Source organism: Bradyrhizobium sp. UFLA05-109, from assembly GCF_054185165.1.
Window position 1 is genome coordinate 1 of sequence record NZ_JBBIAR010000053.1, and the last position, 52,226, is coordinate 52,226.

At 63.9% G+C, this 52,226-nt stretch carries 65 protein-coding genes and 3 pseudogenes (1 of these 68 running past the window's edge); 11 read left to right on the forward strand and 57 right to left on the reverse strand.

From position 1 onward, the window contains the following. Positions 1-114 precede the first annotated feature (114 nt). Entirely contained in the window at positions 115-762 is a 648-nt protein-coding gene (locus tag Q3C01_RS31505) for a trimeric intracellular cation channel family protein (protein WP_458149188.1), read from the reverse strand. Positions 763-944: 182 nt separating this feature from the next. On the opposite strand from Q3C01_RS31505, the gene Q3C01_RS31510 reads away from it, so the two are divergent. After that, entirely contained in the window at positions 945-1,343 is a 399-nt protein-coding gene (locus Q3C01_RS31510) for a hypothetical protein (protein WP_458149189.1), read from the forward strand. 56 nt (positions 1,344-1,399) lie between these two features. Here Q3C01_RS31510 and Q3C01_RS31515 read toward each other — a convergent pair whose 3' ends face one another. The 3 genes from Q3C01_RS31515 to Q3C01_RS31525 form a co-directional block, all read right to left on the reverse strand. Then, on the reverse strand, positions 1,400-2,209 hold the full coding sequence (locus Q3C01_RS31515) for an isocitrate lyase/PEP mutase family protein (RefSeq protein WP_458149190.1): 810 nt from the start codon (positions 2,207-2,209) through the stop codon (positions 1,400-1,402). A gap of 95 nt (positions 2,210-2,304) precedes the next feature. Next, on the reverse strand, positions 2,305-2,655 hold the full coding sequence (locus Q3C01_RS31520) for an antibiotic biosynthesis monooxygenase family protein (protein WP_458149191.1): 351 nt from the start codon (positions 2,653-2,655) through the stop codon (positions 2,305-2,307). A gap of 27 nt (positions 2,656-2,682) precedes the next feature. Next, positions 2,683-2,991, reverse strand: a complete 309-nt coding sequence (locus Q3C01_RS31525; protein WP_458149192.1) for an NIPSNAP family protein — start codon at positions 2,989-2,991, stop codon at positions 2,683-2,685. Positions 2,992-3,160: 169 nt separating this feature from the next. Here Q3C01_RS31525 and Q3C01_RS31530 point away from each other — a divergent pair, with 169 nt between their 5' ends. The 3 genes from Q3C01_RS31530 to Q3C01_RS31540 all read left to right on the forward strand — a co-directional run bounded on the left by Q3C01_RS31530 (position 3,161) and on the right by Q3C01_RS31540 (position 5,469). After that, positions 3,161-3,859, forward strand: coding sequence for an ArsR/SmtB family transcription factor (locus Q3C01_RS31530; RefSeq protein WP_458149193.1), 699 nt, complete (start codon positions 3,161-3,163; stop codon positions 3,857-3,859). A gap of 178 nt (positions 3,860-4,037) precedes the next feature. Further along, complete coding sequence (locus Q3C01_RS31535; RefSeq protein WP_458149194.1) at positions 4,038-5,048, forward strand: alpha/beta fold hydrolase; 1,011 nt, start codon at positions 4,038-4,040, stop codon at positions 5,046-5,048. 178 nt (positions 5,049-5,226) lie between these two features. After that, positions 5,227-5,469 (forward strand): GCG_CRPN prefix-to-repeats domain-containing protein, encoded by a 243-nt coding sequence (locus tag Q3C01_RS31540; RefSeq protein ID WP_458149195.1) that lies wholly within the window; start codon positions 5,227-5,229, stop codon positions 5,467-5,469. 140 nt (positions 5,470-5,609) lie between these two features. Here the strand turns inward: Q3C01_RS31540 and Q3C01_RS31545 are convergent, their stop codons facing one another. Then, positions 5,610-5,954, reverse strand: a complete 345-nt coding sequence (locus Q3C01_RS31545) for a twin-arginine translocation signal domain-containing protein (protein ID WP_458149196.1) — start codon at positions 5,952-5,954, stop codon at positions 5,610-5,612. A gap of 239 nt (positions 5,955-6,193) precedes the next feature. Here Q3C01_RS31545 and Q3C01_RS31550 point away from each other — a divergent pair, with 239 nt between their 5' ends. Then, on the forward strand, positions 6,194-6,655 hold the full coding sequence (locus Q3C01_RS31550; protein WP_458149197.1) for a VOC family protein: 462 nt from the start codon (positions 6,194-6,196) through the stop codon (positions 6,653-6,655). A gap of 188 nt (positions 6,656-6,843) precedes the next feature. On the opposite strand, the gene Q3C01_RS31555 is transcribed toward Q3C01_RS31550, so the two are convergent. The 5 genes and pseudogenes from Q3C01_RS31555 to Q3C01_RS31575 all read right to left on the reverse strand — a co-directional run bounded on the left by Q3C01_RS31555 (position 6,844) and on the right by Q3C01_RS31575 (position 8,466). Then, entirely contained in the window at positions 6,844-7,059 is a 216-nt protein-coding gene (locus Q3C01_RS31555) for a dodecin family protein (protein WP_458149198.1), read from the reverse strand. Positions 7,060-7,231: 172 nt separating this feature from the next. After that, entirely contained in the window at positions 7,232-7,558 is a 327-nt protein-coding gene (locus Q3C01_RS31560; RefSeq protein ID WP_458149199.1) for a GcrA family cell cycle regulator, read from the reverse strand. Positions 7,559-7,591: 33 nt separating this feature from the next. Beyond that, positions 7,592-7,777 (reverse strand): hypothetical protein, encoded by a 186-nt coding sequence (locus Q3C01_RS31565; RefSeq protein ID WP_458149200.1) that lies wholly within the window; start codon positions 7,775-7,777, stop codon positions 7,592-7,594. A gap of 101 nt (positions 7,778-7,878) precedes the next feature. Continuing rightward, a pseudogene (locus tag Q3C01_RS31570) lies at positions 7,879-7,953 on the reverse strand (adenosine-specific kinase); the annotation flags it as partial. A 66-nt stretch (positions 7,954-8,019) separates the two neighbouring features. Then, positions 8,020-8,466: a DUF2214 family protein gene (locus tag Q3C01_RS31575; protein ID WP_458149201.1), complete on the reverse strand. Its 447-nt coding sequence runs from the start codon at positions 8,464-8,466 to the stop codon at positions 8,020-8,022. 196 nt (positions 8,467-8,662) lie between these two features. On the opposite strand from Q3C01_RS31575, the gene Q3C01_RS31580 reads away from it, so the two are divergent. Next, on the forward strand, positions 8,663-9,319 hold the full coding sequence (locus Q3C01_RS31580; RefSeq protein WP_458149202.1) for a glutathione S-transferase family protein: 657 nt from the start codon (positions 8,663-8,665) through the stop codon (positions 9,317-9,319). Between the two features lie 93 nt (positions 9,320-9,412). Here Q3C01_RS31580 and Q3C01_RS31585 read toward each other — a convergent pair whose 3' ends face one another. Both Q3C01_RS31585 and Q3C01_RS31590 read right to left on the reverse strand, forming a co-directional pair. Further along, the gene (locus Q3C01_RS31585) at positions 9,413-9,760 is read right to left on the reverse strand and encodes a hypothetical protein (RefSeq protein WP_458149203.1); all 348 of its coding nucleotides are present in this window, start codon (positions 9,758-9,760) and stop codon (positions 9,413-9,415) included. A gap of 31 nt (positions 9,761-9,791) precedes the next feature. Then, positions 9,792-11,324: an acyl-CoA carboxylase subunit beta gene (locus Q3C01_RS31590; protein ID WP_458149204.1), complete on the reverse strand. Its 1,533-nt coding sequence runs from the start codon at positions 11,322-11,324 to the stop codon at positions 9,792-9,794. A gap of 144 nt (positions 11,325-11,468) precedes the next feature. On the opposite strand from Q3C01_RS31590, the gene Q3C01_RS31595 reads away from it, so the two are divergent. Together Q3C01_RS31595 and Q3C01_RS31600 are read left to right on the forward strand one after the other, a co-directional pair. Beyond that, positions 11,469-11,873, forward strand: coding sequence for a DUF4260 domain-containing protein (locus Q3C01_RS31595; protein WP_458149205.1), 405 nt, complete (start codon positions 11,469-11,471; stop codon positions 11,871-11,873). Positions 11,874-12,067: 194 nt separating this feature from the next. Next, the gene (locus tag Q3C01_RS31600; RefSeq protein WP_458149206.1) at positions 12,068-12,649 is read left to right on the forward strand and encodes a nucleotide exchange factor GrpE; all 582 of its coding nucleotides are present in this window, start codon (positions 12,068-12,070) and stop codon (positions 12,647-12,649) included. A gap of 203 nt (positions 12,650-12,852) precedes the next feature. On the opposite strand, the gene Q3C01_RS31605 is transcribed toward Q3C01_RS31600, so the two are convergent. From Q3C01_RS31605 to Q3C01_RS31645, 9 genes are all read right to left on the reverse strand, one after another. Further along, positions 12,853-14,226: a serine hydrolase gene (locus Q3C01_RS31605; protein ID WP_458149207.1), complete on the reverse strand. Its 1,374-nt coding sequence runs from the start codon at positions 14,224-14,226 to the stop codon at positions 12,853-12,855. Positions 14,227-14,313: 87 nt separating this feature from the next. Further along, positions 14,314-15,126, reverse strand: coding sequence for a class D beta-lactamase (blaOXA, locus tag Q3C01_RS31610; protein ID WP_458149208.1), 813 nt, complete (start codon positions 15,124-15,126; stop codon positions 14,314-14,316). A gap of 78 nt (positions 15,127-15,204) precedes the next feature. Beyond that, a complete protein-coding gene (locus Q3C01_RS31615; RefSeq protein ID WP_458149209.1) occupies positions 15,205-15,468 on the reverse strand; it encodes an EscU/YscU/HrcU family type III secretion system export apparatus switch protein in 264 nt (87 codons plus the stop codon). Beyond that, positions 15,465-17,090 carry a flagellar hook-length control protein FliK gene (gene fliK / locus Q3C01_RS31620; RefSeq protein WP_458149210.1) on the reverse strand — a complete coding sequence of 542 codons (1,626 nt, stop codon included), beginning with the start codon at positions 17,088-17,090 and terminating at the stop codon, positions 15,465-15,467. Before fliK ends, Q3C01_RS31615 begins: the two co-directional genes overlap by 4 nt. Before the next feature lie 55 nt (positions 17,091-17,145). Beyond that, positions 17,146-17,940: an ATP12 family chaperone protein gene (locus tag Q3C01_RS31625; RefSeq protein WP_458149211.1), complete on the reverse strand. Its 795-nt coding sequence runs from the start codon at positions 17,938-17,940 to the stop codon at positions 17,146-17,148. Positions 17,941-18,223: 283 nt separating this feature from the next. Beyond that, positions 18,224-18,535 carry a hypothetical protein gene (locus tag Q3C01_RS31630; protein WP_458149212.1) on the reverse strand — a complete coding sequence of 104 codons (312 nt, stop codon included), beginning with the start codon at positions 18,533-18,535 and terminating at the stop codon, positions 18,224-18,226. Positions 18,536-18,566: 31 nt separating this feature from the next. Then, positions 18,567-19,766: an RluA family pseudouridine synthase gene (locus Q3C01_RS31635; RefSeq protein ID WP_458149213.1), complete on the reverse strand. Its 1,200-nt coding sequence runs from the start codon at positions 19,764-19,766 to the stop codon at positions 18,567-18,569. Between the two features lie 52 nt (positions 19,767-19,818). Further along, entirely contained in the window at positions 19,819-21,156 is a 1,338-nt protein-coding gene (locus Q3C01_RS31640; protein WP_458149214.1) for a replication-associated recombination protein A, read from the reverse strand. Beyond that, entirely contained in the window at positions 21,153-22,559 is a 1,407-nt protein-coding gene (locus Q3C01_RS31645; RefSeq protein WP_458149215.1) for a DegQ family serine endoprotease, read from the reverse strand. The genes Q3C01_RS31640 and Q3C01_RS31645 overlap by 4 nt, the downstream gene beginning before the upstream one ends. 318 nt (positions 22,560-22,877) lie before the next feature. Between Q3C01_RS31645 and Q3C01_RS31650 the strand changes: the two genes are divergently transcribed. Further along, entirely contained in the window at positions 22,878-24,479 is a 1,602-nt protein-coding gene (locus tag Q3C01_RS31650) for an OprO/OprP family phosphate-selective porin (protein ID WP_458149216.1), read from the forward strand. 184 nt (positions 24,480-24,663) lie between these two features. Here Q3C01_RS31650 and Q3C01_RS31655 read toward each other — a convergent pair whose 3' ends face one another. Then, positions 24,664-25,053, reverse strand: a complete 390-nt coding sequence (locus Q3C01_RS31655) for a winged helix-turn-helix transcriptional regulator (protein ID WP_458149217.1) — start codon at positions 25,051-25,053, stop codon at positions 24,664-24,666. A 118-nt stretch (positions 25,054-25,171) separates the two neighbouring features. On the opposite strand from Q3C01_RS31655, the gene Q3C01_RS31660 reads away from it, so the two are divergent. Continuing rightward, on the forward strand, positions 25,172-26,185 hold the full coding sequence (locus Q3C01_RS31660) for a zinc-binding alcohol dehydrogenase family protein (RefSeq protein WP_458149218.1): 1,014 nt from the start codon (positions 25,172-25,174) through the stop codon (positions 26,183-26,185). A 140-nt stretch (positions 26,186-26,325) separates the two neighbouring features. Here the strand turns inward: Q3C01_RS31660 and Q3C01_RS31665 are convergent, their stop codons facing one another. From Q3C01_RS31665 to rpsL, 33 genes and pseudogenes are all read right to left on the reverse strand, one after another. Then, complete coding sequence (locus Q3C01_RS31665; protein WP_458149219.1) at positions 26,326-26,622, reverse strand: DUF1330 domain-containing protein; 297 nt, start codon at positions 26,620-26,622, stop codon at positions 26,326-26,328. Positions 26,623-26,707: 85 nt separating this feature from the next. After that, entirely contained in the window at positions 26,708-27,496 is a 789-nt protein-coding gene (locus Q3C01_RS31670; RefSeq protein ID WP_458149220.1) for an SDR family NAD(P)-dependent oxidoreductase, read from the reverse strand. Positions 27,497-27,696: 200 nt separating this feature from the next. Further along, a pseudogene (gene rplQ, locus Q3C01_RS31675) lies at positions 27,697-27,972 on the reverse strand (50S ribosomal protein L17); the annotation flags it as partial. Positions 27,973-28,175: 203 nt separating this feature from the next. Continuing rightward, the gene (locus tag Q3C01_RS31680) at positions 28,176-29,207 is read right to left on the reverse strand and encodes a DNA-directed RNA polymerase subunit alpha (RefSeq protein WP_212403727.1); all 1,032 of its coding nucleotides are present in this window, start codon (positions 29,205-29,207) and stop codon (positions 28,176-28,178) included. Positions 29,208-29,322: 115 nt separating this feature from the next. Beyond that, entirely contained in the window at positions 29,323-29,712 is a 390-nt protein-coding gene (rpsK, locus tag Q3C01_RS31685; protein ID WP_007603045.1) for a 30S ribosomal protein S11, read from the reverse strand. A 123-nt stretch (positions 29,713-29,835) separates the two neighbouring features. After that, positions 29,836-30,204, reverse strand: a complete 369-nt coding sequence (rpsM, locus tag Q3C01_RS31690; RefSeq protein ID WP_458149221.1) for a 30S ribosomal protein S13 — start codon at positions 30,202-30,204, stop codon at positions 29,836-29,838. Positions 30,205-30,391: 187 nt separating this feature from the next. After that, on the reverse strand, positions 30,392-31,255 hold the full coding sequence (locus tag Q3C01_RS31695; RefSeq protein ID WP_458149222.1) for an adenylate kinase: 864 nt from the start codon (positions 31,253-31,255) through the stop codon (positions 30,392-30,394). 266 nt (positions 31,256-31,521) lie between these two features. Further along, entirely contained in the window at positions 31,522-32,856 is a 1,335-nt protein-coding gene (secY, locus tag Q3C01_RS31700; RefSeq protein WP_458149223.1) for a preprotein translocase subunit SecY, read from the reverse strand. A 149-nt stretch (positions 32,857-33,005) separates the two neighbouring features. After that, on the reverse strand, positions 33,006-33,491 hold the full coding sequence (gene rplO, locus Q3C01_RS31705) for a 50S ribosomal protein L15 (RefSeq protein ID WP_458149224.1): 486 nt from the start codon (positions 33,489-33,491) through the stop codon (positions 33,006-33,008). 75 nt (positions 33,492-33,566) lie between these two features. After that, positions 33,567-33,761, reverse strand: coding sequence for a 50S ribosomal protein L30 (rpmD, locus tag Q3C01_RS31710; RefSeq protein ID WP_027520947.1), 195 nt, complete (start codon positions 33,759-33,761; stop codon positions 33,567-33,569). Positions 33,762-33,786: 25 nt separating this feature from the next. Beyond that, positions 33,787-34,362, reverse strand: coding sequence for a 30S ribosomal protein S5 (gene rpsE, locus Q3C01_RS31715; protein ID WP_027520948.1), 576 nt, complete (start codon positions 34,360-34,362; stop codon positions 33,787-33,789). A gap of 47 nt (positions 34,363-34,409) precedes the next feature. After that, positions 34,410-34,772, reverse strand: a complete 363-nt coding sequence (gene rplR / locus Q3C01_RS31720) for a 50S ribosomal protein L18 (RefSeq protein ID WP_458149225.1) — start codon at positions 34,770-34,772, stop codon at positions 34,410-34,412. A gap of 11 nt (positions 34,773-34,783) precedes the next feature. Continuing rightward, positions 34,784-35,317, reverse strand: a complete 534-nt coding sequence (gene rplF, locus Q3C01_RS31725) for a 50S ribosomal protein L6 (RefSeq protein ID WP_458149226.1) — start codon at positions 35,315-35,317, stop codon at positions 34,784-34,786. Between the two features lie 16 nt (positions 35,318-35,333). Then, positions 35,334-35,732, reverse strand: a complete 399-nt coding sequence (rpsH, locus tag Q3C01_RS31730) for a 30S ribosomal protein S8 (protein ID WP_027520951.1) — start codon at positions 35,730-35,732, stop codon at positions 35,334-35,336. Between the two features lie 14 nt (positions 35,733-35,746). After that, positions 35,747-36,052 (reverse strand): 30S ribosomal protein S14, encoded by a 306-nt coding sequence (gene rpsN, locus Q3C01_RS31735; protein WP_027520952.1) that lies wholly within the window; start codon positions 36,050-36,052, stop codon positions 35,747-35,749. Between the two features lie 46 nt (positions 36,053-36,098). Continuing rightward, entirely contained in the window at positions 36,099-36,656 is a 558-nt protein-coding gene (gene rplE, locus Q3C01_RS31740) for a 50S ribosomal protein L5 (protein ID WP_128958540.1), read from the reverse strand. Next, positions 36,649-36,963, reverse strand: a complete 315-nt coding sequence (gene rplX / locus Q3C01_RS31745) for a 50S ribosomal protein L24 (RefSeq protein ID WP_254095936.1) — start codon at positions 36,961-36,963, stop codon at positions 36,649-36,651. Before rplX ends, rplE begins: the two co-directional genes overlap by 8 nt. Next, positions 36,963-37,331, reverse strand: coding sequence for a 50S ribosomal protein L14 (gene rplN, locus Q3C01_RS31750; protein WP_027520955.1), 369 nt, complete (start codon positions 37,329-37,331; stop codon positions 36,963-36,965). Before rplN ends, rplX begins: the two co-directional genes overlap by 1 nt. 86 nt (positions 37,332-37,417) lie before the next feature. Further along, a complete protein-coding gene (gene rpsQ / locus Q3C01_RS31755; protein WP_008549247.1) occupies positions 37,418-37,666 on the reverse strand; it encodes a 30S ribosomal protein S17 in 249 nt (82 codons plus the stop codon). Between the two features lie 13 nt (positions 37,667-37,679). Beyond that, the gene (gene rpmC, locus Q3C01_RS31760; RefSeq protein ID WP_027520957.1) at positions 37,680-37,886 is read right to left on the reverse strand and encodes a 50S ribosomal protein L29; all 207 of its coding nucleotides are present in this window, start codon (positions 37,884-37,886) and stop codon (positions 37,680-37,682) included. A gap of 5 nt (positions 37,887-37,891) precedes the next feature. Next, positions 37,892-38,305: a 50S ribosomal protein L16 gene (gene rplP, locus Q3C01_RS31765; protein WP_027520958.1), complete on the reverse strand. Its 414-nt coding sequence runs from the start codon at positions 38,303-38,305 to the stop codon at positions 37,892-37,894. A gap of 30 nt (positions 38,306-38,335) precedes the next feature. Next, positions 38,336-39,052, reverse strand: a complete 717-nt coding sequence (gene rpsC, locus Q3C01_RS31770; RefSeq protein ID WP_458149227.1) for a 30S ribosomal protein S3 — start codon at positions 39,050-39,052, stop codon at positions 38,336-38,338. Between the two features lie 19 nt (positions 39,053-39,071). Further along, positions 39,072-39,458: a 50S ribosomal protein L22 gene (gene rplV, locus Q3C01_RS31775; protein ID WP_028137020.1), complete on the reverse strand. Its 387-nt coding sequence runs from the start codon at positions 39,456-39,458 to the stop codon at positions 39,072-39,074. Between the two features lie 10 nt (positions 39,459-39,468). Continuing rightward, positions 39,469-39,747, reverse strand: coding sequence for a 30S ribosomal protein S19 (gene rpsS, locus Q3C01_RS31780; RefSeq protein ID WP_008963465.1), 279 nt, complete (start codon positions 39,745-39,747; stop codon positions 39,469-39,471). A gap of 12 nt (positions 39,748-39,759) precedes the next feature. Continuing rightward, positions 39,760-40,593, reverse strand: coding sequence for a 50S ribosomal protein L2 (rplB, locus tag Q3C01_RS31785; protein WP_458149228.1), 834 nt, complete (start codon positions 40,591-40,593; stop codon positions 39,760-39,762). Positions 40,594-40,605: 12 nt separating this feature from the next. Beyond that, positions 40,606-40,908 (reverse strand): 50S ribosomal protein L23, encoded by a 303-nt coding sequence (locus Q3C01_RS31790; RefSeq protein ID WP_027520962.1) that lies wholly within the window; start codon positions 40,906-40,908, stop codon positions 40,606-40,608. Next, positions 40,905-41,525 (reverse strand): 50S ribosomal protein L4, encoded by a 621-nt coding sequence (gene rplD, locus Q3C01_RS31795; protein ID WP_027520963.1) that lies wholly within the window; start codon positions 41,523-41,525, stop codon positions 40,905-40,907. The genes Q3C01_RS31790 and rplD overlap by 4 nt, the downstream gene beginning before the upstream one ends. A 1-nt stretch (position 41,526) precedes the next feature. Then, the gene (gene rplC / locus Q3C01_RS31800) at positions 41,527-42,243 is read right to left on the reverse strand and encodes a 50S ribosomal protein L3 (protein ID WP_458149229.1); all 717 of its coding nucleotides are present in this window, start codon (positions 42,241-42,243) and stop codon (positions 41,527-41,529) included. Positions 42,244-42,295: 52 nt separating this feature from the next. Then, positions 42,296-42,604: a 30S ribosomal protein S10 gene (gene rpsJ, locus Q3C01_RS31805; protein WP_002712302.1), complete on the reverse strand. Its 309-nt coding sequence runs from the start codon at positions 42,602-42,604 to the stop codon at positions 42,296-42,298. 84 nt (positions 42,605-42,688) lie between these two features. Beyond that, entirely contained in the window at positions 42,689-43,879 is a 1,191-nt protein-coding gene (gene tuf, locus Q3C01_RS31810) for an elongation factor Tu (protein WP_027520965.1), read from the reverse strand. 40 nt (positions 43,880-43,919) lie between these two features. Continuing rightward, on the reverse strand, positions 43,920-45,992 hold the full coding sequence (gene fusA / locus Q3C01_RS31815) for an elongation factor G (RefSeq protein WP_027520966.1): 2,073 nt from the start codon (positions 45,990-45,992) through the stop codon (positions 43,920-43,922). 34 nt (positions 45,993-46,026) lie between these two features. Then, entirely contained in the window at positions 46,027-46,497 is a 471-nt protein-coding gene (rpsG, locus tag Q3C01_RS31820) for a 30S ribosomal protein S7 (RefSeq protein ID WP_035709569.1), read from the reverse strand. A 15-nt stretch (positions 46,498-46,512) separates the two neighbouring features. Further along, positions 46,513-46,884, reverse strand: a complete 372-nt coding sequence (gene rpsL, locus Q3C01_RS31825) for a 30S ribosomal protein S12 (protein WP_007603006.1) — start codon at positions 46,882-46,884, stop codon at positions 46,513-46,515. Between the two features lie 640 nt (positions 46,885-47,524). Between rpsL and Q3C01_RS31830 the strand changes: the two are divergent. Beyond that, positions 47,525-48,761: pseudogene (locus Q3C01_RS31830) on the forward strand (FAD-dependent monooxygenase). Here the strand turns inward: Q3C01_RS31830 and Q3C01_RS31835 are convergent. After that, positions 48,692-50,713, reverse strand: coding sequence for an ABC transporter ATP-binding protein (locus tag Q3C01_RS31835; protein WP_458149230.1), 2,022 nt, complete (start codon positions 50,711-50,713; stop codon positions 48,692-48,694). The pseudogene Q3C01_RS31830 and the gene Q3C01_RS31835 sit on opposite strands and share 70 nt — an antisense overlap. Before the next feature lie 126 nt (positions 50,714-50,839). Beyond that, positions 50,840-52,226, reverse strand: partial view of an FAD-dependent oxidoreductase gene (locus tag Q3C01_RS31840; RefSeq protein WP_458149231.1) — the 3' portion only. It continues 674 nt past the right edge of the window; only the last 1,387 of its 2,061 coding nucleotides appear in the window; its start codon lies beyond the right edge, outside the window; its stop codon occupies positions 50,840-50,842.

The window sequence follows — 52,226 nt, forward strand, 5'->3', positions numbered from 1 at the left end:
TCCGATCGAAGCTATTGTCGCGCATCGAACCCTCCCTGCCGGGCTGGATTCGATCACCGAATTAATGAACATGCACAGCAATGACGACGTAGATAGAGCGAGGCAATCTAAGCCCTACTTCTCCTTCTCGTCGCCCGTGAACACGAACTTCGGCATCTCCCATTTGTAGCGAACCGCGAGCAGGCGGAAGCTGATGCCGAGCGCGAAGGTGAGAATGGTCCAGAGCTCGTCGTTGATCTTCAGCCCGAAAGCGGTGGCATAGAACAGGCCCGTCACCACCGAGACGCTGGCGTAGAGCTCGGAGCGAAACAGCAGCGGCACGTCGTTGCAGAGGATATCGCGGAGCACGCCGCCGGCGCAGCCCGTCACCATGCCGGAGACGATCACGATGGGGAGCGTTGCATCCATCTGCCAGGCGACGTCGCACCCCGCCATGGTGAAGACCACGAGGCCGATCGCGTCGAGCACGATGAAGGCCAGCTTGAGCCGATGCACGAGGCGCGCGATCAGAATCGTAATGAAGGCGGCACCGCCGCTCAGCACGAGATAGATGGGGTTTTGCACCCAGGCGAGCGGATAGTGGCCGAGGAAGAGATCGCGCAGCGTGCCGCCGCCGAGCGCCGTGATACAGCCGAGGAAACAGACGCCGAGCCAGTCCATGCTGCGCCGGCCCGCGGCAAGCGCCGCCGTCATCCCCTGCGCCGCAACCGCGACGAGGGAAAGGAAATGCAGCACGCTGTCGCTCGGTGGCAGGCTCCACATCGGATGTCATCCCGTTTCGAGGGCGGAACTTACGTCTCCAGTTCCAGGATGAGCAAGGTTCATCGGGAATGAACAGGTTCCCGATTCCTGCGCGCGGCAACATGCGACGAAAGCATGAGATCCCCGGAACCGAAATTCGCATCCCCGGGTTGTCTGGTCAGTCAATTCGAGGAGATCAAGCGATGGCCGATGACCGTTTTCCGAATGACCCCTATCGTCCCATCGGTGAGGATGAGTATCTTCGCGCCGCACGACGGGATGCCGACCTCCAGGTGGATCCCGAACTTGGCGAAGGCCCCGCCTCCAGCGGCAAGATCGCGCTGTTTGCGGTCGCGATCGCGGTCGTGCTCGGCGCAGTGTTCTACGGCTTGAACAATACCAGCGTGAACCAGGCCTCGACCGAACCGCCGGCGAAGACCGCACAGACGACACCTGCAAATCCGGCCGCGCCTCCCGGCATGCGCGACGTGACGCCGAAGGGCAACACCTCGCCGGGCGTGACCACGGGTGCGGCACCGAGCCAGCCGGCCTCGCCAGCCCCGTCTCCGGCCGCGCCGTCTGACGCCGGCAAGGCGCAGTAACGCTGCCGAAACACGAAAGCGGCGGGACGCCAACGTCCCGCCGCTTTTGTCATGCCTCAGCCGAACAGCTTGTTCAGCTCGCCGCCGGGATACCCGCTCCCGAGCTCGGCAAACGTGCCCTTCTCCGCCATCTCTTTCGCCGCGCGCATGAAGCCGCCCCAGGCGGCGCGGGCGAGCGAGCCGCCGACGCTGATGCGGCGCACGCCGAGATCGGCAGCCTCTTGCAGCGACAGGCCGGAGGCGCCGATCAGGAGATTGAACGGCCGTGGATGCACCGCCTTCACCACGGCCGAAATATCCTCGCGCGTCTTGAGGCCCGGCGCATAAAGGCAATCGGCACCGGCATCGGCGTAAGCCGTGAGCCGGTCGATGACGGGCTTGAGGTCGCTCACGCCCCACAGATAGGCCTCGCAGCGGCCGACCAGCAGCGTGCCGCTATCGCCGATCGCCTTGCGTGCCGCCTTCACGCGCTCGACCGCGAGCGCGCGATCATAGAGCGGCTTGTCCTTGTCCCCCGTGGAATCCTCGATCGACAGCCCGGCCACGCCGGTTCGCACGCCGCGTTCGACATTTTCCGCGACCTTGTCCGGCTCGACCGCGAAGCCGCCCTCGAAATCCGCATTCACGGGGATGTCAACGGCCGAGCACAATGCTGCCAGATGCTGACAGACGTCGTCCACGGTGACGCGGTTGTCGGCGCGCCCGATGGTCCAGGCAAAGCCGGCGCTCGATGAGGCGATCGCCTTGAAGCCGAGATGCTGCAAGGCCTTGGCACTGCCGACGTCGAACGGATTGGGCAGGATGAAGCAGCCGCTCTCGTGCAGCTTCTTGAACGTCGCGCGCTTGTCCGCAGTCGTAACGTGCATGTTTCTCTCCCTTGTTGGCCGCGCAGACATAGGCACGCCACCAGGGCAGCGCCAGTGCGCGCCCGGGCAGCGCCAGTAGCGCGCCCGCGCACGCGCTAGTGCGCGTCGTGCACGACGCGGCTGTCCTTCGGCGCCTCGTCGCGATCGTTCATGCCGTAGTCGCGGACGACGCTGGCAATGCGCAGGCGATAGTCGGCAAAGAAGCTTCCGCGGCCTTTGGCCTGCGCGCGGCGATGCTCCATGGTCTTGCGCCAGGCCTCTACGGCCGCCTCATCGCGCCAGAACGAAACCGACAGCACCTTGCCCTTCTCGGTCAGGCTCTCGAAGCGCTCGACCGAGATGAAGCCGTCGATGGTCTGCAGGATCGGCTTGAGATCGGCCGCGAGATCGAAATAATGCTGCCGGTGCTCCGGCTTCGGCCAGACCTCGAAGATCACGGCGATCATGGGCGCCTCCCTTGTTTTGGTTTGCGCCTACAATACCACCTTGCGCAGAAACGTCCGCTCCTCCGCGACAATAAACCTGTTCTCCTCGGCGAAACGGAAGTTCGCCATCCCCTCGGCGTCCTGACGCAGCCGCGCGCGATAGGCCTCGTAGGCCGCCAGGCTTTCGAACGAGATCAGCGCAAAGGCGATGTTGTTGGTTCCCTCGTGCGGCATGAAGTAGCCGACCAGATCGCCACCGCATTTCGGGATGATGGTGAGCCAGCGCTTCGAGTACTCCTCGAACTGCGCGCGCTTGAAGGGATCGAGCTGGTAGCGGATGAAGACGGTGATGGACATGATGGGCTCTCCTCTCTGTCCCCGTCATTGCGAGGGGCGAAGCGACGAAGCAATCCAGACTGTCGCCGCGGAAAACAGTCTGGATTGCTTCGCTGCGCTCGCAATGACGAGTTTGTGGTTGGCAGACTACACCCTTGCCCGACCGCAATGCTTCGGCTATCATCGAAGCATGAAAGCAGGACCTGACATTGCCATGGTCGCTTCGCTGGTCGGCGACCCCGCGCGCGCCAATATGCTGACAGCGCTGATGAACGGCCGCGCGCTCACCGCAAGCGAGCTCGCGCAGGAGGCCGGGATCACCCCGCAGACCGCGAGCTCACATCTTTCGAAGCTCGAGGCCGGCGGACTGATCGAGCCGGAGAAGCAGGGCCGGCACCGCTACTACCGCCTGAGCGATCCCGATGTCGCCGGCGTGCTGGAGGCGCTGCAAGGACTTGCCGCCCGCGCCGGCCACATGCGCGTGCGCACCGGGCCGAAGGATCCGGCGTTGCGGCGGGCGCGGATCTGCTACGACCATCTCGCCGGCGACCTCGGCGTGCAGATGCTCGACTCCTTGCGCGAGCGGCGCCTGGTGAAGCAGAAGAAGCAGGACATCGAGCTCACGGTCGAGGGCGAACGCTTCCTCGCAAAGCATTTGCAGATCTCGCCCGACATGCTGACCCATCCGCGCCGGCCAGTCTGCAAGGCGTGCCTCGACTGGAGCGAGCGTCGGCATCACCTTGCCGGCACGCTCGGCGCAGCCATGATGAAGCGTTTCACCGAATTGAAATGGGCGGCGCGCGATGCGACGCCCGGCAGCCGCGTGGTGAATTTCACCCGCACCGGCGAGAAGCAGTTTGCGGCGCTGTTCGGCGACAGGCACGAGTAGTTACACAATCGCGTGTGAATGAGTGCCGTCATCATGGCCGGGCTTGACCCGGCCATCCACGCGTTTATGGGCACCGTCATTCCGGGGCGGTCCGCAGGACCGAACCCGGAATCTCGAGGTTCCGGGCTCGATGCTTCGCATCGCCCCGGAACGACGTTGTCAGACATCAGAGCCCTCAATGACCCGCATCCTCCCGACTGCGCTCGCGGCCGCCCTCCTCGCTTTCCCGCTCGCTTCGACTTACGCCAGCGAACCCGCGGCGCGCGAGCCCTACGGGATCGCCCTTGAGGGGTTTGCCTATCCCTACCCCGTGAGCCTGCTGCCGCTCGTCAATGACGGCGAAGAGCTTCGCATGGCCTATATGGACGTCGCACCTCAAGCGCCGAACGGCCGCACCGTCGTGCTGCTTCATGGCCGCAATTTTCCGTCGAGCTATTGGGCGCCCGTGATCAAGATGCTGAGCGAGGCTGGCTTCCGCGTCGTGGTGCCGGACCAGATCGGCTTCGGCAAATCGTCCAAGCCGCTCGGGGAACTGCATTTCGATACGCTGGCGCGCAACACCATCGCACTGCTCGATCATCTCGGGATCGACAAGGCCGAGATCATCGCCCATTCCATGGGCGGCATGTTGGGGGTGCGCATCGCGCGGGCCTATCCGGAACGCGTGTCGCATCTGGTGCTGACCGCGCCGATCGGGCTGGAAGACTACCGTCTCTACGTGCCGCCGGTGCCGACGGAAAAGACCATCGAGATCGAGGACAAGCTCACGGCCGAGGGCTATCGCAAGCAGCTCCAGACCAACTACGCGATCAAGCTGCCGCCTGAGGCGATCACGCCGTTCATCGACGCCCGCTTCAACATCAAGGGCAGCCCCGACTACCCGCGCTGGCTGCGCGCCTTCGTCGGCTCCGGCCAGATGATCTATCGCGAGCCGGTGGTGCATGAAATCCCGCTGCTTTCGCAGCCGACGCTGTTCATCATGGGCGCCGACGACCACAACGCGCCGGGCAGACCGAATGCACCGGAAGCGCTGCGGCCGAAGATGGGGCAGAACGCCGATCTCGCCAAAGCGCTCGCTGCAAAGATGCCGAATGCGCGGGCAGAGACCATTCCGGACACCGGCCACCTCGTCTTCCTGGAGGCGCCCGAGCGATATCGCGACCTGGTGCTCGGCTTTCTCGGCCGCTAGCTTCCCTCATGTCGCTTCAAGCAGCATGAACGGCGGCGTTCATGCCGTATTCAGGTCATGATTGCCAATTTGGATCGCGCCGCTTCGGCATGTCGCCAAAATTTAACATGCCGAATCGCACCTTTTGATTCATTGTGCGCCACAAGCGCGTGACCCAAGGACTAGAGAGGGAGTTCACATGAAATATCTTTTTGCCGCCGTCATGCTCGCCGGCGCCGTTGTCGGTTTCAGCGAAGCAGCCAGCGCTGCCGGCGGTTGCGGGCCCGGGTGGTATCGCGGCGCCTATGGCGGCTGCCGCCCGATGGGCCGTACGGTCATGGTAGCACCAGCGCCTGTCGTGGTCGCTCCGGTCGTCGTCGCCCGTCCGCGCGTCTGTCCGTGGGGCTTCCGCTGGTGGGCCGGCCGCTGCCGCCCGGTCTGATCTGATTTTGCCTAAGCATGGCCGCGCGTTCCACAGCGCGGCCATTTTCTTTTTGAACGCCTGCCGTTTTCGCGGGCACAAAAAAGGGGATCGCCACCGCGATCCCCTTTTCTGATTCAACTGGCAACTTGCAGCACGCCCTACCAGTGACGCCAGTGGCGGCGGTGCCAGCGATGCCGCCAGCCCCAGTGCCGGCGACGCCAACCCCAATGACGATGACGCCAGTGACGATGATGCCAGCCCCAGTGGCGATGGTGCCAGCCCCAGTGATGACCGCCCCCGTGCCAGCGCACCTGCTCAGGCTTGAGCTGGCCGACCTCCGCGCTGCTGGTGACTGCGGGATGGACCTCGGGATTGCCGCGCGGGACATTGGCCGGGCCTTCGATCGGTTGTGGCGCCAGCGGCGCGGCCTGCGCGGCCGCCGTCAATGCAGCGGCACCGGCCGCAACACCGAATGCGAGTTTCAAGAAATGCCGGCGCTCCATGATGTCTTCCTCTTCAATCAGCGTTGAATGATGCGAAGGAAGTGTCGCGCCGACGAAATGAACTCGGACTGAACCCTGCATTCAGGTAGGTTGCATGAAGCTGACACGCCGGCGTGCATCCGGGATGGCACAACGGCCGTCTTACTTTGTTCAAGAAAAGGGTCGAACATTCCGGGCAAAACCGGGGTACGTGGGGTCGTCCTGCATGGATCAAGTCCATCAGACCAGAGGAGACAGCCATGGCAACACAGGTGAAGCCGGTTCCCGAAGGATATCACACCGTCACGCCCTATCTCATCGTCGACGGCGCGGAGAAGGTCATCCACTTCATGAAAGAGGCTTTCGGCGCCCAGCCCTTGTTCGAGCCAATGATGCGGCCCGACGGCAAGGTCATGCATGCGGAGTTCAAGATAGGAAGTTCCATCGTGATGATCGCCGACTCCTCGGAGCGGGCACAGGCAACGTCCACGATGCTGTATCTCTACGTGCCCAATGTCGATGCAGTCTACCAGAAGGCCATCAAGGCCGGCGGCACGTCCTTGATGGAGCCAACGGACCAGTTCTATGGCGACCGCAGCGGCGGTGTGAAGGATCCGGCCGGCAACCACTGGCACATCGGCACCCACATCGAGGACGTATCGCCGACTGAGCTGAAGAAGCGGGCGGCGGAATTCATGAAGCGGCAGAACAAGGCAGCGTAAGCAGCCGCGGGCTCCGAGGGCGGATTAGCGCAGCATGATCCGCCGGCGTGCTTGCGATAAAAGGGGCGGGTTAGCTTCGCTAACCCGCCCTACGCACTCCAATGGCCTTTGGGAGTGCGGCGGCTGAGCGCAGATTCTTCGGCATGCGCAAGATCCCCCTCGCCCCGCCAGGCGAGGTTTGCTCGAGCTCAGCTGCCCTCGAACTTGAACGACACGTTGAGCTTGGCGCGATAGGCTTCCACTTTTCCCTTCGCGTCCAGCTGCATATCGAGTTTGACGACCTCGGCGACGCGAAGGTCCCTCAGAGTTTTTGCCGCTTGCTCGACCGCATTGCCGGCGGCCTTTTCCCAGGAGTCGGTGCTGGTACCGATCAGTTCTATGACCTTGTAGATGCTCTCAGGCATGTCGTTCTCCCGTTCGGTATGAAGCAGGAAGCAGCTGCTCCCTGCCGCGTTCAAACCTAGCACGGTATCGGTGCCGAAAGGACGCGCATGTCGCAGGGCTGACAGGCCCGAGCCGCTTGGCGATGTTGCGGTGCCAACTATCAAAGGGAGAGCCGTAGCGGCCGAGCCAGTGCTAGCCCGTATTCCTGACTGCTTCAGCCAGCATGGCGTAAAGCTGGCGCTTGCTGAATTCCTTGGGCTGCTTGTCTGTTGTCTTCCGCGACACCTTCTTTGCTGCCGGCTGGGCGCAGGCAGCCGACAACACCGGCTCTTGCTTCCGGACCGACCTTATCTGGGGTTTTGCCGTTGGCGGCTTGTGGCCACGCTTCAGGCCCAAGCGGGTCAGCATGCCGCAGACAGCGTTACGGCTACACCCGAGACGGCGCGCGATCTGCGCGGCACTCTGTCCCTGGACCCAGAGTCTTTTGAGCAGCGCTACGTCTTTCGCATCCCAACTCATGGGAGTTATTGTACGCCACTGCCATCAACTATTCTAGTCTTCGTCCGGCTCGCGTACGACCGCCGGTTCGTCGTCCTCTTCTTCCTCATCGTCCTCATCGTCCTCATCGTCCTCTTCATCATCATCAGGATCCCGGGGCGGCATCGTGCTGCCCTTGATCACAAAGCTATTCCAACCCATCAAGCTGGTGAAAAACTCTTCGGGGATGTTTGGATTCATGTTGTTGCTCCTCGGGTCTGGAGCTGGAGTGCGCCGCCGATGGTTAACGTGCCGGGCGTCTTGCTATCGTGGATCGGCGGATTGTCGATGCCCGTCACCTCGAGCTTATAGCCGATCTTTCGCAGCAGGTCTTTCCGCCGCGCAATATCTGCATCGGCCTCGACACCCAGCCGGGAAGGCTGCTGGTATGGGTTCCTCCAACTTCCTGTTTGCTGCGGAGGATAGCCGATACAGTCGGTCGGCTAAACCCACCCTCCCCGCGCCATGATGGCCGCGCAGAGCAGGATGACGACGATCGCCGCGAGCTCGCCATGGATGATCGACGTCACCAGCCGCCGGCGTTTCACGTCGATCACCGGCGCCTTGCCAGCCTTGATCGCCGCGCTCCAGGACAGGAATTCCCGCGTCGGAACGATCGACAGCAGGCCGATGATGATGAACAGCGAGAACTTGGTCAGGAAGGCGTGACTGTGCAGATAGTAGTCGGAGCCCTTCTCAAAGAAGAACACCCGCAACAGCCCGACGACGAACAGCGCGCCGGCGGCAATGCCCAGCACGAGATCGGTGAGCTGGAGCCTGCGTGCCGACTCGACCGTCAGCTCCTGCCGGATCAGCGTGAACTCGATCGCAACGGCCGAGACCAGCGTGAAGGCGCAGAGATGGTGCAGGAAGGCGAACAGCGTGGACATGGCTGGATTTCCCCGGACAGATGTCGAGCTCGTCGGCCGCAATGATATAGGCTGTTCCCGCCAATAAGAAATGACGCGAGAGCGGAGCGTCGAGCCCGCAAGGCAAGCTAGCAAACGGCCGTTGCAAAAATCTCGCCCCCGCTGTCGGAACGCAGCCCTTCACCCGTCCTATGCCTGGACAGCACGGAGACATCGCATGGCCGACCTCACCCTCACCACCTTCGACTGGGTTCCCGAAATGCCCCGCGGCCACGTCCGCGATCTCCGCGTCCGCTGGGCGCTGGAAGAGGCCGGCCTGCCCTATCGCGTCGCCAGCGTGCCGTTCGGCGACCGCTCGGCCGAGCATTTCGCGCACCAGCCGTTCGGCCAGGTGCCGTGGCTGACCGACGGCGACCTTTCGATCTTCGAGAGCGGCGCGATCCTGATGCATCTGGGCGGACTGAGCGAGGCACTGATGCCATCCGATCCGCGCGGCCGCAGCTGCGCGACGGAATGGGCGTTCGCCGCGCTCAATTCCGTGGAGATGGCGAGTCTGCCCTGGTCGATCCTCAAGTTCACCGGCAATGCCGGCGACACACCGGCATGGAAGTTTCTGGACGACTTCCTCAAGCTCCGCCTCAAGCACATGGAGACGGTACTGGCCGGCCGCGAATGGCTGGCCGGCTCATTCTCCGTCGCCGACATCCTGATGTCGGACGTGCTGCGTCCCGTCGATCGTTTCGATGGGCTGGCGGACAGTCCTGCCTGCCGCGCCTATGTCGTGCGCGCCACGGCCCGCCCGGCGTTTGCAAAAGCCCACGCCGAACAGATGGCGCATTTCGCCGCGGCCGACGAAAGCCGTAGGGTGGGTTAGGCGCCGCCGTAACCCGCCGCTTCCATCGCCGCAAAAAGTTGGCGGGTTACGCTAACGCTAACCCGCCCTACGCACCGTGCATGCGGCAGCGCCTCACATCAGCTTCATCGGCGTATCGTGCACCACGCGAAGATCGATCCGGCTGATCAACTCCGCCCGTAGCGCCTCGGCGGCGCTGATGGCGTCGTCGGTCTGCCGCAGCGTGCTGACGTTGGAACCGAGCGATACGATCCCGCCCAGTATCAAAGCGATCGATCCAAGCGCAGCCGCCGAACCGACGCCGAACAGTCCGAGCACCACGATGAGCAGCAATGCGGCGCCGCCCGCGATCGCTATTTTCGAAGCCAGAATGAACTTCCGGCATCGCTCCGCGATCTCGGCCAGCGCCTCGATCCGGGCTTCGATGTCTGAAATCTCGTCGGTCGGATCGTCTTCGGTCATCGGGTACAGGATCGAGTCCTACGCTTCCCGCTCACAACGGCAAATTGTCGTGTTTCTTCGCGGGGATCTCGACCTTCTTGTCCTTCAGCATCGCCAGCGCCCTTGCGATGCGCCGCCGCGTCGAGTGCGGCATGATGACGTCGTCGATGTAGCCGCGCTCCGCCGCAATGAACGGTGACAGGAAGCGGTCCTCGTATTCCTTCGTTCGCGCCGCGATCTTGTCGGGGTCGCCGATATCTGCGCGGAAGATGATCTCCACCGCGCCCTTGGCACCCATCACGGCGATCTGGGCGGTCGGCCAGGCGTAGTTCATGTCGGCGCCGATCTCCTTGGACGCCATGACGTCGAAGGCGCCGCCATAGGCCTTGCGGGTGATGATCGTCACCAGCGGCACGGTGCATTGCGAGTAGGCGAACAGCAGCTTTGCGCCGTGCTTGATCAGGCCGCCATATTCCTGCGCGGTGCCCGGCAGGAAACCCGGCACGTCGACGAAGGTCACGATCGGGATGTTGAAGGCGTCGCAGAAGCGAACGAAGCGCGCCGCCTTCCGTGACGCATCGCTGTCGAGCACGCCGGCGAGCACCATCGGCTGGTTGGCGACGAAGCCGACGGTGCGGCCCGCGATGCGGCCGAAGCCGGTGACGATGTTCCTGGCGAAGGCCTCCGAGATCTCGAAGAAGTCGCCCTCGTCCACGACCTTCAGGACCAGCTCCTTCATGTCGTAGGGCTTGTTCGGATTGTCGGGGATCAGCGTGTCCAGCGACATGTCGATCCGCTCGATCGAATCGAAGCTTGGCCATTCCGGCACGCCGTCCGAGTTGTTCGAGGGCAGGAAGTCGATCAGGCGGCGCATCTGGAGGATCGCCTCGACGTCGTTCTCGAATGCGCCGTCGGAGATCGAGGAGCGCGTGGTGTGCACGGAGGCGCCTCCCAGCTCTTCGGCGGTGACGACCTCGTTGGTCACGGTCTTCACGACGTCGGGGCCGGTAACGAACATGTAGCTGGTGTTCTTCACCATGAAGATGAAGTCGGTCATCGCCGGCGAATAGACGTCGCCGCCGGCGCAGGGGCCCATGATGACGGAGATCTGCGGGATCACGCCGGAGGCGATGACGTTGCGGCGGAAGACGTAGGAATAGCCCGCAAGCGCCGCGACGCCCTCCTGGATGCGCGCGCCGCCGGCGTCATAGAGGCCGATGATCGGCGCCCTCGCCTTCATCGCCATGTCCTGGAGCTTTGTGATCTTCAGCGCGTGGGTCTCGGACAGCGAGCCGCCGAACACGGTGAAATCCTTGGCGAACACGAAGGTCTTGCGGCCATTGACGGTGCCCCAGCCGGTGACGACGCCATCGCCCGGCACCTTGCTCTTCTCCATGCCGAACTCGATGGAGCGATGCTCGACGAACATGTCGAATTCCTCGAACGATCCCTTGTCGAGCAGCAGCTCGATGCGCTCGCGCGCGGTCAGCTTGCCGCGAGCGTGCTGCGCCTCGATGCGCTTCTCCCCGCCACCGAGCTTGGCGCCGGCGCGACGTTCTTCAAGGGCGTCCAGGATATGCTTCATTTGCTCCCGCCAGTTCTTAAGGTGCGATTGCTGCGGGTTCTAACACGGCATTTTGCGGGCCGGAAAGCCGCTTTGCGCATGCCCGCCGCGCCTGGACAGGCTAGAAAGCCCAAGGAATTACAGGGGCTACTCCAGGAGACTCAGATGGACGATGCAGTCACAGCAACCGGCGAGGTGACCGGCGGCATCAAGGTTCTGCTCCGGCTCGAGGGGCTGACGCTGTTTGCGGGCATGGTGCTGCTCTATGCGGTCTGGGGCGGTTCGTGGCTGGTCTTCGCCCTGCTCTTCCTGGCGCCGGATCTGAGCTTCCTGGCATACCTCAGCGACAGCCGGTTCGGCGCGATCGTCTACAATGCCGCGCACAGCTACATGGTCCCGGTGGCGTTGCTCACGGCGGGTTTTGCGCTGGAATGGCCGCTCCTGCTCTCCATCGCCATGATCTGGCTCGCCCATATCGGCTTCGACCGGGCGCTGGGCTACGGGCTGAAATATCAGGCCGGCTTCGGCTTCACCCATCTGGGGCGGATCGGACGGATGGGGAAAGCGTGAATGGCTGGCGGAGGCCACGCGTTTCTCCGCGATTTGGTCCTCGGGGCGGATTGACCGATTCAGCCGATTCAGGCTTGTTTCTGACAACGATCAGCGCCGATGGGTTCGCGTGAGCTTTCAGTCGGTACGGCGGCGGTCAATTACGCTCTGCTGTTTTGTTCGGCTGTTTTTGCCCCCGCTCCCAGGCATCCCGGATGTCCGCCACGGTCGTATCCCTGCCGCCCCAAACCGGTGACGAAACCGTCGATTTCCTGCAGCGGATCTCGGGCCGCAACGGCGAGATGCTGATGCGCGCCGCGGCCACGATCGAAACGCTGTCACAGCGGGCTATGTCGGCTGAGCAGCTCTATCGCCGCCAGCTCGAAGCCAGCACGCGCAATGCCAAGCTGCGCGAGGTCGCCGAGGTCACCTCCGATGGCCTGTTGCGGGAGGTCGAGGGGCTGCGCGCACAGCTTGCGGAGATCGCCGCGACCAGTGCGGCCGAGCGTGCGCAGTTCGAGGCGGAGCGCGAGCGGATGCTGAAGCTGATGCAGAACGCCGAGGCCCATGTCGCTGATGTCACCGCCGAACTCGGCGCGCTGCGCAAGTCCGTCGATACCTTCAGCGAGACCGTGGTGGCCGTGCCGATCGTGATGCTTCGGCTCGCCCGCTCGCAGTTCGACATCCTGTCGGACGGCTTTGCCAAGAACGGCGACGTGATCTCTCGCGCCATCAGCGAGATCGGCGGCTGCGCGATCGACCAGGCGCTGGCGGCGAAGAAGAGCGCTGATTCCTAGACTAGAACGCGGTGGGTTAGGCTTGATTGTTAGGACGAAGGTGGTGCGCTCCCTCCCCCGCTTGCGGGAGAGGGGTGGGGTGAGGGCTCCCTCCGCTTGGGGATTGTCCACTGCGGAGACACCCTCTCCCAACCCCTCCCCCGCAAGCGGGGGAGGGAGCGCACTTTCCTTGTCGCAACAATCAAGCCCAATCCCACCGCGTTCTAGGGCACCCGCCGCCCGCGCATGTCCTTGCCGTTCTGGTGCAGCGTCAGCATCGGCGCGGTGCCGTCCTCGGGCTTGGCAAAGGTCAGCTGGGCGTCGACGACGCGGTAGAAGAAATCCGTCTCGCTCTCGGCAAACACCTCGTATTCGGCCTGCCCGGTCGCCTGCACGAACAGATGGCCGCCGTCGGCGCGCACCGTCAGGACGAAGGTCGGAAAGATTTGATAGCGGCCGACGTAGGCCGCGAGCAGCGCTGGATCGACGGGGACCGCGCGCCTGATCTTCGGCGGTGGATAGGCCGGGTTGATCATGTTCAGCGCGAGCGAGGTGTTGGCGCCGTAGTCGTTCGCATTCGAGAGCAGGATGGATGCCTTCCCGGTCCTGGTCGAATAGCCGACGAAGGTCGCATAGCCACCGGTGCCGCCGTCCTTCCAGTTCACCTCGTCGTCGAACCGCAGGCTGGTGAACCAGCCCATGGCGACGTCGCTCTGCGACGCTTGCGGACGCCGCAGCGACAGTGTCATCTTCATCGCGGCTGCGAGCGGCGTGTCGCGGGTGCCTTGATAGGCCTCGACGAACTTGAAGAGGTCGCTCAAGGTCGAGCGCAGCGCGCCGGCGCCTGCGAGTGCATCGAGGTCCCAATTCGCCACGGGAGCCAACGCGGTATTGTGGCCCTGCGCCAGGCGCTCGCGCATCGAAGGCCCGAGCGTGATCCGCGTGTCGTCCATACCGAGCGGCGCGCAGATACGCGAGGTGACAAGTTCCTCGTAGGTTTTGCCGGCGCGCAAGCTCAGCACGTGCCCGAGCAGGCCGAAACCGAGATTGGCGTATTCGTAGTGCTTGCCCGGCGTATAGGCGAGCTTGTAGCCCGACAGGAAATCGTAGAGCTGATCGGCGGTGTAGTCGGCGTAGGGGTTGGTGGGATCCTTCGGCGCAAAATTGTTGGGCATGCGCGGCAGGCCGGAGGTATAGGTTGCAAGATCTAGAAGCGTGATCGGCACGCCCTGATATTCCGGCATCGTGACCCGCTCGGGCAGGAATTTGGCCGCGGGATCATCCAGCGCCACCTCGCCCCGCCCGACCATCTCGGCCAGCAGCAATGCGGTGAAGACTTTTGTAATCGAGCCGATCTCGAAGACGGTGTCGGCGTCGAGCGCGCGATCGTCCGCGGCTCCCGAACGCCCATAGGTCGCGACGATGCGGCGACCGCCCTCGATGCGGCCCGCGACGAGCCCCATCGTCTCGTGGCCAGCCTCGATGTGGTCCTTGAGCAAGGCTGCGAGCTCCTGCTCAGGCGAAGTCTGCGCATGCAACCCCGCGCCGCCAAGAAGAAGCGCGGAGCCTCCGAGCAGAACCGAGCGGCGATGCAGCATAAAGACCCCGTGTGCGGCCGTGCGCCCACCTTGCTGGTGGCACCATGATGCTAGTCGAGCGACGCGAGTTACGCCAGCAGCGCGACGTCAGATTGCGCCAATATCCGTCAGGCAGGCTTGCGTCAGCGCCATGCGGTCGGCGATGTGGCGCGGCTCGCGGCAATCCATGTTGAGCGCGAACACGGTGCGCGCGTCGCCCTTCTCCGCCCAGCCGACCATCCAGCCGAGCGAGCCCTGCTCCTTGCCCGTGAGGCCGGACTTTGCACGGATGATGGACGAGCCGACTTGCGTCACCGGCAGGATATCGCAGACGAGATCCTGGCTACGCTTCGAGATCGGCAGCGCGCGACGCCGCAGCCGGTCGACAAAGTCGATCTGGTCCATGGGATCGATGCGCAGATTTCCGGTCAGCCAGAACTGGTCGATGCCGCCGCCGATATCGCGATTTCCATATTCGAAGAGGTCGACATATTTTTGCATCCGCTCCTGGCCGATGCGGCGCGCGATCTCCTGATAGACCGGCACCGCGCTGACCGCGATGGCGCTGCGCAGCGTGTGATCCCTGTTCCAGGCCTCGATGTCGCGCTTCACGCCATCCCATGGGAAGACGTCCTTGTCCACGTCCTGCACCACGCCCGTTTCCAGCGCGATCAGCGAGTTCGGGATCTTGAAGGTCGAGGCCGGCAGCCGCGGCTCGGCGGAGCGCTCCTTGTCGCTCAGGATGATCATGTAGTCGTCGGTCTTGTAGCCGACGAAGGTCCCGGCCGTACCGGCATCAGTAAAACGCTTGGCAAGACTGTCGCGAACTTCGCTGAGTGGTGGCGCGACATTGGCGAGCGCGCGCGACGGCAGGATCGCGCTAGCCGCGAGAAGGCCGAGGGTGGAGCGACGGGTCAGCAAGGCGGTATCCGTTCAATGATCTGGTGCGACAGTGCAGCCGGTTTCGTGGTGAAACGATGACAGCGTTTTAGCGCGGCTTTAGCGCACCCGACCCGACAGCCGCAGCACGAACACCAGCACCTCGGCGACGGCCTTGTACAGGTCCGGCGGGATCTCGTCGCCGAGCTCGACCTTGGACAACGCGCCGGCCAGCACCTCGTTCTCCTCGATCGGGATGTCATGGGCCTTTGCCAGTTCCACGATCTTGGCGCCGATCGTGCCCTTGCCCTTGGCAACGACCCGCGGCGCACCGCTGCCCTTCTCATAGTGCAGCGCGATGGCAACCTTGCTCTCCTCGCTCATGTCGCGCGATCCAGAAAGTGCCCGGCGCGGGCCGGTTGGGGCTGCGGCGGCATGCCGTCGCGGATCACGATGTCGCCGGGCTTGAGATCGGCTTTGGCCAGCGCCTGGCTGAGCGCGCCGGCGCCGTCGCGTAATTGCTGCGCGGTCGCGGGACGTTCCGCCCACATCCGCACAAAAGTCTTGTCGCCATTGAGCGTGATCAGCGCATGCACCGGGCCGGCCGGCTCGACGTTGAGCGAGAAGCGCGCGCGCCAGGCCTTTTTCGCCGGATCGGACTCGCTGCCGCCGCCATCGCGCGAGATCTCGAACTGCGCCATCGCGGTGCCTTGCGGCGTGGCGAAGGGAATTTCGAAACTCCACTGCGGCACCGAGGGATCGACACGGTGGCCGTTGGCGTCGACGCGATCCGGAAGCGATGCGACCTGCAACAGCGTCTGCCGTGCGATCGCGGCGTCGGTGTCGTCGAGCAGACGATGCACGGTCTGATTCAGCGGTGCACCTGATGCGAGCGAGGCCGTTGCGATCGCCTGCGGCGATGGCAGCGCACCGCGGAATGGCGGTGGCGCGGTAGTCGCACGCGGCATCGTGTCGAGGCTGTGCGCGTCCGGCACCGCGGCTTTGGGCACCGCGAATGCGCCGCCCATCGCATGCGGCAGCTCCTGCACGGCTTCCTGCAGCAGGCTCAATGCGACGCCAGGTGACACCGCACCTTCGGTCACGGCCTCGGCGAGCGCGGCGGCTGCGACAATTGCGCCGCGCGGCGCTTGCAGCGTCTCGCCCGGACTAGCTTCAGGTGATAGCGGCGGAGCCTCGAGCGCTTCGCCTGCGGAGCGTTCGAGCGATGTCACGGCCTGCGCGACGGCCGCGGGCGCGGCAGGAAGCGCGGTTGCCGGTGCCGCCACTTGCGGCACCGAAGTTTCAAGCGCGCCCGACGTCGCCGCCAGCGTCTGGCGCAGCACCAGCAGCGCTGCCTTCAGATCAGGAACGGTGCCGCCTGCAGGCGTCAGCCCTGACGCCAGCGAGGCCTCGAGGAAGAGCCCGGATTTCTGGAACGCGGACTCGACGTCGCTACCGTCGAGCTGCGGGTTGAGCGGTGTCTGCTGCGCCAGTACGTCCAGCACGGCCTGCTTCAGCCCCCCCGGCAGATCGCTGCTGGTGACGATCGAGGCGAGATTGGCAAACAGCGGCGCCTGGCTGCCCTGCTTGGTCACGGCCTCACTGGAGGCTACCGAAACGGCGATCTGCTCGAGCGGCGTGAGGAGGTTGCGCCCAGCGGTCGCGGACGGTGCGAGCGTGGGCGTGTCGGTGAGCGCGACCGCACCTGGCGTCAGCGTGACCTGATCGGTCGCCGCCCCGCCCGACCCGTTGACGATTGCAAGCCGCACGGTGCCATCGTTCTGCGACACCGCGAGCTGGAGGTTCTGGCCCGGCGATAGCGCCACCTCCGACATCACGTCGATCGAGAGGTTGGCGATCGCAATGCGTACGAGATTGTCGGCCATCACGCTGACGACCTTGGCGTCGACGACCGAGCCCGCCTGAAGCGCGAGCTCCGGCGTCGCCGCATCGGCCACGGAGGTGGCGGCGGTGACTGATACGATCGAGCTTATCGGCGTCGGCATGTCTTAAGGGCCCGCGGAACGCGAGCAACCCTAGCCGTCCGTCGTAAACCTCTCGTTAAGGACCTTGCGTCGGCGGCCCGTTCACGGCCTCGAGGACCGCCACCGCCGCGGCAAAATCCTTCAGCCGGGCGGCGCGGCGGCCGGCCGCCTCCTCGTCCACGCCCCACTGGTCGGCGTTCCAGTCCTCGTCGACATGGGCGGCCGCCCAGACCTGATCGGCATCGCGTGCCCGATGCGCCAGGGCGAGGGCCAGAAGCGCCGACCCCGTCAGCGTCGTGATCACGTGCAGCGCCGCGACCGACCAGGGATCCCTGGGCAGGGCAGCCCGCGCGGCCGCGATCGCCTGCTCCGGCTGGGTCACATGCATGATGCCCTCGGACAGGATGAAATGCGCGCCAAGCGTCTCGGCCGCCCAGAACAGGACTGGGTCCCAATGAGCGGCCTCGCGCGCCACCAGGCCCTCGGGATGGCCGGCGCGATAGAACAGCAGGTCGGACTGGAAGTATCTTGCGAGGTCATCGCTGACGAGATCGACGCGGTCGATCACGCCCTCGACTACGCTGTTGGCGAGCCGCGTCAGCGGCATGGTCATGGGGTCGATCGTCTCCGTCTGGCCGGCCCATTCCGAGACGACCGCATCCGCGAGCAGCTTCGCGGGGATGATGACCTGGCGGCCGGAGGGCGTCCTGATCGGCTTGCCATCGAGCGTGATGGCAAAGCCATCCTCGGCCTCCACGACGCCCGCCTTCGCATAGAAGCGCTTGCGCAGGGGCGCACGGGAGGCAGCCCGCGCCGCCTCCTGCGGATCGAGCCGGGTCTGGCCCGCAACCTCGTCAAACAATTCGCGCATTCGGTTTTCGACCCTGATGGTTCCAAAGCGCGCGTCATCGCGCTTTAGGATGTTGTTTGAGCATGATCTTTTCGGAAAACCGCTGCGCACTTTTCCGGATCATGCTCTAGGCTAGGCTTCTAAAATAAGTCCGGCAGCCGATAAAGCGAGCGGCAGGCATGAAGGAAATCGCGGGCATTTTGGCCCTGTTCGCCGGGTTCTGGCCGGCCGCGGCGGAGGCTGGTTTCAGTGTGCGTAACCTCTATGACTATTGGCGATGACATTGAGAGCGTCGCGAGATGCCCTACTGGTTCGCGCACATCCGCGAATAGGTGCCGCGATCAGCAGGGGTCAGGCCCGCCCCGGCGGCGTCTTCAAGGCATTTGGTGATGCGGTCGCTGAATGAAGGCCGCGGCGGCTGCTTGTAGTTGAAGGTCGGCAGCGCGTTGACCTGCGGGACCTTCGGTACCTCGATCTTCGGCGGTGGCGGCGGAGGAGGCGGTGGTGGCAGCAACAGAGGCGTGCCCGGCATCAGCGTCTGCGCGAAGCTGCCCTGCCCCGCCGAGAGCGCGACCAGAACCATCAGGATGGATAGCGTCGCCTTCATGGAGGACATATCGTACGCCTCCCATAGTCTCGCAACCGGATTACTCTTCCGGCGCGTTCTCGATCGGATCAAATCTTGTTGCGTCGAGGCCAAGCAGGTTCCAGGACTGCTGCATGTGCGGCGGTAGCGGAGCGCTGGCGTCGATCACCCCGCCGCGCGGGTGCGGAATCACGATACGGCGCGCGAGCAGGTGCAGCCGGTTTTGCAGACCGCCCGGCAATTCCCAGTTCTCGATGTTGAAATATTTGGGATCGCCGATGATGGGATGGCCGATATGGGCCATGTGCGCGCGAAGCTGGTGCGTGCGCCCCGTCACCGGCTTCAGCGACACCCAGGTCAGCTTGTTGCCGGCGGTCTCGACCACCGCATAGTAAGTCACCGCGTGGCTCGCGCCCTCATCGCCATGTTGGGCGATGCGCATGATGGTGTCGTCCTCGCTCTCCTCTTTGGCGAGGAAGGTCGAGATGCGGCCCTGCTTGGGCTTCGGCAGACCCGGCACCAGCGCCCAATAGATCTTGCGCGCCGAACGCGAGCGGAAGGCGCCGGTGAGATGGGTCGCGGCAAAGCGCGTCTTCGCGATCAACAGGCAGCCTGACGTGTCCTTGTCGATGCGATGCACCAGGCGTGGCTTCTGCCCCTTGGCGTCGCGCATCACCTCCAGCATCTGGTCGATGTGCCGCGTGGTGCCGGAGCCGCCCTGCACTGCAAGTCCCGCCGGCTTGTTGAGCACGAGGACGTCGTCGTCCTCAAAGAGCGTCATCTCCTTGAGCGCGGCAAGCGTTTTTTGCGCGGCTTCGGAGAGCGCGCCGGGAGCTTTCGGCGTGTCCAGCTTCAACGGCGGAATGCGGACGCTCTGCCCCTCCTCCAGCCGGTCCTTGCTGTCGACCCGCTTGCCGTCGACGCGCAGCTCGCCTTTGCGCACGACGCGCTGGATGTGGGAGAACGACAGCCCCGGGAAACGCGCTTCCAGAAACCGGTCGACGCGCATGTTGTTCTCGTCGGCAGTCACGGTAACGGTCTGCACCTTGGTCGGCAGCAGTGCTTCGACGGGCTTTGCGGTCACCGGCTCGGGTGCGCGTCGCTCGGCGCGCTCGGACGCAAAGCGCTGCGGCCTCGAACCCGGCTTGCCGCCCGGCCGCGGCCCCGCCTTGTGCGCGCTGCGCGCCTTGAACGGGCGCGCCTCCTTGCGCTCATCGCGCGAACGGGGCTTTGGGTCGGTTCTCTTGATGCGGCGGCTCATGCTTGCCTGCGTAGCCTAAAAGCAGCGTCTCGTCACGACGAAATGGCCGATTTCAACGCGAGCCGCCCCGCTCCTTCCGAAGCTTCGCCCAATACTCCAGGCGCTTCCTGATCTCCCGCTCGAAGCCGCGCTCGGGCGGGTCGTAGAAGGTCTGGCGTCCCAAGGCTTCCGGGAAATAATCCTGGCCGGAGAAGGCGTCGGGCGCGTCGTGGTCGTATTCGTAAGCTGCGCCATAGCCCTCCGACTTCATCAGACCGGTCGGCGCGTTGAGGATGTGTTTGGGCGGCAGCAGCGAGCCGGCCTGTTTTGCGGTCTGCATCGCCGCGCCGAAGGCGGTGTAAACCGCGTTCGATTTCGGCGCGGTGGCGAGATAGACCACCGCTTGGGCGATCGCGAGCTCGCCTTCGGGATGGCCGAGAAAATCGAAGGCATCCTTTGCCGCATTGGCAATGACGAGCGCCTGCGGATCAGCAAGCCCGATGTCCTCGACCGCCATGCGCACCACACGCCGCGCTAGGAACAGCGGATCCTCGCCGGCGTCCAGCATGCGCGCGAGATAATAGAGAGCAGCGTCCGGGTCGGAGCCGCGCACGGATTTATGGAGCGCCGAGATCAGATTGTAGTGGCCGTCGGCCGACTTGTCGTAGATCGGCGCGCGGCGCTGCAAAATGTCCTGCAACTGCGCGGCGTTGAAGATCTCGCCGGCCCGCGCCGAGCGCCAGACTTCCTCGACCAGCGTCAGCGCGGCGCGGCCGTCGCCATCGGCCATGCGCGCAAGCGCGGCGCGCGCCTCCACGTCCAGCGGCAGCTTCTTGCCCTCGACCGCCTCGGCATGCGCGAACAGCTTTTCGATCGCGGCGGCGTCGAGCGAATGGAACACCAGCACGCGAGCGCGCGAGAGCAACGCCGCATTGAGCTCGAAGGACGGATTTTCGGTGGTGGCGCCGACCATGACCACGGTGCCGTCTTCCATCACCGGCAGGAAGGAATCCTGCTGCGCGCGGTTGAAACGGTGCACCTCGTCGACGAACAGCAGCGTGCCGCTGCCCATCTCACGGCGGGCGCGCGCGGCGTCAAAGGCCTTTTTCAGGTCAGCAACCCCGGAGAAGACCGCGGAGATCTGCTCGAAATGCAGGTCGGTGGCGTCTGCAAGCAGCCGAGCCACGGTGGTCTTGCCGGTGCCGGGCGGGCCCCAGAACACCAGCGAGCCGAGCGTGCGCGTCTCCAGCATGCGCGTCAGCGCGCCGTCGGGGCCGAGGATGTGGTCCTGGCCAACGACCTCCGACAGCGCACGCGGGCGCAGGCGGTCCGGCAGCGGATGCGGGGCATCGTGATCGAGCCCCGCCGCGGCAAACAGCGTTGGCGTCTCCTGTGGTCGCTTCGCGCTCATCCGCCGAGTGTGACGTTGATCTGCTGGCCGCCACGCACCAGCGTGATGCGCCAGAGCCGCGACGAGGCTCCCGCTACCTTCTCCAAATCGTTGGTCTTGTCGATCTTCTGGTTGTTGACGGAGAGGATGATGTCGCCCTTCTGGAAGCCGACACCGGCGGCCGTCGTGTCGTCGCCGATCTCGGTGATCACGACGCCCTCGGTGTCGGCATCGAGATGCAATTCGTCGGCGACCGCCGGCGTGATGGTCGAGATCTTCGCGCCCTGGAACGGCGAGCGCGCGGTGATCACGATCTCATTGCGGCCGGTGTCTGGCGCAGTCTCGAGCTGCACCGTGAGCTTGATCGGCTTGCCGGCGCGCTGCACGTCGAGCTGCGCAGTACCGCCGATCGGACGGGTGGCGAGGCGGTAGTCGAAGGCGTTGAGATCGTCGACCGCCTGCCCGTCGATCGCGACGATCAGGTCGGAGGCTTTCAGGCCGGCTTTCGCCGCAGGCCCATTCGGCACGACGCTCGCGACGAGCGCACCGGTCGGCGAGCGCAGGCCCAGGCTCTCCGCGATGTCGGGCGTCACCCCCTGGAGCCGCGCACCGAGCCACGGACGTTTCACCGCCTTGCCGCCGCTCTTGGCGGAAGCGACGACGACGCGCACCATGTTGGCCGGGATCGCGAAGCCGATGCCCTGCGAGCCGCCGGAGCGCGAATAGATCGCGGTATTGATGCCGGCGAGCTTGCCGTTCATGTCGACCAGCGCACCACCCGAATTTCCGGGATTGATCGCCGCATCGGTCTGGATGAAGAACTGATAGTCGGTGATGCCGACCTGCGTCCGTGCGAGTGCCGAGATGATGCCGTGGGTCACGGTCTGGCCGACGCCGAACGGATTGCCGATGGCGAGCACGACGTCGCCGACCATCAGCTCATCGGAATTGGTGAAATCGAGGGTGGGGAATTTCTCCTTGGTGTCCTTCAGGCGCAGCACCGCCAGATCGGTGCGGGAATCCTTCAGCAGGATCTCGGCCTCGAACTCCCGCTTGTCCGAGAGCGACACCTTCACCTGGTCGGCGCCCTCGATGACATGGACGTTGGTGACGACGAGGCCCAAGGGGTCGACGATGACGCCGGAGCCGAGCGAGCGCTGCATCTGCTCGGGCTGCTGGCCCGGCACGCCGAAGAAGCGGCGGAAAATCGGGTCGTCGAGCAGCGGATTGCGGTTCTGCACCACCTTGGCGGCATAGACGTTGACCACCGCCGGCTGCACCCGCTGCACGATCGGCGCATAGGACAGCTTGAGCTCCGCCGGGGACGACGGGACGCGACGGTCCTGAGCGACGGCGGGATCGAGACTGCCCAGAAGGGTCACGCAGCTTGCGGCAATAACGGTGGCACGGATCAATCGAAACATTCCTACCTCTCGGAAAAGACGCCGGAATATAGGCATGTTCGACCTTCAATAGAAGGGCGGCAGCCGCCAATATTCGTCCCCTTTCCTCCCCGCCCCGGCATGCAAGTCCCGCGAGGGGAGCGGCCATTTTGCCGCTTCCCGCGGGATTGGCATGACGCCCATCATCCTCCAGAGTGCAAGCTGGGCAGGATTCGGTTGATGCGAATTTACATCAGCGGGAACCGGGCTCGTGCGTGATATTCGTCGCGGGGCGGTCATCTGCCAATCGTACGATTCTTCGTGACGATGGGGACGCTGATCAGTAAGGGAGTGGATGACGTGAATAGGAAAAGATTCACAACCGCGGCGCTCGGCCTCGCCGGCGCGCTCGCGGCTTCGCAAGGCCACGCACAGACGGCGAGCAACAGCGATCAGGAGATCGCATTGTTGAAGCAGCAATTGAAGCTGCTCGAGCAGAAGCTCGATAAACTGCAAAATCAGACCGCGGCGAACACGGCGGCCACAGCGAAGGCCAAGGCCGAGGCGAAAGCCGAGGCGAGGACTGAAGCCAAGGCCGCGGTTGCCAACGCGCAAGCCGCCATTCCGGTCAAGGGTCCGGTGGCTCCATCCGGCGTGGTCGTGACCATGCCGAACAACCGGCCGACGATCTGCACCGCGGATGAACAGAACTGCGTCGCGATCACGAGCCGGGTGCACTGGGACGTCGGCGGCTACGACTACCGTCCCAACACCGCAGCGACGGTGCCGCAAAAGCTCGACAGCGGCGAAAATCTCCGCCGCGCACGCATCGGTGTGGTCGGCAAGTTCTTCGGCGACTGGAACTACGCGCTCATCTACGACTTCGGCGGCTCGTCCGACGGCTTCGGCGGCACTGCTCCGGGCTCGCTGCCCGGCGGCGGCACGTCCGGCGTCGAAAACGCCTATCTGAGCTACACCGGCTTGAAACCGTTCGGCGGCAAGATGGCGGTCGAAGCCGGCATCATGGACCTGGCCTGGACGCTCGACGAAGCGACCAGCTCCAACGACATCATGTTCATGGAGCGTGCTTCGGTCGGCGTCATCGCACAAAATATCGCGGCCGGTGACTTCCGTTCGGCCGCCGGCACCCGCTGGTGGAACGACCAGCTCTGGGTCGGCGCCTATGTCACCGGACCGACCACGGGCCAGATCCACTCTGCGTCCAGCGTCTCTCCGCCCGGGACCAGCGAGCAATATGGCGCCACCGCCCGCATTGCCGGCAATCCCATCAGCGGCAAGGACTACTCGTTTCATATCGGCGCCGATGCGGAGTGGCTGATCCAGCCGCCGCGCAATCTGGTGACGCAGGCGCAGACGCTCACACTCAGTGACCGGCCTGAGCTGCGGATCGATCCGACGTCGCTGATATCGACCGGTGCGATCGCCAACGTTTCCGGGGCGCAGGTCTACGGCGTCGAAGTGGCGGGGACTTATGGCCCGCTCATCGCGCAGGGCGAATACTACTGGTTCAATGTCGACCGCACAGCGAATACTGGCCTGCCGCCCTTCGGCGCGTCGAGCCTGAAATTCGATGGCGGCTACGCGCAGGTCGGCTACGTGCTTACCGGCGAGACGCATGCCTACAATCCGGCGACGGCCTCCTACGGCGGCGTCAAGCCGGCGAATCCGTTCTCACTCACCGGTGGCGGCTGGGGTGCCTGGGAAATCGCCGGACGCGTGAGCACGATGAACCTGAACGATCAGCTCGCAACTGCGGCCGGCATCGCGGGTGGACGGCAAACCATCTACACTGCCGCGTTGAACTGGTACGTCAACGGCAACATCCGCTTCATGCTGGACTACCTGCATGGCGACATCTCCAAGCAGGTGAGCTCAACCTCTGCGGTGAATGCGGGCTCGAAGTTCGACGCGATTGCGATGCGGACCCAGGTCGCGTTCTGATTCTCACTCGTCGTCCCGGGGCGCGCGAAGCGCGAGCCCGGGACCCATAACCACAGGCGACAGTTGTCGCGAAAGCCGCAACTAACAGTCCGTCAACAACTGCACCCTGTGGTTATGGGTCCCCGCCTGCGCGGGGACGACACTTAGAGTGTGGCGTTGGCCTCGTCACAAACGTGACGCTTCATCACGCCGCGCGCTTCGGCTTCTTCTCAACGACCGGCTCCGCTTCAGGTGCCGGCGCGCAGGAGAGCCGCTCCTGGTGGCTTTCACCCCAGGCTTTCAAGATGTCGATCACCGGCCGAAGGCTCTCGCCGAGCTCGGAGAGACAATATTCAACCCGCGGCGGCACTTCCGCGTAGACCTTGCGGATGATGAGCTTGTCCTCCTCCAGCGCGCGAAGCTGTTTTGTCAGCATGCGCTGGGTGATGCCCGGCATCAGGCGGCGCAATTCGCCGAAGCGCTGCGTGCCGCCCTGGAGGTGATAGAGGATCACGCCCTTCCATTTGCCGTCGATCAGGTCCAGCGTGGCCTCGACCGAGCAGCCGGGACGCCGAGCGAAATTGCGCCGTTTCATGCGTGTTCCCCAATAGTATCCAAACAGGGACTATATCCCCGTTTTTACAGTACTTGCAAAATCGGAGCTACCCCGACACTTAACCCGGCGATCTCACCATCTGAGGGAGACTTGAGACATGAAGGCCGTCGGCTACAAAAAATCGCTTCCGATCGAGGAACAGGATTCCCTGATCGATTTCGAAACCGCAAGGCCGGAGCCGAAGGGGCGCGACATCCGCGTCGCGGTCAAGGCGATCTCGGCCAATCCGGTCGACTACAAGGTGCGCAAGCGGGCCGCCCCGCCCGAAGGCGAGGTCAAGATTTTGGGCTATGACGCGGCCGGCGTGGTCGATGCGGTCGGGCCCGATGTCACGCTGTTCAAGCCGGGCGATGAGGTGTTTTACGCGGGCTCGATCCTGCGCCAAGGCACCAATGCCGAATTCCATCTGGTCGACGAGCGCATCGTCGGCCGCAAGCCAAGATCGCTCTCGTTCGCGCAGGCCGCCGCGCTTCCCCTCACCTCCATCACCGCCTGGGAGTTGCTGTTCGATCGGCTTGGCGCCGTGCCCGGCAAGAGCGTCGATCCGCGCACGCTCCTGATCACGGGCGGCGCCGGCGGCGTCGGTTCGATCCTGATCCAGCTTGCGCGCCGTCTCACCGGCCTCACGGTGCTTGCGACCGCGACGCGGCCGGAATCGCAGAAATGGTGCCTCGATCTCGGCGCGCATGCAGTGATCGATCACGGCAAGCCGATGAAGGAGCAGATCGAAAAGCTCAAGCTGCCGCCGGTCGCGCTGGTGGCGAGCCTCACCTTCACCGACCAGCATTACAAGGCGATCGCGGACCTCATGGCGCCGCAGGGCAGGTTCGGCCTGATCGACGATCCCCCGGAATTCACCGTAAGCGTATTCAAGGGCAAGGCGATCTCGCTGCACTGGGAATCGATGTTCACGCGTTCCTCGTTCCAGACGCCTGACATGATCGCGCAGCATCACTTGCTCAATGACGTCGCCGACCTCATCGACAAGGGGGTGCTGCGCACCACGCTCGATCAGACCTTTGGCACGATCAATGCGACGAACCTCAAGCGCACGCACGCGCTGCTGGAGAGCGGCAAGTCGCGCGGCAAGATCGTGCTGGAGGGGTGGTAGTCACTGCGTCGCCTTTAGGGTGGGTTAGCCCTGCGGCTGCGCGAAGCGCAGTCCGCTAGGCGTAACCCACCGACTTCTCTCAACATTGATGGAGAAGAGGTGGGTTACGCTACGCTAACCCACCCTACGATTTCGGCGCTCTACGCCGGCACCACGCCCTCGACAAACATCAGCCGCCGCTCCAGCGCGGTCCGCCGCAGCTTCAGCGCCTCGGCATATTCGGCTGAGGCATACCATTCGCGCAGGCGCGCCATCGAGGGGAATTCGACGATGATGATGGTCCTGGCCCGCGGACTGCCCTCCACCACGTCTGCGGCGCCGCCGCGCGCGAGGTAGCGGCCGCCATATTGCGCGATCGTCTTTGCGGCAAGCGTGCGATAGGCCTCCATCGCGCTTTGATCGCGGACCTCGACCTCGGAGATGACATAGGCCGGCATGCGCGCACCTCTTGCTCGAGCATGATCTCCGCGCAAACGCGTTCCGCGTTTGTCGCGAGGGAAAACCGCTGCGCACCTTTCCGATCTACGCGATGGTGTTGACGATGCCGCCCTCGGCGCGCAGCGCGGCGCCGTTGGTGGCTGAGGATTGCGTGGAGGCGAGGAAGATCACCATGTTGGCGATCTCATCGACGCTGGCGAAGCGCTGCAGCAGCGACGTCGGGCGATGCTGCTTGACGAAATTGGCGGCCGCCTCATCCACGGACTGACCATTCTGCTCGGCGAGATCCTTCACAAAAGCCTCGACGCCTTCCGACATCGTCGGGCCCGGCAGCACGGAATTGACGGTGACGCCGGTGCCGCGGGTGAGTAGCGCGAGCCCGCGCGCGACCGAGAGTTGCGCGGTCTTGGTCATGCCGTAGTGGATCATCTCGACGGGGATATTGAGTGCCGATTCCGAGGAGATGAAGACGATGCGGCCCCAATTGCGCTTCAGCATACCCGGGAAATACGCACGCGAGAGCCGTACACCGCTCATCACGTTGACCTCGAAGAAACGGGACCAGTCCTCGTCGGGGATATCGACAAACTCCTTCGGCTCGAAGATGCCGGCATTGTTGATGAGGATGTCGACGTCCGGCAGCGCTGCAACGAGCGTCTTGCAGCCTGCCGCCGTCGAGACGTCGGCGGCAATGCCGCGCACCTGACTGCCCGCCCCTTCCAGCTTGCGGACGGCGGCATCGACCTTGTCTCGACTACGCCCGTTGATGACGACGCTGGCACCGGTCGCTGCAAGGCCTTTGGCGATGGCGTGGCCGATGCCGGCGGTCGAGCCGGTGACGAGGGCAGTCTTTCCGGAAAGGTCGATCTTCATGCGATATCTCCATTGATGTCGATGGAGATATCGGGCGTGGTCGATGGCGCTGCAATCGGCGCTCACCCACGCGTGAGGGCGACATGCCCCCGTCGAGCTTCGTAGGGTGGGCAAAGCGAAGCGTGCCCACCACTTTGCGTGCCGCAGCAGAAGTGGTGGGCACGGCGCAGCGCGCCTTTGCCCCTGTCTCTTATACACATCCCCTGGCGGTCCTTGTAGCGGGTCGCGAGCGTGTCGAAGAGCTTCTTGACCATGTCGACGTCGCGCAACTCCGCGATCGCCTGACGACGGAGCGAGAGGCCGCCCTTCTTGCCGAGGGTGACGAGCTTCTCGACGATCGGACGGAGCTCCTTGGCCTTCGGCAGCGTGGTGACGATCTGCTCGTGCTTGATGAGCGAAGCCGCCATGTTGGCGAACATCGCCTTGCGGTGCTCGGCCGTGCGGTTGAGCTTCCGATGAACCTTGCCGTGACGCATGTGACTATTCCTTACGTTTTGAACTGCCGCGACGGTTCGTCGGACATGTTACTCAGGTGGGCTTCCTGCGTTCGCCCGCAAAAGCGTTCAAGAACGCCTTTGCTTCCTTCTTTGAGCATGATCCGGAAAACCGCTTCGCACTTTTCCGGGATCACGCAAAAAAATCGTGGCGGGAAGTCTCCGGCCACGACGGTGAAATCGGATCAGTAATGATCCTCGAAGCGCTTGGCGAGCTCGTCGATGTTCTCCGGCGGCCAGCCCGGCACTTCCATGCCGAGGTGCAGACCCATCTGGGCCAGCACTTCCTTGATCTCGTTCAGCGACTTACGGCCGAAGTTCGGGGTGCGGAGCATTTCCGCTTCGCTCTTCTGCACGAGGTCACCGATGTAGACGATGTTGTCGTTCTTCAGGCAGTTGGCCGAACGCACCGACAGCTCGAGCTCGTCCACCTTCTTGAGGAAGGCCGGGTTGAAGGCGAGGTCCGGGATGATCTCCTGGGCGACTTCCTTGCGCGGCTCTTCGAAGTTGACGAACACGTTGAGCTGATCCTGGAGGATGCGCGCAGCGTAGGCCACCGAGTCATCCGGCGTGATCGCGCCGTTGGTCTCGATCGTCATGGTCAGCTTGTCGTAGTCGAGGATCTGGCCCTCACGGGTGTTCTCGACCTTGTAGGAGACCTTGCGGACCGGCGAGTAGAGGCTGTCGACCGGGATCAGGCCGATCGGCGCGTCCTCGGGCCGGTTGCGCTCGGCGGGCACATAGCCCTTGCCGGTCGAGACCGTGAACTCCATGCGGATCTCGGCGCCCTCGTCGAGGGTGCAGATCTGGAGGTCCGGGTTGAGCACGGTGACGTCGCCGACGGTCTGGATGTCGCCGGCGGTGACGACGCCCGGACCCTGCTTCTTCACGACCATGCGCTTGGGGCCTTCGCCCTGCATCTTGATCGAGATGTCCTTGATGTTCAGCACGATGTCGGTGACGTCCTCACGGACGCCCGCGATCGAGGAGAACTCGTGCAGCACGCCGTCGATGTGCACCGACTGCACGGCGGCGCCCTGAAGCGAAGACAACAGGATGCGGCGCAGCGCGTTGCCGAGCGTCTGGCCGAAGCCACGCTCGAGCGGCTCGGCGACGATGGTCGCAAAGCGGGCCGGATCGCTACCCGGGGAAACCTGGAGCTTGTTCGGCCGAATCAGTTCTTGCCAATTTTTCTGGATCGTCACTGTTTCACCCATACAGGCCAGTCAGTCTGCCATTGCGGACACTGGCGTTGGAGAAAGGCCGCAAGTCGCGCTTGCGGCTTCGCAAAGCAAAGTCATCGCGGACGACGACGGCGCCCGCGACCTCGTATCAAACGCGCCGACGCTTGCGCGGGCGGCAACCATTGTGCGGGATCGTGGTCACGTCGCGGATCGAGGTGACGGTGAATCCCGCAGCCTGCAACGCGCGGAGCGCCGACTCGCGGCCCGAACCGGGACCGGCGACCTCGACTTCCAGCGTGCGCATGCCGTGCTCCTGCGCCTTCTTGGAAACGTCCTCCGCAGCAACCTGCGCTGCATACGGGGTCGACTTACGGGACCCCTTGAAACCCATCGTGCCAGCCGACGACCAGGCGATCGTGTTGCCCTGCGCATCGGTGATGGTGATCGTCGTGTTGTTGAACGACGAGTTCACGTGCGCCACGCCGGAGGCGATGTTCTTGCGCTCACGACGGCGAACGCGGGTGGCTTCCTTGCCCATTGAGTACCTTTCCTGGAGATCTCAAACGCCGCCGTAATACCAGCGGCTACACCTGTGGAACGAAAGGCGCGTGGCGAGCGGGTCATCCCCTCTTCGCCACACGCCGCGACTGAATTCGAAAACTTACTTCTTCTTGCCGGCGATCGCCTTGGCCGGACCCTTGCGCGTACGCGCATTGGTATGGGTGCGCTGACCGCGCACCGGCAGTCCGCGACGATGACGCAGGCCGCGATAGCAGCCGAGGTCCATCAGACGCTTGATGTTGATGCCGACCTCGCGACGCAGATCGCCCTCGACGAGAAAGTCGCGGTCGATGACCTCGCGGATCTGGAGCACTTCCTGGTCGCTCAGCTGATTGACGCGACGATCCTCGGGGATCTTCACCTTCTCCATGATGTCACCGGCGATCTTGGGGCCGATGCCATGGATGTACTGCAGCGCGATCAGCACGCGCTTGTTGGTGGGAATGTTTACGCCGGCAATACGGGCCACGGCCTTCTCTCCTGTTGCCAATCCCTCGTCAGGAATCGGGCTTTAAGTGCTTGCTTTCTCGGGCAGGTGTTCACAAACGCGAACACGACGCCCACCCCCGGTCTTCCTGGGGCCCGGCATCGTCTGAAACTATCCGACTTGGATGCGGGGCTTATTAAGGGATTCCGGGGGGTTTCGTCAACCGCTGCTAGCGCTTAGCTCGCTTTTTCGTGACCTTTTTTAGACCCTTCTTCGGACCTTTTTTGACGGTCTTTTTAACGGTCTTCTTGGCGGTCTTTTTTGCGGCTTTCTTGGCGCCTTTGGCGACCTTCTTGGCGGACTTGGTGGCCTTTTTGGCCGTTTTCGCGGGTTTCTTGGCCTTTTTGGCTGCCTTCCTGGCTGAAGCCGCCTTGACCGCAGGCTTAGCGGCAGTCTTGGCCGCAGTCTTGGCATGGGCGGTCTTGGCGTGGGTTTTGGGCTCGATCGCCCCCAGCGCCAGCAGAAGGCGGTGGACGGCACGGGTGACCTCCTCGATGGTCATCATGCCATCGACGGTCGAGAGCTTGCGCCGCTCGGAATAGTAGTGAATCAGCGGTTCCGTCTGGCTGCGGTAGCTGGCGAGCCGCTTGGTCAACACCTCCGGGGTGTCGTCGACCCTGACCTCTTCGCCGCGTTCGCGCATCTGGGCAACGCGGGTCTCGACGCGGTCGAGCAGCGCGCTCTCGTTGACCCTGAGCTCGATGACGCCGTCGAGCTTGAGGTGCCTGTGCTTCAACAGCTCGTCCAGCGCCTCGGCCTGCGGCACGGTGCGCGGGAAGCCGTCCAGGATGAAGCCCTTCTTGGCATCGGGCTGCTCGATCCGGTCGGCGATGATTCCGACCACGACATCGTCGGGCACGAGGCCGCCGCTCGCCATGATCTCCTTCGCCCTCAGCCCGACCGGCGTTCCCGCCGCAACCGCAGCGCGAAGCATCTCACCGGTCGAGAGCTGCACGATGCCATAGCGCTCGATCAGCCGTTGCGCCTGGGTCCCCTTGCCTGACCCCGGCGGTCCCAGAAGGATAATTCTCATTGGCGTTCGCCCCCGGATCGGTGAGCGATAAATCGCGCACCTGTGTTTGAAGATCGAGAATAGTGCAAACCACAATCAGCGCCGCACCACTACCCATAATGACACGGCGTCGCCTTGCCGCAAGCGACGAAGGCTTTGGGAATCGGTCTGCACGGTCAGGTAGACGGCTCAAGCCGCCCCCGTCAACGCTACCAACGGAATGATGCGCGTTCCAAACGGGTAGCAGCGCACCGATCGCAACGCGGACCGGGACCGCAAGTCCGAACTTACCTGTTGCGGCGGCCCCGCAGCTTCGACTTCCGGATCAGCCCTTCGTACTGATGGGCGAGCAGATATCCCTGAACCTGCGCCACCGTGTCCATGGTGACACTGACCACGATCAACAGCGAGGTGCCACCAAAGTAGAAGGGCACCGAGGCGTAGGAAATCAGAATTTCCGGGATCAAGCAGACGATCGCGAGGTAAATCGCGCCGATCACGGTGATGCGCGACAGCACGTAGTCGATGTATTCGGCGGTGCGCTCGCCGGGACGGATGCCCGGGATGAAGCCGCCATGCTTCTTCAGGTTGTCCGCGGTCTCGGTCGGGTTGAACACGATCGCGGTGTAGAAAAACGCGAAGAACACGATCAGCGCGAGATACAGGATCAGGAACAGCGGCCGGCCGTGGCCGAGCTGCGTCGTGAGCCACTGGAACCATTCCGGTCCCTTGCCCGCGTTGAAGTTCGCAACCGTCGTCGGCAGCAGGAGCAGCGAGGACGCGAAGATCGGCGGAATGACGCCCGAGGTGTTGAGCTTGAGCGGCAGATGCGAGGACTGGCCCTCGAACATCTTGTTGCCGACCTGGCGCTTCGGATACTGGATCAGGAGGCGACGCTGCGCGCGCTCCATGAACACGATGAAGGCGATCACGGCGACCGCCATGATGATGACGATCAGGATCAGGCCGGTGGACATTGCGCCCTGACGGCCGAGCTCGAGCATGTTGGCGAGCGCCGAGGGCAGCTCGGCGACGATGCCGGAGAGAATGATCAGCGAGATACCGTTGCCGATGCCGCGCGAGGTCACCTGCTCGCCCAGCCACATCAGGAACATGGTGCCGCCGGTGAGCGTGATCGCGGTGGAGAGGCGGAAGAACAGGCCGGGGTCGCTGACGACGTTGCCGGCGCCTTCGAGACCGACCGCAATGCCATAGGACTGGAACGCGGCCAGGATCACGGTGAGGTAGCGGGTGTACTGGTTCAGCGTCTTGCGGCCCGCCTCGCCTTCCTTCTTCAGCGCCTCGAGCTGCGGCGAGACGGTGGTAAGGAGCTGGATGATGATCGAGGCCGAGATGTACGGCATGATGTTCAACGCGAAGATCGCCATGCGGTGGATGCCGCCGCCGGCGAACATGTTGAACATGCCGAGGATGCCACCCGCCTGCGAGCGGAACACCTGCTCCCAGATGTTGGGATCGATGCCGGGCAGCGGGATGTAGGTGCCGAGCCGATAAACGAGCAGCGCACCCAGGGTGAACCAGATGCGCTTCTTCAGTTCGTCGGCCTTGGCAAGCGCGCCGAAATTGAGGTTGGCTGCCAGTTGTTCCGCTGCTGAGACCATGTTGGGCTTTCTCCCGCCGCCTACTGCGCCGTCATGCCCGCGGCCGGGCTACTTGGGCGGACGCCGGACATTATCTGGTGCACGGCTTCGATAAGTCCATCGTCCCGCATGCGTAAAGGCCCGCGAGCCGCGGGCCAATGACGCAGATGTTACGCCGCCTCGCCTTCTTCGGCGGCAGGCGCGAGGATCTTCACCGAGCCGCCGGCCTTCTCGACCGCCGCGATCGCGGACTTCGAGGCGCCGTGCACTTCGATGTTGAGCTTGGCCTTGAGCTCGCCGCGGCCGAGCAGCCGGACGCCGGCCTTGGCGCGCCGCAGCACGCCGGCCTTCACCAGCGCTTCGGCGTTCACCACGCTGCCGGTGTCGAGCTTCTTGGCATCGACGGCGTCCTGGAGCCGGTCGAGATTGATCTCGGCGAACTCGACGCGGAAGATGTTGTTGAAGCCGCGCTTGGGCAGACGGCGATGCATCGGCATCTGGCCGCCTTCAAAACCCTTGATGCGCACGCCCGAACGCGCGGTCTGGCCCTTGCCACCGCGGCCGGACTGCTTGCCCTTGCCCGAACCGATGCCGCGGCCGACGCGCATGCGCTTCTTGCGCGAGCCGGGGTTGTCGGCGATATCGCTGAGCTTCATCGCCCTTCTCCTTGTTTCTTGCGCATGATCTTGCCCGAAAACCGGTATTCGCGTTCCGGGATCATGCGCCCTTGCTTACTTCCCGTCGACGATACGGACGAGATGGTGAACCTTCTCGATCATGCCGCGAACCGCCGGGGTGTCCGGCAGTTCGGCGACGCGGCCGATCTTGTTGAGCTTGAGCCCGATCAGCGTCGAGCGCTGCGAGTGATGGCGGCGGATCGCGCTGCCGATCTGCTCGATCTTGATCGTCTTGGCGGCCTTGGCCATTTTTTAAAACTCCGAAAAGCTTCCGTTAGTCGGCAGCCGCCTCGGCATCGCCGCCGATACGACGGGACTGCAGGGTGGACACCTTGATGTTGCGGCGGGCAGCGACAGAGCGCGGCGAATCCTGGTGCTTCAGCGCGTCGAAGGTCGCGCGCACCATGTTGTAGGGGTTCGACGAGCCGATCGACTTGGCCACCACGTCCTGGACGCCAAGCGTCTCGAACACGGCGCGCATCGGACCGCCGGCGATGATGCCGGTACCGGCCGGGGCGGCACGCAGGTAGACACGGCCTGCGCCGTGACGGCCGGCGATGTCGTGATGGAGCGTGCGGCCCTCGCGCAGCGACACGCGGGTCAGGTTGCGCTTGGCGGACTCGGTCGCCTTCCGGATCGCCTCAGGCACTTCGCGCGCCTTGCCGTGACCGAAGCCGGCACGGCCCTTCTGGTCGCCAATCACGACCAGCGCTGCGAAGCCGAAGCGCTTGCCGCCCTTGACGACCTTGGCCACGCGGTTGATGTGGACCAGCTTGTCGACGAACTCGCTGTCGCGCTCCTCGCGCTCCTTGCGTTCACGTCCGCCGCGGTGTTCGCGTTCACCTGCCATGGTTTTTCCAATCCTTCAGAGGCTTACGCCTCAATCCTCAAATTCTGTTAGAAGTTCAGCCCGCTCTCACGCGCAGCATCGGCAAGAGCCTTGACGCGCCCGTGATAGAGATAGCTGCCGCGATCGAACACGACTTCCTTGACGCCCTTCTCCGCGGCGCGCTCGGCGAGCAGCTTGCCCACCGCCTTCGCCGCATCGATGTCGGCGCCGGTCTTGCCACCATCGCGCATCGACTTTTCGAGCGACGAGGCGGAGGCCAGCGTCTCGCCCTTCTGGTCGTCGATGACCTGGGCGTAGATGTGCTTGGACGAGCGGAACACCGACAGGCGCGGACGGCCGCCACCGGAGCGGCGCAGCTTCAGCCGCACACTCCGCTTGCGCCGGGCATTCGTAACCTTGGCTTTCGACATGACCGGCTCCGTTACTTCTTCTTGCCTTCCTTGCGGAAGATGAATTCGCCAACATACTTCACGCCCTTGCCCTTGTAGGGCTCCGGCGGGCGATAGGCGCGGATCTCGGCCGCGACCTGGCCGACGCGCTGGATGTCGCTGCCCGTCACCGTGATCTCGGTCGGCTTCGGCACGGCGATCGTGATCCCATCCGGGATCGGATAGATCACGTCGTGGCTGTAGCCGAGCGCGAGCTGCAGGTTCTTGCCCTGCATCGCGGCGCGGTAACCGACGCCGGTGATCTCGAGCTTCTTTTCGAAGCCCTTGGTGACGCCTTCGACCAGATTCGCGACCTGGGCGCGAGCGGTGCCGTAAAGCGCCCGCGCGCGGTTGGTCTCGGCCCGCGGCTTGACCTTGACCTGGCCGTTCTCGAGCTTCACCTCGACGTCGTCATGGACGACGAACTGAAGCTGGCCCTTCGGCCCCTTCATCTTGACGGTCTGACCGTCGACGGTCGCGGTAACGCCCGACGGCACCGCCACAGGCCTTTTGCCAACACGTGACATGGATCAAAAATCCTTCTCAGAACACCGTGAAGAGAACTTCACCGCCCACATTCGCGTCGCGCGCGCTGTGGTCGGCCATGATCCCCTTCGGCGTCGACAACACCGAAATGCCGAGCCCGTTGTTGACCCGCGGCAAAGCCTTCACCGAGGCGTAGACGCGACGCCCGGGCTTGGAGACCCGCTCGATCTCGCGGATGACGGGCTCGCCGTCGAAATACTTCAGCTCGATCTCGATCTCGCTGCGGCCCGAGGAATGCTCGACCGTGGCGTAGCCGCGGATGTAGCCCTCGCTCTTCAGCACCTCGAGCACGTTCTCGCGCATCTTCGAGCCAGGCGTGGAGACCTTGGTCTTGGAGCGCATCTGCGCATTGCGGATGCGGGTGATCAGATCGCTGATTGGATCGTGCGTAGACATCTAAACGACCCTCCTTACCAGCTCGACTTCACGAGGCCCGGGACCATGCCCTTGGAGCCAAGTTCACGAAGCGCGATACGGGACAGCTTGTTCTTGCGATAGTTCGAGCGCGGGCGGCCCGACAGCTCGCAACGCAGGCGGATGCGGGTCGCCGACGAGTTGCGCGGCATTTCCGCCAACTTCAACGTCGCAGCGAAGCGCTCCTCCATCGGGAGCTTCTTGTCGGCGATGATCGCCTTCAACCGCTCGCGCTTGGCGGCGGCGTTCTTCACCATCCGCTTGCGCCGGTTGTTCTTCTCGATTGAACTCTTCTTTGCCATGCTTGGCTCCTGGGTATCCGCGTTTGAGAGGCTTTAGGTCAGCATCTCACTGCCGGAACGGGAAATTGAAAGCGGTCAACAAGGCCCTCGCCTCTTCGTCGGTCTTGGCCGTGGTGCAGACGGTGATGTCCATGCCGCGGGCTTCCGTGACCTTGTCGAAGTCGATCTCGGGGAAAATGATGTGCTCCTTGATGCCGAGCGAGTAGTTGCCGCGGCCGTCGAAGCTCTTCGGGTTCAGGCCGCGGAAGTCGCGGACGCGCGGCAGCGCGACCGTCACCAGGCGATCGATGAACTCGTACATGCGGGCCTTGCGCAGCGTGACCTTGCAGCCGATCGGCTGGTTCTCACGCAGCTTGAAGGTCGCGATCGCGATACGCGAATAGGTCACGATCGCCTTCTGGCCGGCGATCTGGGTCAATTCGGCGGCCGCGGTCTCGGCCTTCTTGCGGTCGTTGACGGAATCGCCAACGCCCATGTTCAGCACGACCTTGTCCAGCCGCGGAACCTGCATGACGTTCTCGTAACCGAACTTCTCGGTCATCGCCGTGCGGATCTTCGCGTCGTATTCCGCGCGCAAGCGCGGGGTGTAAGCAGTCTCAGCCATCGATCTCAGCTCCCGAGCTCTTGGCGATGCGAACCTTCTTGCCGTCCGCCTGAATCTTGAATCCGACGCGCGTCGGCTTTCCGTCCTTGCCGAGATACGCGATATTGGACAGTTGGATCGGCGCCTCTTTCGAGATGATGCCGCCCTCCTGGTTCTGGGTCTGCTTCTGGTGGCGCTTCACCATGTTGATGCCGCGCACCAGAGCCGTGCCGGCGTCCGGACGCACCTCAAACACCTCGCCGGTGCGGCCCTTGTCGCGGCCGGTCAGCACGACGACCTTGTCGCCCTTGCGGATCTTCGCAGCCATCACAGCACCTCCGGCGCGAGCGAAATGATCTTCATGTGGTTCTTGGCGCGCAGCTCGCGCGGCACGGGCCCGAAGATACGGGTTCCGACCGGCTCGGCCTGATTGTTGATCAGGACGGCGGCGTTGCGGTCGAAGCGGATGACCGACCCGTCGGGGCGGCGGATGTCCTTGCGGACTCGCACCACGACGGCCTTCATCACGTCGCCCTTCTTCACCTTGCCACGCGGAATCGCTTCCTTGATCGACACGACAATGATGTCGCCGATGGTGGCGTAGCGGCGCTTGGAGCCTCCGAGCACCTTGATACACATGACACGGCGTGCGCCAGAATTGTCGGCCACGTCGAGGTTGGTCTGCATCTGAATCATTGATGCACCTCGTCCTCTTTCTCTTTTGCGCCAGCCTGGCCAGCGCTCAACATTTCCCTGAAGTCAACCGGCTAAGTGCCGGCAGCTCAGGCGCTTTTCTTGTGTTCGCCCCGGATCACGACCCAGCGCTTCAACTTCGAAATCGGCTTCGATTCCTCGATCCACACCACGTCGCCCGGCTTGAACTGGTTGCTCTCGTCGTGCGCGTGATAGTTCTTCGAACGGCGGATCGTCTTCTTGTAGATCGGGTGCGTGAAGCGGCGATCGACGCGCACCACGATGGTCTTGGCTTGCTTGTCGCTGACGACCACGCCCTGCAAAGTACGTTTCGGCATCTTCGTAAGCCTCTTACTTCTTCTTCGCGCGCTGCTGCGCGGCGACGGTCTTGATCCGGGCGATGTCACGGCGGGCCTCGCGCAGGCGCGAGGTGTTCTCGAGCTGCCCGGTGGCACGCTGGAAGCGCAGGTTGAAGCGCTCCTTCTTCAGGTTCAGGACGGCGTCATCCTGCTGGTCGGGGCTCATCGCGCGGATGTCTTCGATCTTCATCTGGGCCATGGCCATTACTCCGCAATGCGCTCGACGAAGCGCGTCTTGATCGGCAGCTTGGCAGCAGCCAAGGTCAGCGCCTCGCGCGCGGTCTGGTTGTTGACGCCGTCGATCTCGAACAGCACCCGGCCCGGCTTGACGCGGACGACCCACAATTCCGGCGAGCCCTTGCCGGAGCCCATGCGGACTTCGGCCGGCTTCTTCGACACCGGAACGTCGGGAAACACGCGGATCCAGACGCGGCCGGCGCGCTTCATGTGGCGGGTCAGCGCGCGGCGGGCGGCCTCGATCTGGCGCGCAGTGACGCGCTCAGGCTCGGTCGCTTTCAGGCCGAACTGGCCGAACGCCAACGTCGCGCCCGAAGACGCAACGCCGTGGATGCGGCCCTTATGCGCCTTCCGGAACTTCGTTTTCTTAGGTTGCATCATGGCTTTAAGCCCTCAAATTCCTGTGCTGGCTCAGGCTGCAGCGTCGCGACGCTGCCGGCCGCCACCGCTGCCACTACCCTCGCCTTCGGCCATTCTCTTGTCCTGGGCCATCGGATCGTGCTCGAGGATCTCGCCCTTGAAGATCCAGACCTTGACGCCGCAGGTGCCGAAGGTCGTGAACGCGGTCGCGACGCCGTAGTCGATGTCGGCGCGCAGCGTGTGCAGCGGCACGCGACCCTCGCGGTACCACTCCATGCGCGCGATTTCCGCACCGCCCAGACGACCCGAGCAGTTGATGCGGATGCCTTCCGCGCCGAGACGCATCGCCGACTGCACGGCGCGCTTCATGGCGCGGCGGAACGCAACGCGGCGCTCGAGCTGCTGCGCGATCGATTCGGCGACCAGCGTCGCATCGAGCTCGGGCTTGCGGATCTCGACGATGTTGATCACGACGTCCGACGAGGTGATGTCGGCCACCTTCTTGCGCAGCTTGTCGATGTCGGCGCCCTTCTTGCCGATCACCACGCCCGGACGAGCCGAGTGGATGGTGACGCGGCACTTCTTGTGCGGACGCTCGATCACGATGCGCGCGACCGCCGCCTGCTTGAGCTCCTTGTGCAGGATCTCGCGGATCTTGACGTCCTCGTGCAGCAGCTTGCCGTATTCCTGCTTGCCGGCGAACCAGCGGGAATCCCAGGTCCGGTTGATGCCGAGACGCAGACCGATCGGATTGATCTTTTGACCCATCGTTTTCTCCTCGCGTCCCTTAGGCGGCCGCTTCGGCTTCGACCTGACGAACGATGATCGTCAGCTGCGAAAATGGTTTGTAGACGCGACCCGAGCGACCACGGCCGCGGGCAGCAAAGCGCTTCATCACGAGCCCGTTGCCGACGAAGGCCTGCGCCACGACGAGATCGTCGACGTCGAGGTCGTGATTGTTCTCGGCGTTGGCGATAGCCGATTCCAGGCACTTCTTCACGTCGACAGCGATCCGCTTGCGCGAGAACTGCAAATCGGCGAGCGCAGCAGCCGCCTTACGGCCGCGAATGAGCTGGGCCACCAGGTTGAGCTTCTGCGGGCTCACCCGCAGCATCCGGGCGACCGCCTTGGCCTCGTTGTCGGCGAGGCTCCGTTCGCGCTTAGGTTTGCTCATGACTTAATCCTCAAGCCTTCTTGGCTTTCTTGTCGCCGGAGTGGCCATGGAAGGTCCGGGTCGGCGAGAACTCGCCGAACTTGTGACCGACCATTTCCTCGTTGACCGCCACCGGCACGTGCTTCTGACCGTTGTAGACGCCGAAGGTCAGGCCGACGAACTGCGGCAGGATGGTCGAGCGACGGCTCCAGATCTTGATGACGTCGTGACGGCCGGACGCACGCGCCGCATCTGCCTTCTTGAGCAGCGACGCCTCGACGAACGGGCCTTTCCAGACTGAACGAACCATGTCCGGCGTTCCTTACTTCTTCCGCTTGTGGCGGCTTAGGAGAATGAATTTGTTGGTCGACTTGTTGGTGCGGGTCTTCTTGCCCTTGGTCGGCTTGCCCCACGGGGTGACCGGGTGGCGACCGCCCGAGGTACGACCTTCACCACCGCCGTGCGGATGGTCGATCGGGTTCATCGCGACACCGCGGTTGTGCGGGCGACGGCCCATCCAACGCTTGCGGCCGGCCTTGCCGATCGAGGTGTTCATGTGATCCGGGTTCGACACCGCGCCGATCGTGCCGCGGCAGCGGCCATGCACCAGGCGCTGCTCGCCCGAGTTCAGGCGGATGATCACGTAGTCCTGGTCACGACCGACGAGCTGGGCATATGTGCCGGCCGAACGCGCGAGCTGGCCACCCTTGCCGATCTTGGTCTCGATGTTGTGGATGATCGTGCCGACCGGCATGTTACCGAGCGGCATGACGTTGCCCGGCTTCACGTCGACATAGTTGCCGGCAATGATGGTGTCACCCACGGCGAGGCGCTGCGGCGCCAGGATGTAGGCCTGCTCGCCGTCCTGATACTTGATCAGGGCGATGAAGCCGGTGCGGTTCGGATCGTACTCCAGCCGCTCGACGGTGGCGGGAACGTCCACCTTCTCGCGCTTGAAGTCCACGGTGCGCAGCGTCTGCTTGTGACCGCCGCCGCGGAAACGCACGGTGATGCGGCCGGTGTTGTTGCGGCCGCCCGAAGACTTCTTGCCTTCGGTGAGCGCCTTGACCGGCTTGCCCTTGTAGAGGGCCGAACGATCGACCATCACCAGCTGGCGCTGGCCTGGCGTCGTGGGGTTGAATGTCTTCAGTGCCATCGTCGTAGGACCTTACAGACCGGTGGTCACGTCGATCCGGTGGCCCTCTTCGAGGGTCACGATCGCGCGCTTGGTGTTCGACTGCGAACCGAGATTGCCGCGGAAGGCCTTGACCTTGCCCTTGCGGACCAGCGTGTTGACGCTCTTCACCTTGACGTCGAACAGCTTCTCGATCGCTTCCTTGATCTGCGGCTTGGTTGCCTTGGCGGCCACCTTGAACAGAACCTTGTTGTGCTCAGAAGCAATCGTCGCCTTTTCGGTCACGACCGGCGACAGGATCACGTCGTAGTGGCGAGCCTCGATGTTCTTCGTCATTTGAAGCGCGCCTCCAGCGCATCGATGGCGGCCTTGGTCAGAACGAGCTTCTGACGGCGCAGGATGTCGTAGACGTTGATGCCCTGGATCGGCAGCACGTCCATGTTCGGGATGTTGCGTGCCGCCGCGGCGAAGCCCTGATTGAGCTCGGCACCGTCGATGATCAGCGCGTTGGTCAGGCCCAGCCCCGAGAAGTGACCGAGCAGCGCCTTGGTCTTGGCAGCCTCGAGCGCGGCCTTCTCGATCACGACGAGATCACCGTCCTTGGCCTTGGCCGACAGCGCATGCTTCAGCGCGAGCGCACGGACCTTCTTCGGCAGATCGGAGGCGTGCGAGCGCACCACCGGACCGAAGGCACGGCCGCCGCCACGGAACTGCGGCACGCGGGCCGAGCCGTGACGAGCACCACCGGTGCCCTTCTGCTTGTACATCTTCTTGCCGGTGCGCCAGATCTCGGCGCGGCCCTTGGCCTTGTGGGTGCCGGCCTGACGCTTGTCGAGCTGCCACTTCACGCAGCGCGCAATGATGTCCTCGCGCGGCTCGAGGCCGAAAATAGCGTCGGAGAGCTGGACCGAGCCGGCTTCCTTGCCCTCAAGGGTCGTGACTTTCAGTTCCATCTCACGCACCCTCCTGCTGGGCCGCAGCCTCGGCTTCGCCGCCGGCAACCTTGAACTTGCCGGGCTTCGGAGCTTCCTTCGGCAGCGGCTTCTTGACGGCGTCGCGCACGCGGATCCAGCCGCCCTTGGAGCCGGGAACGGCGCCTTCGACGAGGATCAGGCCGCGCTCGACATCGGTCTGGACGACGCGAAGATTGAGCGTGGTGATGCGGTCGACACCCATGTGGCCGGGCATCTTCTTGTTCTTCCAGGTCTTGCCGGGATCCTGACGGCCACCGGTCGAACCGATCGAGCGGTGCGAGATCGACACACCGTGCGTGGCGCGCAGACCGCCGAAGTTCCAGCGCTTCATACCGCCGGCAAAGCCCTTACCGACCGAGGTGCCGGTGACGTCGACGAACTGGCCGACGACGAAGTGATCGGCCAGGATCTCGGCGCCGACCGGGATCATGGCATCCGCGGAGACGCGGAATTCCTCGACCTGCCGCTTCGGCTCGACCTTGGCGACCGCGAACTGGCCGCGCTCAGCCTTGGGCATGTACACGGTCTTGCGGGTGCCGGCGCCAAGCTGGAGCGCGACATAACCGTTCTTCTCTTCGGTGCGGTGGCCTACGACCTGGCAATTGCCGAGCTTCAGCACGGTCACGGGGATATGTTCGCCGGCCTCCGTGAAGACCCGCGTCATCCCGACCTTTTGTGCGATCACTCCGGAGCGCATCGGCTTGCTTCCTGTTCTTTCTGTCCGCTTTCGCGAACGGGATCCAAAAATCTTAGAGCTTGATCTCGACGTCGACACCGGCGGCCAGGTCGAGCTTCATCAAAGCATCGACGGTCTGCGGGGTCGGATCGACGATGTCGAGCAGACGCTTGTGGGTGCGCATCTCGAACTGTTCGCGGCTCTTCTTGTCGACGTGCGGCGAACGGTTGACGGTGAACTTCTCGATGCGGGTCGGCAGCGGAATGGGTCCGCGAACCTGCGCGCCGGTGCGCTTCGCCGTATTCACGATCTCACGGGTCGACGTATCGAGGATACGATGGTCGAACGCCTTGAGACGGATGCGAATATTTTGGCCGTTCATTGCCGTGGTCTTTCTTCAAACAGAGTGGCGAATAGCGAATAGCGAATGCTGCCATCCGCTACTCGCCAATCTCTAGTCTCGTAATTACTCGATGATCGAGGCGACGACGCCGGCGCCGACGGTACGGCCGCCTTCGCGGATCGCGAAGCGGAGCTTCTCTTCCATCGCGATCGGCACGATCAGGTGCACTTCCATCGCGATGTTGTCGCCCGGCATCACCATCTCGGTGCCTTCCGGCAGGTGCACGACACCGGTCACGTCGGTGGTGCGGAAGTAGAACTGCGGACGGTAGTTGGTGAAGAACGGGGTGTGGCGGCCGCCCTCGTCCTTGGTGAGGATGTAGGCCTCAGCCTTGAACTTGGTGTGCGGCTTGACCGAACCGGGCTTGCAGAGCACCTGGCCGCGCTCGACTTCCTCGCGCTTGGTGCCGCGGAGCAGCGCGCCGATGTTGTCGCCGGCCTGACCCTGATCGAGCAGCTTGCGGAACATTTCGACGCCGGTGACGGTGGTCTTGGTCGTCGCACGCAGACCGACGATCTCGATTTCGTCGCCGACCTTGACGATGCCGCGCTCGACACGGCCGGTCACCACGGTGCCGCGGCCCGAGATCGAGAACACGTCTTCGACCGGCATCAGGAACGGCTGGTCGATCGGACGCTCCGGCTGCGGGATGTACTCGTCGACGTTGCGCATCAGCTCGAGGATGGCGTCGTGGCCGAGCTTCTTGTCGGAGTCTTCAAGAGCGGCCAGCGCCGAGCCCTTGATGATCGGAATCTTGTCGCCGGGGAATTCATACTTCGAGAGCAGCTCGCGGACTTCGAGCTCGACGAGCTCGAGCAGCTCCGGATCGTCGACCATGTCGCACTTGTTGAGGAACACGACGAGCGCGGGCACGCCGACCTGGCGGGCGAGCAGGATGTGCTCGCGGGTCTGCGGCATCGGGCCGTCAGCGGCCGACACGACCAGGATCGCGCCGTCCATCTGGGCAGCGCCGGTGATCATGTTCTTCACGTAGTCGGCGTGGCCGGGGCAGTCGACGTGCGCATAGTGGCGGTTCTTGGTCTCGTACTCGACGTGCGCGGTCGAGATGGTGATGCCGCGCGCCTTCTCTTCCGGCGCCTTGTCGATCTGGTCGTACGCCGTGAACGTCGCACCACCGGTTTCAGCGAGGATCTTGGTGATCGCCGCGGTCAGCGACGTCTTGCCATGGTCGACGTGACCGATGGTGCCGATGTTGCAGTGGGGCTTGTTACGTTCAAACTTTGCTTTGGCCATTTGACTCTCCGTTCAATCGTCAGCGCGAGACCGACGACAATCAGGCAAACTTCTTCTGGACTTCTGCCGACACGTTAGCCGGCGCTTCTGCGTAGTGGTCGAACTGCATGGTGAAGGTCGCGCGTCCCTGGCTCATCGAGCGCAGGTTATTCACGTAACCGAACATGTTCATGAGCGGCACCATCGCATTGATGACGTTGGCGTTGCCGCGCATGTCTTGACCCTGGATCTGACCGCGCCGCGAATTCAGGTCGCCGATGACCGAGCCGGTGTAGTCTTCCGGAGTCACCACCTCGACCTTCATGATCGGCTCGAGCAGGACGGACTTGCCCATCTGAAGCGCTTCACGGAAGCAGGCGCGCGAAGCGATTTCGAAGGCGAGCGCCGACGAGTCGACGTCGTGATACTTACCGTCGACGAGCTGCACCTTGACGTCGACCACGGGGAAGCCCGCGACCACGCCGGAGGAGAGCACGCTCTCGAGGCCCTTCTCGACGCCGGGAATGTACTCCTTCGGCACCGCGCCGCCGACGATCTTCGATTCGAACTCGAAGCCCTTGCCGGCTTCGTTCGGCTCGACGATGAACGACACGGCCGCAAACTGGCCGGTACCGCCGGTCTGCTTCTTGTGGGTGTAGCTGTGCTCCACCTTCTTGGTGATGCGCTCACGGAACGCCACCTGCGGCGCGCCGATGTTGGCGTCCACCTTGTAGGTGCGCTTGAGGATGTCGACCTTGATGTCGAGATGGAGTTCGCCCATGCCCTTCAGGATGGTCTGGCCGGACTCGTGGTCGGTCGACACGCGGAAGGACGGATCCTCCGCGGCGAGCTTGGCGAGCGCCACGCCCAGCTTCTCCTGGTCGGCCTTCGACTTCGGCTCGATCGCGATCTCGATGACCGGCTCGGGGAATTCCATCTTCTCCAGGATCACCTGCTTGTCGGGATCGCACAGCGTGTCACCGGTGCGCGCTTCCTTCAGGCCGGCCAGCGCGACGATGTCGCCGGCATAGGCTTCCTTGATGTCCTCGCGGTTGTTCGCATGCATTAGCAGCATGCGCCCGATCCGCTCCTTCTTCTCGCGGGTCGAGTTCACGACGCCGGTGCCCGACGACAGAATGCCCGAATAGATGCGGCAGAAGGTGATGGTGCCGACGAACGGATCGTCCATGATCTTGAACGCGAGCAGCGCGAGCGGCTCCTTGTCGTCCGCCTTGCGCACGACTTCGTTGCCCTTGTCGTCGGTGCCCTTGATCGCGGGCACGTCGAGCGGCGACGGCAGGTAGTCGACGACGGCGTCGAGCAACGGCTGCACGCCCTTGTTCTTGAAGGCCGAGCCGCACAGCACGGGATAGAACGCGCCGGTGAGCACAGCCTTGCGGATCAGCCTCTTCAGGGTCGCCTCGTCCGGCTCCTTGCCGTCGAGATAGGCGGCCATGGCGTCGTCGTCGAGCTCGACGGCGGCTTCCACCATCTTCTCGCGGTATTCCTTGGCCTGGTCGACGAGGTCTTCCGGAATGTCGACATAGTCGAACTTCGCGCCGAGCGCCTCATCGTTCCAGATGACACCCTTCATCTTCACGAGGTCGACGAGACCCTTGAAGTTGTTCTCGGCACCGATCGGAAGCTGGATCGCGACGGGCTTGGCACCCAGGCGATCGACGATGTCGGACAGACACTTGAAGAAGTCCGCGCCGATCTTGTCCATCTTGTTCGCGAAGACGATGCGCGGAACCTTGTACTTGTCGCCCTGGCGCCAGACAGTCTCGGTCTGGGGCTCGACGCCCTGGTTCGAGTCGAGCACGCAGACGGCGCCGTCGAGCACGCGAAGCGAACGCTCGACCTCGATGGTGAAGTCGACGTGGCCGGGCGTGTCGATGATGTTCAGGCGCTTGCCGGCCCAGAACGCAGTGGTCGCAGCCGAGGTGATCGTGATGCCACGCTCCTGCTCCTGCTCCATCCAGTCCATCGTCGCGGCACCTTCGTGCACTTCGCCGATCTTGTGGCTCTTGCCGGTGTAATAGAGGATGCGCTCGGTCGTCGTGGTCTTGCCGGCGTCGATATGCGCCATGATACCGAAGTTACGGTAGTCCTCGATGGCATGTTGGCGGGGCATGGGTCGTTCCTTGCGAGTCCGTTAGGTGTCGCCGTTACCAGCGATAATGCGAGAAGGCACGGTTGGCTTCGGCCATCCGGTGCACGTCTTCACGCTTCTTGACGGCGTTCCCCCGGTTGTTCGATGCGTCCAAGAGCTCCGCCGAGAGCCGCTCGGTCATCGTCTTCTCGTTGCGCTCGCGAGCAGCGGCGATCAGCCAGCGGATGCCCAGCGCCTGCCGGCGGGTCGAGCGGACCTCGACCGGAACCTGGTAGGTCGCGCCGCCGACGCGGCGGGAGCGCACTTCGATCGTGGGCATCACGTTCTCAAGCGCCTGCTCGAACACGCCGAGCGGGTTCTGCTTGGTCTTGGTTTCGATGATACCGAACGCACCGTAGACGATGCCTTCGGCGACCGACTTCTTGCCGGCATACATCACCGAGTTCATGAACTTCGTGACGATGATGTTCCCGAACTTCGGATCGGGAAGGACTTCGCGCTTTTCCGCTGAGTGGCGACGAGACATGGACGAGGTTCCCGCTTACTTCGGACGCTTTGCGCCGTACTTCGAACGACGCTGCTTACGGTTCTTGACGCCCTGGGTATCCAGCACGCCGCGGAGGATGTGGTAGCGCACGCCGGGCAAGTCCTTGACGCGACCGCCGCGGATCATGACCACCGAGTGCTCCTGGAGGTTATGGCCCTCACCGGGGATGTAGCCGATCACCTCGAAGCCATTGGTCAGACGCACCTTGGCGACCTTACGAAGCGCCGAGTTCGGCTTCTTCGGCGTCGTGGTGTAGACGCGCGTGCACACACCGCGCTTCTGCGGCGACTGCTGCAGCGCCGGCACCTTCTTGCGCGACTTCTGCACTTCACGCGGTTGTGCGATCAGCTGGTTGATCGTCGGCATCCTGGCCTTCACCCTTTTTCTGCCGCGGTCCCTTTCGGGCCCGCGAATTCTTCTTCCGGACTACCCGCCCGATGAGGTCGCTTGACGCGGAACAATCCGCGCAAAGCGAAATTGCGCCAACCGCTCCATCAACGAGCGGAAAGCGCTTCGACGCCACAGAGGACCGCAGTCTTCGAGCCAATCAGCATATGCCGACGGCCGCGTACCGAGGTCATGCATCCGAGTTTGATCTCAAGAGAACGAGCTCTAGAGAACTAAAATCGCACTGGCATTGCCTAGCTATGATCGACAGCGTTTGAGCGGCATTCGTCGAGGTTGGTGCCCGCTTTGCGATCCCAAAAGGATCAGGCGGGTGCCCCGTTCCGACGTTGGCGATGCTCACCGCCTGTCGTTAAGTGACGCGCTTTCTATAAGTGGGAATCACCTGAGTCAAGGCGAAACCACAGCAAGCAAAGGGCTTCTCGCGCTTTAGGAATTAGCTCGATCGGCGCCCTCGCGCCTCGCTGATGTAGGTTCCCGCCCCCCATTCTGCCAGCTCCAAACCCTATTTATATCCGGGCAAAATATACTTTTATGGCGTGCGCTAAGGTTTTCTTTCCTGTTCGTGCGGCACGGTGCCGCGCCGGACGGAGAAATACCTATGCGGTATACCGACATTGCGATCATCGGCGGGGGTATGGCCGGCTCCGCCGCCGCCGCAATGCTGGGTCGCGCCGGCGTCCGGGCCGTCCTCATCGACCCCCACACCGAGTATCCGCCGGACTTCCGGGTCGAGAAAATCAGCGGTGACGCTCAGTTCGAGCGCTTCTGGCGGACCGGAATCGCAGAATCAGTGCTGCGCCACGCGACGTTCTGCGGTGAGAACTGGATCGCGCGATTCGGCCACCTGCTCGACAAGGCGCCGAGCCAGCAGTTCGGCTTCCGCTACGAATCCTTCGTCAACGCGATCCGCGCGGAAATCCCCGACACGGTCGAGCGGGTCTGCGCCAAGGCGCTGTCGATCGCGACGAGCCCCGACCGGCAGAAGATCACGCTCTCCAATGACGAGGTCGTCTCCGCCCGCCTCGTCGTGCTCGCCAACGGATTGAACGTCGGCCTGCGCCACCAGCTTGGCATCGAACGCGAGATCGTCAGCGCCTGCCATTCGATATCGGTCGGATTCGACGTCGTGCCGGTCGGACGCACCGCGTTCGATTTTTCCTGCGATGACGTATTTCTCCGAGCGGCCAAGCGACCGCATCCCCTACATCACACTGTTTCCGATCGGCACGCGGATGCGTGCAAACCTGTTCGTCTACCGCGCCTTCGACGATCCCTGGCTGCGCGATCTGCGGCAGGCACCGGTCGCGACTTTGAACGCTGCCCTGCCGCGCCTGTCGCGCATCACCGGCGCCTTCGACATCGCGAGCGAGATGAAGATTCGTCCCATTGATCTTTATGTGCACCGGGCCTGCCGCCAGGCCGGCATCGTGCTGGTTGGCGATGCCTTCGCGACCTCCTGCCCCGTCGCCGGCACCGGCACCGACAAGGTGTTCACCGACGTCGAACGGCTCTGCGAAGTGCACATCCCGGCCTGGCTTGCGACCGAGGGCATGAACGAGGACAAGATCGCGGCCTTCTACGACGACCCGATCAAGCGGGCCTGCGATGCCTGGTCGGCGGCCAAGGCATTCGACTTCCGTGAAGTGTCGCTCGCAACGAGCCCCTACTGGGCCGCGCAGCGCTGGGCGCGCTTCGTGGCCTGGTCTGCCCAAGGTGCAGTCCGGCGGGTGGCGCGACTGGTCCACGTCGAGCCGAACTTCCTCGGTCACTCCTCGTCGCCATCCTCCTCGTCGTCGTCCTCATCATCATCATCGCTGTCGTCGTCATCGACCTGAGCCGCGCCGCCATGCGGCTGGTGGATCTGATCGTCCCACAGCTTGCGATAGGTGCCGTTCTTGGCGAGCAGCTCGGCATGCGAGCCGCGCTCGATAGCGCGGCCACCTGAAATCACGATGATCTCGTCCATCTCGACGACAGAGGTCAGGCGGTGGGTCGACCAGATCATGGTGCGGCCCTTGGCGACCTTCAGCAACGTGCGATTGATCGCAGCCTCAGTCGTCTGGTCGAGCGCCGAGGTCGCCTCGTCGAGCAGCAGCACCGACGGATTGCGGATGATCGCGCGCGCGATCGCGAGGCGCTGGCGCTGGCCGCCCGACAGCGTATCGCCGCGCTCGCCGACCGGCGTGTCGTATTTCTGCGGCAGGCTCATGATGTAGCGGTGGATCTCGGCCTTCTTCGCGGCCTCCTCCACCTCCTCGTCGCTGGCGCCCTCCTCGCCGAGCCGGATGTTCTCGCGGATCGACATGTTGAACAGCATGTTCTCCTGGAACACCACCGCCATGCTTCGGCGCAGCGAATCCAGCGTCACTTTCCGCACATCGACGCCGTCGATGGTGACGCGGCCTTCGTCGGGCACATACAGGCGCAGGATCAGATTGAGCAGCGTGCTCTTGCCCGAGCCGCTCGGGCCGACGATCGCGATGCGCTTGCCGACCTTGAGCTTGAGGCTGAGGTTGTCCAGAACCGGCGTCTGGCTGCCTTCGTACTGGAAGGTGACATGGTCGAAGGTGATGTCGTTGGTGATACGCGGCAAGTCAGGCGCGCCGGGGCGATCGGCGCCTCGCGTCGGCTCGTCCAGCAGCTCCTGGATATGGCGCACGGCGGCGGCCGAGGAGATCGACACGGGGATGAAGTGCATCACATGGGCGATGTTGTAGGACACCTCCCAGAACGCGCTCTCGAAGGTGACGAAGGTGCCGATGGTGATCTGCCCCTTGGTCGCAAGATACGCGCCGATCGCGAGCACCACGAGGTGCAGGAGCAGGACCGAGATCGTGACCGTCCGCTCCACCATGGTCGACAGGAACGCGGCCGACGCGATCCGGTTGCGGGTCTCGTCGTTGCGGAAGGCGAAGAAGCCGAACATCTTGCGCTGCAGGCTGAACGCCTTGATCACGGCCTGCGCCGCCACGTTCTCCTGCACCATGCCGAGCAGCCCGCTTTCGTTGAGCTTCTGCTCGTAATTCGCCTGCACCGCCTTCGGGGTGATGATGCGCGGCCCGATCAGCGTGATCGGAAAAACCAGGAGCGCGACCACGGCAAGCTGCCAGTTCAGGAACAGCAACAGGATGATGCCGGCGATCAGCTCCATGAACGGCAGTGCAGCGCTGTTGACGAATGTCTTGACCGAGCCTTCGAAGGCCGAGAGATCGACCGAGAAGCGCGACAGGATCTCGCCGCGCTTGGTACGGCCGAAATAGGCGGCCGGCAGATCCTGCACGTGCTCGAACAGCCGCTTGCGCACGTCGGAGATGATGCAGGCTGCCAGCCGCGCGTCCCAGCGCTCGTACCAGACTGCGACGATCGAGGTGAAGATGCCGGCGACCGCGAGCACGCCGAGGATCTTGTAAAGTGCCTGGAAATCCTCCTCGCCGAGCGCGTCGTCGATCAGGAATTTCAGGCTGAGCGGCATGATGACGTTGAACAGCGTCTCGATCAGGACGCCGAACGACACGAAGGCCAGGATCCGCTTGTAGTTGGAGAGGTAGGGCTTGACGAAGCCCCAGATGGTTGCGAGCGCGCCGGCGGCTTCGCGCGCCGTGAAGACGACGAGGTCCTCGTCTTCATCGTCATCGTCGAGCTCAGGAAGATCGTCCTCGTCATCCTCCTCGTCGTCGTCTTCGGCGGCAAGGTCCGGCTTGCGGGCGGAGGCGAGCTTGTCCTCGAGCTCTGCCGCTTCTTCCGCGGCGAGCTTCTGTTTGTCGGGCGAGAGAGGCCTGGATGCCATGAAACCAACCGATGCTGACGGCCGGCATGACCGCAAAAATCAGGGAAACAGCGGAGAACCGCTATTGCACCGATTCTATGCGATCAGGATCAATTCGGCAAAGCAATTGGCGAATTCGCGAGGCAGCTATTCGTCGTCCTCGTCTTTGACCTTGTCGAAGAAGGAATAGCGCAAGCTGTCGGCGTCGGCATACCACCGCCCCGGCCCCTTGTTGGCGCCAAGCGTCGCAGCCCACAGCGCATCGGTGCAGTCGTTGCGGTGCATCGACAGGTCGAACCCGTTGCCGAAGAACAATTCCGACCATTCCCACCAGGTGCCGAGCTTCTTGACCCCGCGCAGGAGGTCATAGCGGTCGATCAGGCCAGGCGCCATGTCGGAGGTGATCGACCCGAACACGAGGCCCGTCTTGACCACGCGGTTCAATTCCCTGATTGCGCGGACGACCTGCTTCTCGGAGACGTGGCAGAGGCTCGTCTCGAATACGAAATCGAACGCGCCGTCCTTGAACGGCATGTCCACGATCGATCCGAGCTTGTTGTATTTCCTGAGCGCCTTCGGCGTCCTGGCATGGATGGCACGGTTGTTCTCAATGCCGAAGGCGTCGATCCCGCGCTCGCGCAGCGCGCCGACGAGCTCGCCGCTGGCAGAGCCCGCCACCAGCAGCTTGGCGCCCTTCACCTTGCCCCAGACGATGCCGATGAGCTTCGTCAGATAGTCGGGATCGGTGAACTGGCGCCACACTTCGCCATAGGGACCCTGGCCGCGGTAATTGTCGAAATAATTGCGGTCGATCTTGTCGGACAGCGGCGTCTCGCTCTGGCTGCGCGCGCGGCGCAGGCGCATCATCTCGGTGACGATGATGTCGGTCGCAGCGTCAGAGGAATCGAGCAGACCGTTCAGCGTCGAATCGAACAGATAGTCGCCGACCACGACGATACCGGGATGCTCCTTCGGCTCCGGCCGATGATTGGTCATGACGTCGCGTATGGGCAAGCCGCCCGGCAACGCGTTCACCGAAGACAGCCAGCGGTGGATCTTGCCTTCCATGAAATGGGCACGCGCATCGCCGAGCGCGGCCGGCAGCGATTTCAGCGCGGCGTCGATCAGCTCCTGGTCGGTGAGATTGGCGAAGGCCAAAGCATCGGAGCCCGGAATGAGCCAGTTCAGCACGCCGTGCTTGCCGACGTCGTGGCGGGCGCCCTCGTTGTAGACGCAGCAGCCGCCGAAGGCTTCCGACATGAACCAGGCGCCGGGGATCTTGTCGCCCCAGAACGGGGTGTCGAACAGGATCGACACACGCAGGTAGTGCGCCGGACGGTCGAAATAGGAGACGTGCTTGACCATCGACTTGCGGAGCTGCTCGCCTTCCCAGCCGAGCGTGGCGAGCCAGGAATGCGGCAGGCAGACCAGCACGAGGTCGAAGTCGCGCGTCTCCGGTCCCTTGCCGTTCATCATCTTGAGCTGGTAGCGCCCCGTCGGCGCCTTGCCGACGGCGAGGACACGGTGATTGAGC

Excerpts from the sequence above, each read along its gene's own strand:
- Q3C01_RS31505 (WP_458149188.1), bottom strand. The coding sequence starts at position 762 with ATGTGGAGCCTGCCACCGAGCGACAGCGTGCTGCATTTCCTTTCCCTC.
- Q3C01_RS31510 (WP_458149189.1), top strand. The coding sequence starts at position 945 with ATGGCCGATGACCGTTTTCCGAATGACCCCTATCGTCCCATCGGTGAG.
- Q3C01_RS31515 (WP_458149190.1), bottom strand. The coding sequence starts at position 2,209 with ATGCACGTTACGACTGCGGACAAGCGCGCGACGTTCAAGAAGCTGCAC.
- Q3C01_RS31520 (WP_458149191.1), bottom strand. The coding sequence starts at position 2,655 with ATGATCGCCGTGATCTTCGAGGTCTGGCCGAAGCCGGAGCACCGGCAG.
- Q3C01_RS31525 (WP_458149192.1), bottom strand. The coding sequence starts at position 2,991 with ATGTCCATCACCGTCTTCATCCGCTACCAGCTCGATCCCTTCAAGCGC.
- Q3C01_RS31530 (WP_458149193.1), top strand. The coding sequence starts at position 3,161 with ATGAAAGCAGGACCTGACATTGCCATGGTCGCTTCGCTGGTCGGCGAC.
- Q3C01_RS31535 (WP_458149194.1), top strand. The coding sequence starts at position 4,038 with ATGACCCGCATCCTCCCGACTGCGCTCGCGGCCGCCCTCCTCGCTTTC.
- Q3C01_RS31540 (WP_458149195.1), top strand. The coding sequence starts at position 5,227 with ATGAAATATCTTTTTGCCGCCGTCATGCTCGCCGGCGCCGTTGTCGGT.
- Q3C01_RS31545 (WP_458149196.1), bottom strand. The coding sequence starts at position 5,954 with ATGGAGCGCCGGCATTTCTTGAAACTCGCATTCGGTGTTGCGGCCGGT.
- Q3C01_RS31550 (WP_458149197.1), top strand. The coding sequence starts at position 6,194 with ATGGCAACACAGGTGAAGCCGGTTCCCGAAGGATATCACACCGTCACG.
- Q3C01_RS31555 (WP_458149198.1), bottom strand. The coding sequence starts at position 7,059 with ATGCCTGAGAGCATCTACAAGGTCATAGAACTGATCGGTACCAGCACC.
- Q3C01_RS31560 (WP_458149199.1), bottom strand. The coding sequence starts at position 7,558 with ATGAGTTGGGATGCGAAAGACGTAGCGCTGCTCAAAAGACTCTGGGTC.
- Q3C01_RS31565 (WP_458149200.1), bottom strand. The coding sequence starts at position 7,777 with ATGAATCCAAACATCCCCGAAGAGTTTTTCACCAGCTTGATGGGTTGG.
- Q3C01_RS31575 (WP_458149201.1), bottom strand. The coding sequence starts at position 8,466 with ATGTCCACGCTGTTCGCCTTCCTGCACCATCTCTGCGCCTTCACGCTG.
- Q3C01_RS31580 (WP_458149202.1), top strand. The coding sequence starts at position 8,663 with ATGGCCGACCTCACCCTCACCACCTTCGACTGGGTTCCCGAAATGCCC.
- Q3C01_RS31585 (WP_458149203.1), bottom strand. The coding sequence starts at position 9,760 with ATGACCGAAGACGATCCGACCGACGAGATTTCAGACATCGAAGCCCGG.
- Q3C01_RS31590 (WP_458149204.1), bottom strand. The coding sequence starts at position 11,324 with ATGAAGCATATCCTGGACGCCCTTGAAGAACGTCGCGCCGGCGCCAAG.
- Q3C01_RS31595 (WP_458149205.1), top strand. The coding sequence starts at position 11,469 with ATGGACGATGCAGTCACAGCAACCGGCGAGGTGACCGGCGGCATCAAG.
- Q3C01_RS31600 (WP_458149206.1), top strand. The coding sequence starts at position 12,068 with ATGTCCGCCACGGTCGTATCCCTGCCGCCCCAAACCGGTGACGAAACC.
- Q3C01_RS31605 (WP_458149207.1), bottom strand. The coding sequence starts at position 14,226 with ATGCTGCATCGCCGCTCGGTTCTGCTCGGAGGCTCCGCGCTTCTTCTT.
- Q3C01_RS31615 (WP_458149209.1), bottom strand. The coding sequence starts at position 15,468 with ATGAGCGAGGAGAGCAAGGTTGCCATCGCGCTGCACTATGAGAAGGGC.
- fliK (WP_458149210.1), bottom strand. The coding sequence starts at position 17,090 with ATGCCGACGCCGATAAGCTCGATCGTATCAGTCACCGCCGCCACCTCC.
- Q3C01_RS31625 (WP_458149211.1), bottom strand. The coding sequence starts at position 17,940 with ATGCGCGAATTGTTTGACGAGGTTGCGGGCCAGACCCGGCTCGATCCG.
- Q3C01_RS31630 (WP_458149212.1), bottom strand. The coding sequence starts at position 18,535 with ATGTCCTCCATGAAGGCGACGCTATCCATCCTGATGGTTCTGGTCGCG.
- Q3C01_RS31635 (WP_458149213.1), bottom strand. The coding sequence starts at position 19,766 with ATGAGCCGCCGCATCAAGAGAACCGACCCAAAGCCCCGTTCGCGCGAT.
- Q3C01_RS31640 (WP_458149214.1), bottom strand. The coding sequence starts at position 21,156 with ATGAGCGCGAAGCGACCACAGGAGACGCCAACGCTGTTTGCCGCGGCG.
- Q3C01_RS31645 (WP_458149215.1), bottom strand. The coding sequence starts at position 22,559 with ATGTTTCGATTGATCCGTGCCACCGTTATTGCCGCAAGCTGCGTGACC.
- Q3C01_RS31655 (WP_458149217.1), bottom strand. The coding sequence starts at position 25,053 with ATGAAACGGCGCAATTTCGCTCGGCGTCCCGGCTGCTCGGTCGAGGCC.
- Q3C01_RS31660 (WP_458149218.1), top strand. The coding sequence starts at position 25,172 with ATGAAGGCCGTCGGCTACAAAAAATCGCTTCCGATCGAGGAACAGGAT.
- Q3C01_RS31665 (WP_458149219.1), bottom strand. The coding sequence starts at position 26,622 with ATGCCGGCCTATGTCATCTCCGAGGTCGAGGTCCGCGATCAAAGCGCG.
- Q3C01_RS31670 (WP_458149220.1), bottom strand. The coding sequence starts at position 27,496 with ATGAAGATCGACCTTTCCGGAAAGACTGCCCTCGTCACCGGCTCGACC.
- Q3C01_RS31680 (WP_212403727.1), bottom strand. The coding sequence starts at position 29,207 with ATGGGTGAAACAGTGACGATCCAGAAAAATTGGCAAGAACTGATTCGG.
- rpsK (WP_007603045.1), bottom strand. The coding sequence starts at position 29,712 with ATGGGCAAGGAAGCCACCCGCGTTCGCCGTCGTGAGCGCAAGAACATC.
- Q3C01_RS31695 (WP_458149222.1), bottom strand. The coding sequence starts at position 31,255 with ATGAGAATTATCCTTCTGGGACCGCCGGGGTCAGGCAAGGGGACCCAG.
- secY (WP_458149223.1), bottom strand. The coding sequence starts at position 32,856 with ATGGTCTCAGCAGCGGAACAACTGGCAGCCAACCTCAATTTCGGCGCG.
- rplO (WP_458149224.1), bottom strand. The coding sequence starts at position 33,491 with ATGAAGCTCAGCGATATCGCCGACAACCCCGGCTCGCGCAAGAAGCGC.
- rpmD (WP_027520947.1), bottom strand. The coding sequence starts at position 33,761 with ATGGCCAAGGCCGCCAAGACGATCAAGATCGAGCAGATCGGCAGCGCG.
- rpsE (WP_027520948.1), bottom strand. The coding sequence starts at position 34,362 with ATGGCAGGTGAACGCGAACACCGCGGCGGACGTGAACGCAAGGAGCGC.
- rplR (WP_458149225.1), bottom strand. The coding sequence starts at position 34,772 with ATGTCGAAAGCCAAGGTTACGAATGCCCGGCGCAAGCGGAGTGTGCGG.
- rplF (WP_458149226.1), bottom strand. The coding sequence starts at position 35,317 with ATGTCACGTGTTGGCAAAAGGCCTGTGGCGGTGCCGTCGGGCGTTACC.
- rpsH (WP_027520951.1), bottom strand. The coding sequence starts at position 35,732 with ATGTCTACGCACGATCCAATCAGCGATCTGATCACCCGCATCCGCAAT.
- rpsN (WP_027520952.1), bottom strand. The coding sequence starts at position 36,052 with ATGGCAAAGAAGAGTTCAATCGAGAAGAACAACCGGCGCAAGCGGATG.
- rplE (WP_128958540.1), bottom strand. The coding sequence starts at position 36,656 with ATGGCTGAGACTGCTTACACCCCGCGCTTGCGCGCGGAATACGACGCG.
- rplX (WP_254095936.1), bottom strand. The coding sequence starts at position 36,963 with ATGGCTGCGAAGATCCGCAAGGGCGACAAGGTCGTCGTGCTGACCGGC.
- rplN (WP_027520955.1), bottom strand. The coding sequence starts at position 37,331 with ATGATTCAGATGCAGACCAACCTCGACGTGGCCGACAATTCTGGCGCA.
- rpsQ (WP_008549247.1), bottom strand. The coding sequence starts at position 37,666 with ATGCCGAAACGTACTTTGCAGGGCGTGGTCGTCAGCGACAAGCAAGCC.
- rpmC (WP_027520957.1), bottom strand. The coding sequence starts at position 37,886 with ATGGCCCAGATGAAGATCGAAGACATCCGCGCGATGAGCCCCGACCAG.
- rplP (WP_027520958.1), bottom strand. The coding sequence starts at position 38,305 with ATGATGCAACCTAAGAAAACGAAGTTCCGGAAGGCGCATAAGGGCCGC.
- rpsC (WP_458149227.1), bottom strand. The coding sequence starts at position 39,052 with ATGGGTCAAAAGATCAATCCGATCGGTCTGCGTCTCGGCATCAACCGG.
- rplV (WP_028137020.1), bottom strand. The coding sequence starts at position 39,458 with ATGAGCAAACCTAAGCGCGAACGGAGCCTCGCCGACAACGAGGCCAAG.
- rpsS (WP_008963465.1), bottom strand. The coding sequence starts at position 39,747 with ATGGTTCGTTCAGTCTGGAAAGGCCCGTTCGTCGAGGCGTCGCTGCTC.
- rplB (WP_458149228.1), bottom strand. The coding sequence starts at position 40,593 with ATGGCACTGAAGACATTCAACCCCACGACGCCAGGCCAGCGCCAGCTG.
- Q3C01_RS31790 (WP_027520962.1), bottom strand. The coding sequence starts at position 40,908 with ATGACGAAGAACATCGAGGCTCGCCACTACGACGTGATCCTGTCGCCG.
- rplD (WP_027520963.1), bottom strand. The coding sequence starts at position 41,525 with ATGGAACTGAAAGTCACGACCCTTGAGGGCAAGGAAGCCGGCTCGGTC.
- rplC (WP_458149229.1), bottom strand. The coding sequence starts at position 42,243 with ATGCGCTCCGGAGTGATCGCACAAAAGGTCGGGATGACGCGGGTCTTC.
- rpsJ (WP_002712302.1), bottom strand. The coding sequence starts at position 42,604 with ATGAACGGCCAAAATATTCGCATCCGTCTCAAGGCGTTCGACCATCGT.
- tuf (WP_027520965.1), bottom strand. The coding sequence starts at position 43,879 with ATGGCCAAAGCAAAGTTTGAACGTAACAAGCCCCACTGCAACATCGGC.
- fusA (WP_027520966.1), bottom strand. The coding sequence starts at position 45,992 with ATGCCCCGCCAACATGCCATCGAGGACTACCGTAACTTCGGTATCATG.
- rpsG (WP_035709569.1), bottom strand. The coding sequence starts at position 46,497 with ATGTCTCGTCGCCACTCAGCGGAAAAGCGCGAAGTCCTTCCCGATCCG.
- rpsL (WP_007603006.1), bottom strand. The coding sequence starts at position 46,884 with ATGCCGACGATCAACCAGCTGATCGCACAACCGCGTGAAGTGCAGAAG.
- Q3C01_RS31835 (WP_458149230.1), bottom strand. The coding sequence starts at position 50,713 with ATGGCATCCAGGCCTCTCTCGCCCGACAAACAGAAGCTCGCCGCGGAA.